The following is a 57,207-nucleotide window of genomic DNA, read 5'->3' as shown; positions in this document are numbered from 1 at the left end:
ATCTGATATTTTCTAAATAGCTTTGTTGATATGTCCTGAGGGTCCTTTCCCTTAAGCCTTTCATGGACGATGACTTCAGATATTCCCCTCTGCAGGCACTGACAGAATGGCCTTTCCTGACACCTGCACTGCAGGAAATCAGATTGTATCCTAATCAATGCCTCCTGGAACTTTTTATCAACCTTGTCCATTGCCTCTCCGGAAGATATGATATCCAATGTTGATTCGGCAAATAATCTTGTTGAAAACTTTATTTTCAAAGCGTTTGATATCTGATTGTGGATAACGCTTGAAAGATATGCATTTTCAAACATCTCCAAATCCATTGCCATGGCCAATATCAAGACCTTCAGCTTGTCGTACTTTTCCTTTTTCTTGTACATTGGAGAGTGTCCCACATAATGCTTCAGGTAATTGCGGTCATTCAATGTATTCTTGATGAATTCCGCCTCATCAATCGAGAGGAATGATACCGATGTTGCCCTGCCGTATTTTGTAACTTCAAGCCTGTTGGACATCCGGTTTATCAGTTCCAAATCCTGCATCTCGTCAATTGCTATCTTAATGCTGATTGGAACATCGATATTTTTGTAAAATTTATTCAACTCATCAACGGAGCTGATGGAAGTTGATGAAATGTCTGCAAGTATCTGTTCATAGGCAGAATCCTCGTCATATTCAATATAGACATCATCGCTGTTGCTCTCCAGTAAATCCAATGCCATTGCCTCTTCAGATTCACCTTCAAATTCATTGCCCACTTCAGGCAGAAGATAGACTATTCCACGGTCATGGTATGAAGGCCTTCCCGCACGTCCAAGCATCTGTGCAAATTCATTGGGATTGATCCACTTGTTACCCATAATCAGTGAGTCAAATATTACCTGTGAAGCCGGAAAGTCCACACCTGCCGCCAGAGCTGCGGTTGTCACAACACATGAAATCTTACCCTTATCAAAGTCCTTTTCTATCTTTTCCTTTTTATAATATGACAATCCTGCATGGTATGCCTGGGCATTGACATGCTTATTTGTCAGGTAATTTGCAATCTGGTGAGTTTTTCGTCTTGAATTGGTAAAAATAATAGTCTGTCCACGATAACCCTTTTTGGATTTGGTATTGAACTCCCGTTTAGCCAGCTTCTGCATGATGTGCCTTTTGGAGGATTCATTTCTAACATAAACCAAATGTCGCTCCAAGGGTACCGGACGCTCGGAATACTCAACCAGTTTCATATTGAACTCATCAGCAAGGAATTCAGGATTTTTAACAGTAGCAGATAGGCCGATTATTTGTGTTTTAGGATATAAATGTTTTAAACGTTTAATGAGTCCGTTCAAACGTGTTCCACGGTCCTCATCATCAATCATGTGGATTTCATCTATCAAAACAACGCCCAAATTGGATAAACTGCTTGAATTTCCGTTCCTTAAAAGATAGTCTATTCCCTCATAGGTAGCAACAACAATATCTGCTGAGGATATGTCACTGTCGGGCAGGTTCAGCTCACCTTTGGCCTTAACCCTATTTCTTCCAACTTTAATTGCAACCTTAAGACCCAATGAGGAGTATTTCTTTTTAAAATCACGATATTTCTGATTTGCAAGTGCGACAAGAGGGGTGAGAAAAATGAACTTCTTGCCCTTCAATGCCTTTGTAATTCCTGCAAGTTCCCCAACCAAGGTCTTACCCGAACCGGTTGCACTCACAACAAGCAAATCCTCTCCTTTAAGAAGGCCTTCCTTGATGGAAAGGTATTGAACCGGCAACAGTTTGGTGTTACCCGAATCCAGAAGCACCTTTTTAAAGTTTTTAGGAATTTTCAAACGTTTCATATCAACAGGAGGTATGATATGCTTAGGCTTTCTGGTCTTATCAAAGAGTGTCAGTTTCCTGTTTTTAAGGGGATCAAAATGAGGGTCTAAAACAGACAGGGTCTTTTCCAAACTGCCTGTCTTTTCCAGAGTCTTTTTAAGGTTTCTGAAAATCTTTTTGTCAAACCCTTGCAGCTTGATTTCATTTTTGATTGTATCATATGCACAGTCCTTACAGATTAGCTGATTGTTATGTTTAAAAGAATATTCAGAGTTTACAATAGTAATATTCCCATCATATGCACAGAAATCACAGACCTGAGTGTGCCTAACCTTAATATTCAGGGATTTTAAGTAATTTTCAACCTTTTCATCATGTGTAGCCAAAAACACCGCCTGTGAGCGCAGAAGCTTTATAACTTCACCAGGAGGCAGGAGCTTTTCTGTTAAAGTGGAGTTGTCCTTAAAATTATAGTCCGCAACAAATCTTGAAATTGATAATGAGTCACCTTCATGACTGAATTTGATATTTCCAACAAATTCAGGTTCCCGTTTATGATTTAGGGCACCTTTAGGTGAACCAATCGGATATAATCTCCACTGTTTTTTAACTTTCTTCAAAACTAGCATTGTATAAATGTTATATAATTAATTATTAATAAATTTTAAAAAATACTTAAAAAAAATAAAGTGTTTAAAAGTGAACTAATAGGTGAATGAAAACAATTCCCCCAATAATAGGCATTATTTGGAAACTTCACTTTAAACACTTTATCATGAAAAAAATTACTTACAATTGTAAGTAATTTATAATAATATCTTTTTATATCCTTATATTTTAATGTTTTTATTAAATTAATTAATTACATGTGAAATTATTTAGTATAAATATTACATTTTACAAAATAAATAATATGGAAAATTATACAAAAATCAACAATGCTGAGAAAAATTATCATTCCAACAAAAAAACAAATAGAATTATTAAAGATATAACAAATATTGACACTACTGAAATCGATGAAGTGCCCTTAGGATTTTTTATAGAAAGCATTTTTCGACATTATTCCACCTACTTAAATATGAACCTTAAAGATTTTGATTTGACTGCAAAACAAGTATATATAATATTAATCCTATACAATAAAGATAATCTCAATCAGGAAACAATTGCATCCATTTTAAACTCAAATGAAGTTACAACCACTCGTGAAATTAATAATTTGGAAAAAAAAGAGTTGATTACACGAAAAATTGATGAAAACGATAAAAGGAAAAAAATCGTTGAACTAACTGAAAAAGGTAAAACGGTAGCCAATTTATCAATGAACTTCTCAAGAAAATCTGAAGATTATTTAAATGAACATATGTCACCTGAAGAGCTCCACATATTAAGAATATTGCTGAAAAAATTAATTTTAGTAGTGAATAAAACCGATTCAATACCTATTTTTAGAAAAGAAATTGAATGATTTGATTATTCTATATAATCAAATCTAGTTTCCAAAACAATAATCAATACAAATCCGATTACTGCAACAATTACACATGGCAACAATCCGCCAATGTTAACGCTTACTGAATTTGCAATCTCAACTGCAGGAACTTTTAGAGATCCAAGCATTACACCAATAAGGAATGCCATTGTCAACTCTTCATAGTTTTTAAGCAGATAATTCAGTATTTTGGAAAATCCAAGTATTCCAATAAGGGCTCCAACGACAAAAACAATGATTTCTGAAAAATGCAATTGATGAAGCGCATTTAACATGTATTCATACTGGCCTAAAAGCAAAAGTAAAAATGAACCTGAAATACCTGGCAAGATCATTGCACAAATGGCAATCATTCCTGAAAGGAATATGACGATTAAAGAGTGGTTTCCGGATATAGGGTTTAAGCTGACAAATATATAAGTTAAAATCAAACCGATGACAGCAAAAACAACATGTTTGATGTTGATTCTTTCTATTTTTCTAAACAATATTACTGCTGAAGCTATAATCAATCCCAAAAAGAATGAGAATGTCATTGCAGTGTGATAGTCCATGCAGTATGTGACCACCTTTGCAAGGGTCAGGAATGCTACCCCAATACCCAAAATCAGAGGTATGAAAAATTTGAAATCTATTTCTTCAAGCAGTTGTGTCCAGAATCCCCTGAAATTTCCTTTGAGTAGTGGTCTTACAAATCCAAACTTGATGTTACTTATTGCCTCAATCAAATGACCGTAAATTCCAGTAATCAGTGCGATTGTTCCTCCAGATACTCCTGGAACAATATCAGCCGAACCCATAAAGAGTCCTCTAATAAATATTAAAAAAGCTTCCTTAATGTTAAAGTTCAATATATCACCTTAAAAGTAATTACTATAATATTAGTGTTACTTAATTAAAAAGTTTATCAAAAAAAGGAAAAAAAGTGAATAATTCAAAATGAATTATTCATCATTAAACGGTTGTGGAAGTTCACAGACCCCACTGTCTTTTGCAAGATATGCATATGCAAATGCCGCACAGATTGCACCTAAAATCGGTCCAACCAGATAGATTGGGAAGTATGCCCAAAGGTTTTGACCTCCTAAAATCATATCCATCAAGTATGGCCCAAATGTACGTGCAGGATTAATTGAAGCACCGGTAAATGCTCCAAGAACAGCAATTACAGCAGCAACAGTCATACCAATTGATATTCCTGCAAAACCAGGTTCTGCTTTTTTATCAACAGCCACACCCATTACAACCATCATAAGGAAAAAGGTTCCAAGGAATTCAGCAAACATTGCCTGCATATAACTTACACCAAGTCCAGGAGCTGTTGCACCCAATCCTCCAACGGTTACTGCCGGAGCGCCCAAGCATAGGAATAAAGCGATACTTCCTAAACATGCACCAATAACTTGAGCAACAATATAATAAATACTGTCAATTAAAGCGATGTTTTTAGTGACTAGCAGCCCTATTGTTACTGCAGGATTCAGATGTGCACCAGAAATCTTACCAAATACATATATACATATCATTACAGTAAGACCAAATACCAATGCAATTGCAATCCAATCACCCAAACCTCCAAGAATACCGATTCCGACATTTGCAGGGTCAATGCTCTGTGAAACCAAAAGTGTCACAACAGCAGAACCTGTACCGAAAAATACAAGGAAAAAGGTTCCTAAGAGTTCAGCAAAAAATTTTTTTCTAATGTTACAAGTCATATGATCGCCTAAACTGCTTCTCTCCATTGACAGTATTCGTGTTTGTTGTCTGCAAGACATGCAGAAGCACATTGTTTACATCCTCTTACAGGAGAACCAGGAGTTTCCTTGTCAAGCGCAATGATGTTTGTCATCATGGTTGCTGTAATTGGTTCTGATGTTAAAAGACATGGATAGTCAGCTAATCTCATAAGTGATGAGAATCTTACTGTAATTGCACATGCAGGATAGGTGTATCTTTGTGGATTCATTAGAACTTCATTTTCTAGGATGGAGGTGAAGTCAACTTCCATACCTTTGATTCTTGGAATTATTTCAAATCCAGCGGAAGATCTCATTTTCCTTGCGTTACTCATTGCGTTGAATCCTCTGTAAATCATGTCCATGAAGTCACAGTTGTGGAGTTCAGCAGCTGCGCCTCTTTTTGGATATTGTTGTACGTAGTTGTGGAATCTTTTGTTCAACATGTCAACAACCATAGGAGCTGTGAAACCGTCCAATTCAAGTAAGAATTCAGTTGCACAAGCAGATGCACCAGTTGAAAGTTTCAATACGTCAAATGGTGTTTTAAATACGTCAAGGTTGTTTCTAAGTGAGTTTTCAATTACACCAGCGGTTGCTTGGATAATTGCCATTGTCACATCATCTTTACACATGTTGTATGTGGATTGACCGATGTGGTGTCCAATGTCCCCTACACAGTATGCTGGCACGGTTACAATGTTACCGTAGTGCACGCCGTCATCCATTGCTGCTTTTACAACAGGAGTCATTGCCTTTTTATACTTGTTCATGTAGTCCCTTACATCAAAGGAGGAATGATTTGCATCATCCATTAATACACCTTGTCCTTCAATAGGAGTTTTGTAAATCATTTGTAATGTTTCAATTTCCTTTTCGGTTGCTTGAGCAGCAGTTAAGCCGTCTTCAATAGCATTTGCAAATGCATCACCGATACCGTAGGATGTGTTCATACCCCAGGATTTTGCAGATAGAATACCTTGTTTGTGATGTACTGGAATGTCCATTTTGGTTAAAATTTGGTTTACAACATTACTTGTACTTCCAGGCATCAATGCAAAGTCCACTACACAAGTAGGTCCGTAGAATCCACCATATCTTCTGATTGATTCTTTAGCGATTAATGCTTCACTGTTTGCAATTTCTGCAATGAATTTATCGACACTGTCAGCAAAGTCCCCATCTTCTTCGCATAAGATTTCAAGGACAGGTGGGGTTTGGAAGTGTTCAATGAATGGGTCGTCTTCACATTGTAAAGTGTCTGTAATGGAAGACAAGATTTCATAATGGTTTTTAACAGATTCCTTGTGTAAGTTAATTACAGATTCTGCTTGGTTGTCCAACGCTTTCATACCAGATACAGCATCAGCATATGGTTTTGCATCAGTTATTTTAAAGTCATTGTATCTGTTTTCTGATATAACAGCAACGTCAGCCTTTTGAGCTGCCATTGCTTCGTCAATCATCTTTTCATATAACTCTCTCATTTAAATCACCTAGGTAAAAAGAGCATTGAGAATATACTCTTTAATAATAAATTATATTCAACATATTATTTAAATTTGCTTAAATAATCCTTGAAAAAGTTAAATGAACATTTAATCGTTTAGTGATAAGAAAAATAGTTGAAAAAAGTAAAAAATAAAGTGAAAAATATTACTTTCCAATATCTTCCACCAATTCTTTTGCATATGGAGTGATGTTTTCATTAAGCATACGCTCTAAAAACTCACCGGTGTATGTTCCGGCTTCCGCAACCTCTTCAGGTGTTCCGGTAGCAATGACCTGACCTCCGCCGTCCCCACCTTCAGGACCGAGGTCAATGATATGGTCTGCTGTCTTGATGACATCAAGGTTGTGTTCAATGACAACAACGGAATTGCCGGCATCGGTAAGTCTTGAAAGAACCTCCAACAACCTTTTAATGTCTGCAAAGTGAAGACCGGTTGTCGGTTCATCAAGAATATATAAAGTCTTACCTGTACTTGTTCTTGACAGTTCTTTTGCAAGCTTAATCCTTTGAGCTTCCCCACCGGACAATGTTGTTGCAGGCTGTCCAATCTTCATATAGCCTAAACCAACATCATACAATGTCTGAAGCTTTTTGGTGATTTTTGGAATGTTTTCAAAGAATTCCAATGCTTCCTCAACAGTCATTTCAAGAACTTCATAAATATTCTTACCCTTGTAACGGATATCCAATGTCTCCTCGTTGTATCTTTTACCGCCACAGACTTCACACGGCACATATACATCAGCTAAAAAGTGCATTTCAATCTGAACGATACCGTCACCGGAACATGCTTCACATCTTCCACCCTTAACGTTGAATGAGAATCTTCCAGGCTTGTAACCCCTTGCCTTTGACTCTGGAGTGTTGGCAAAGAGATCACGGATGTCAGTGAATACTCCTGTGTATGTTGCAGGGTTTGACCTAGGAGTTCTTCCAATAGGCTTTTGATCAATTGCAATAACCTTATCAATATTTTCCAAACCTTCAATTTCCTTGTACTTGCCTGCAAACATGAATTTCCTGGACAGCTTACCGTGTGCTCCCTTATAGAGAATTTCATTAATCAGACTGCTTTTACCTGAACCACTCACACCGGTCACACAGGTGAATTTGCCCAATGGTATTTCAACATCAATATCCTTGAGATTGTTCTGTTCAGCACCAATGATTTTAATGAATTTACCATTTCCAGGTCTTCTTTCCTTTGGAATATCAATCTTAAGTGCTCTTGAAATGTATTGGCCAGTAATGGAGTCAGGATTGTTCATGATATCCAATGGTGTTCCCTGAGCTACGACCTTACCACCATGTTCACCTGCACCTGGACCTATATCCACCACATGGTCTGCTGATAAGATGGTTTCCTCATCGTGTTCAACGACAACCAATGTATTTCCAAGGTCTTTAAGTCTTTTCAATGCTTCAATAAGTTTGATGTTGTCTCTTTGGTGCAAACCGATACTTGGTTCATCAAGAATATACAATACACCGACAAGACCAGAACCGATTTGTGTGGCCAGTCTAATCCTTTGGGCCTCACCACCGGATAATGTACCTGATGCCCTTGACATAGACAGATAATCAAGTCCCACTTCCACCAAAAAGCTTAAACGTTCCTTAATTTCTTTTAAAACTTCTTTTGCGATGAAGTTTTCCCTTTCAGTCAGTTCCAAATCCTGGAAGAACTGATAGGAATCCTTGATTGCCATGTCACAAACGTCAATGATTGATTTTCCACCAACAGTTACGGCCAAAACTTCAGGTTTTAGACGTTTACCGTCACAGACATGACACTTCCTGTCAGACATGAACCTTGAGAGGTATTTTCTTGAATAGCTTGATTTTGTTTCGAAGTATAGCCTTTGCATTCTTGGAACAACACCCTCAAATTTACGGTTCACCATATAAGACTTGTTTCTTCTTTTGAAATTGAATGGTATTTTTTCGTTACAGCCGAAAAGAAGTATTTCCTGGTGTTCCTTTGAAAGTTCCTCGAATGGTGTGTCCATGCTGAACTTGAAGTGCTTTGATACGGCATCCAGCATCTGGAAATAATAGTTTTCCCTTTTTGCTGAACTTGCCCAAGGAACAATCGCCCCTTCACTCAAAGACAATGATTTGTCCGGAACAACCAAGTCGGGGTCAATTTCCATTTTTGAACCTATACCGTTACATTCAGGACATGCCCCCTGTGGAGCATTGAATGAGAACATCCTTGGAGTCAGCTCCTCGAAGTTTATTCCGCAGTGAACACATGCAAAGTGTTCGGAATATTTCTTCTCGTATTCCTCACCATTGTCAAACAGAACTGTGATTAATCCTTCGGTCAGCTCTGAAGCTGTTTCAAGTGAATCAACCAGTCTGCGCTTAAAGTCAACGTTCTTTCTGATTTTAAGCCTGTCAACAATGACATCAATATCATGTCTGTAGGTTTTTGCAAGGCTTATGTCCTCATCCAAATCACGGATTTCACCATCAACACGAACCCTTACAAATCCCTTGTTTCTAAGATCTTCAAGAACATCCTTGAATTGGCCCTTCTTATCACGGACAATCGGTGCCAGTATCTGGATTTTTACACCTTCACCCTCTTCGATGATTGCATCTCCTATTTGACCAAGTGTCTGGTGTGAGATCTCACGTCCACAATTCGGACAGTGAGGAATACCTATTCTTGCAAATAATAATCTCAGATAATCATAGATTTCTGTAATTGTACCAACAGTTGATCTTGGATTCTCTCTTGTTGTTTTCTGGTCTATTGAAATAGCCGGAGACAGTCCTTCAATGGATTCCATTTCAGGTTTTTTCATCTGCCCCAGAAATTGTCTTGCATAGGCAGACAATGATTCAACATATCTACGCTGTCCTTCAGCATAAATTGTATCAAAAGCAAGAGAAGACTTTCCAGACCCACTAAGGCCAGTAATTACAATGAATTCGTCACGTGGAACACTGACATCAATATCCTGCAGATTATGTTCACGTGCACCCTTTATGACTATTTGTTTTTTATCGTCGTTTGCCATAATACTCTCCTAATTTTGTTATATAATATTAGAACAAACTAGTTTATAAAGTATTAGAGAGCATTTGGTAATGAAAAAAAATTAAAAAAAAAGAAAGAAATTTTAAATTATTCAATAGAAATTGGCCTGAATTTGAACCAATCTCTCATTGGTATTTTGACGAGACCATTTGGTTCCCATACTGTAATAGAAATTATTGACATTCTTTTTGGTGGCCTTTTTCAGGTTATACTTCAATTTGACAATCAGACCTGAGGTGTCATAGTTATTGAAACGCTTTTTCATATAACTGACAGTCAACCATTTTGTTGGAATGTCATGACTTCCATAATCATAGTCTCCTGAAGGATTTCCAACCAGTATCTTCTTGCCGTCATTACTGATATCCAGAATGGATACGAAATGTCCCCATGTATGGAACACCAAAGCGCTGCCACCTTTCTTAAGCTGTTTTAAGGCTTTATTGAATGAGCTTTTATAATAGATGCTGCATTTGAAATTAAACTTTTCCAAAGCCCTTTTAAGGCCTTTGGTACTGGATCCTTCGGAAGGAGTTGCATCCCCATTCTGGGCAAGATACTTTTCACAGTAATAGTTTCTTAAAACCTGTGTGCACATGCTGCTTGCTGTAGGTCCGCAGGTGTAACCGGTATTCTGCACATCCCTCACCTCAGGATAGGTGTATGATTTTCCCTTTAGAGAAACGGTGATTGTACCCGGCCAATAGCCATTCTTGTTTTTCTTAACAATCTTGGTGTTGATGGCCCTTTCAATCACATTCCACTTTTCCCTTTTGATGATATGGCTAAGTTTCGGTTCGGCCTTTGATTTGAAAACTGTGTATTTGCTTAATTTATTGTTCAAATACAGACAGTAGCTGTCCCTTTTAATGACTGCCTTATATTGGGCTTTGGTCAGGGAATATTTCATATCACCATCAGCCATCACATAACTTCCGAACATATAATCCACATTGGGAACACCATTCCTTAATGAAATCTTTGATATGAAAGGGTTTCTAGGATTGCCTTTAATTCCCTTAACCTGTTTTTGAGCTGAAGATTCGCCAACATATGTTGTTCCACCAAATTCAACAGTTATCTTAAGGGTTCCGGTTCCCAGTTTCGGTTTAAAGACTATAATTCCCTCTGAATTTGTCCTTTTGGTATACACCTTGTTGTTGATGGTAATTTTTACAGTTTTTTTTGGAAATTGCAGACTGTTCATTACTCTTCATATAAATTCTCAAATATCCGTTGGTTAAAAGTATTGAATTTCCAACCACAAGGGAAGTTGATGCACGAACAATCAAATTTATTGTCTTTGAAATTGAATTGTAATACTCATTTCCATCATAACCGATGACCAAAGAATATTTTCCAGAAGCTAAAGTGATCTTTAATTTTGCACGACCATCATCATTGGTTTTTACAGTATAAGTCTTACCATTTATTTTAAATGATAGTTCAGCCCCATCTATTGAAGTACCATAAACATCAGTTAAATCAGAATAGAAATATTTTCCATAAATCACACTGCTACCTATTGGAGTAAGTATTGTGTCCATCTTTAAAACATCTATATTGAATGTTTTATTTATCGGGGAATAAACATCGTCTCCCTTGAAAATGACTTGCAAAATGTATGATTTTGCAGGCAAACTCAATTTTAAGAGCGCTATCCCGTTATCATTTGTAGAAATCTTATGGTCTTCATCATTAATTATTGCGGTTAAATCCTTATTGGCTAAAGAAACATTATTCGAATCCTTAAGAGAAATTTCAATTTCCCCACCTGTTGTGACTTCTGTGGAGTTAACCTGAATTGAGGGAGTTTCCTTATCTCCTAAAACTTCACCCTCACCAGATTCATCCAAATCAACATTGGATTCAATCTCATCATCTGCATAATCAACAGCCAATGTGCCAGTTGAATTTATATCCCCCGCACAAACGGCAGAAATGCAGAATAATGTGAATATCGATAGAATCAATGCAAATTTAACCTGATTTTTAAAAACTATCATCACTTAAAAATTTTATCTGAAAAAATATATAAAATTAGTGAAATTAATTGTCAAAACCTTTCAATGCATAAAGTTTGTTTCTTAATTCGGCTGCACGTTCAAAATCAAGTCTTGCTGCAGCCTCCTTCATGTCCTTTTCAAGGTCCTTGATTAACAGACGAAGCTCATCTTTAGGCATTTTTTCAACTTCAGCACCAGTAAGGCCATTATATTTCTCCTCTTCCTCTGCAAGTTTTTCTTTTAAGGTTCTTTGGGTTGATTTAGGAGTGATACCATGAACTTCATTGTATTTCATCTGAAGCTTACGCCTTTTGAGTGTGGTGTCATATGCATTTCTAACGGAATCTGTCATGTCATCCACATACATGATTACACGGCCGTTTACGTTTCTTGCAGCACGTCCGATGGTCTGTATAAGTGAGGTTTCGTTTCTTAAAAATCCTTCCTTATCTGCATCAAGAATGGCTACCAGAGACACCTCCGGCAGGTCCAAACCTTCCCTTAAAAGGTTTACACCAACCAACACGTCAAATTTACCACGTCTCAAGTCATCAACGATGTCAATACGCTCCAAAGTATCGATTTCAGAGTGCATGTATCTTACCTTGACGCCGATTCTTGCATAGTAATCGGTTAAATCCTCGGCCATCCTCTTGGTCAGTGTGGTGACAAGCACCCTCTCATCCTTTTCGGCAGTAAGCTTAACTTCCTTAAGAAGATCCTCAACCTGACCGGTAACAGGTCTGATTAAAACTTCAGGATCCACCAAACCGGTCGGACGGATAATCTGCTCGACAACATTTCGAGATTTTGAAAGTTCATACTGACCAGGTGTTGCTGAAACATAGATGACCTGGTTTACTGATGATTCAAACTCATCAAATCTTAAAGGCCTGTTTTCCTTTGCGGAAGGCAATCTGAATCCATGCTCAACCAAAGTCTCCTTACGTGCCCTGTCCCCATTATACATTCCACGAATCTGAGGCACGGTCACGTGTGATTCATCAATTATTGTCAAAAAGTCATCAGGGAAATATTTCAAAAGGGAATATGGCTTTTCTCCCCATTTACGCCCTGAAAGATGCATGGAATAGTTCTCTACTCCCGGACAGTATCCCATTTCCTGAAGCATTTCAATATCAAAACGAGTCCTCTGCTCCAGTCTCTGGGCTTCCAGCAATTTGCCTGTGGCATTCAGTTCGGCCAGCCTTTCATTCAGTTCTTCCTTGATATTGGACAGCGCAACATCCATCTTGTCCTGACCGACAACAAAGTGTTTTGCAGGGAAAATCATGTATCTTTGAAGTGATTCTTTTTTCTTGCCTGTGACTTTGTCAATCAGGCTGATGGCATCGATCTCATCACCGAAGAGCTCTATCCTTATCGGAGGAGTTCCATGAACCGGATTGATTTCAATCACATCACCACGAACCCTGAACTGACCACGGTCGAATTCAATATCATTTCGTTCATACTGCATGAAAACCAAACGGGAGAGAATCTCTGAACGTTCGTAGATATCTCCAACCGCAATACCAAAAGCGAACTCCCCATAATCGTCAGGCGAACCGATACCGTAGATACAGCTTACACTACTGACAACAATTACATCATCCCTTGAAAGCAGGGACTGTGTGGCGGAATGCCTCATTATATCAATGTCATCGTTGATTGACGCCTCCTTATCGATGAAAGTGTCTGTACGAGGCACATATGCTTCAGGCTGATAATAATCATAATAGCTGACAAAATATTCGACTGCATTGTCAGGGAAAAATTCCTTGAACTCCTCATAGAGCTGTGCAGCCAAAGTCTTGTTGTGTGAAATGACAAGAGTAGGTTTTTGAACTTTTTCAATGACATTTGCCATTGTAAAGGTCTTACCTGAACCGGTTACTCCCAAAAGTGTCTGTTCACGCACACCATTGTTTATGCCTTCGGCTAATGAATTAATGGCTTTTGGTTGATCCCCCAATGGTTTATAAGGGGACTTGAGTTTGAATTCCTTCATGATATCTAGTTTAAGATTGTAACATTGAAACTAATGTGTGTATAACTTGGAGAACAGCATGGAGTGACCCTCTGGTCCCTTACAACAAGCTGTCCATAACCTTTCAGGTTCTTTTCCAAATCCTTTATGACATTTGGAATAACTTCAGTATTGAAAACCTTCAAAGAACCTAAAAATACGGTTTTTCCAGCCATGTTCATGACGGATACGTCATCAACAACATCAGGTTCACTATACTTTTCCAGGATAGTGTTTGACTTGTCCACAAGTTCCTTTTTAATAGCTTCTTTATCCATTTTATTCCCTCAGTGCATCCGCAATTGATTTTGCAAGGGATACACGTGAAGTATCGGATGATAAACTGTTTGTACCAATGATCTTGTTGGCGCCTGCCGCATAGATTCTTGTAGCACCATTGTTGGTCAGAATTGGGTGTACACAGCATACATCCACTGATGAGGCTCCATACTGTTTTAAAATGTTTATCGCATTTACAATGGTTCCTCCAGTAGCTATGATATCATCAACAATAATAGCATGCATTCCTTTTACGCTATCAACATTTACGGTATTTTCACTTTCGCTATCGCATCTCACATCTACAATTTTGGTTTCGACCTTGTCCGGTCCTAAACGTACTTTAGTTAGATATGTGCAGTCACAGCCGATGATTTCGGAAATTTCCTGTGCAAAACCGTATGCCCCTTTGTCAGGTGCAATAATCAATGGTTTGTCACCGCCTTTTCTGAAGAATTTCTTGTCAAGATATTCCGCAATTGCAGGCATTGCTGAGACGTTTCTTGCAGGAATGTCAAAGAAATTGAGTACACATTCCTCATGAATGTTAAATGTAATGAACTCATCGGCACCTGCGGCCTGAATCAAATTACAAACAATTTTTGCTGAGACTGTCTCTCCAGGATTGAAGCGTTTTTCCTGCCTTGCATAACCTAGGTAAGGAACAACAACTCTGACCTTCTTTGCCCCCAAATCCTTAAGGTTGGATATGATGAACAAGAGTTCCATCAGATTTTCATCCTGAGGATATCCGGTTGACTGAATGACGGTTACTTCGTCTTCAATTTCCCCATCAATCCTTAAATATCTTTCTCCATCCGGAAACTTACGAGTTTCGACATAACATAATTCTTCTGAAAGCTCCTTTGCAACATGAGCCGCTAAATCTTGAGAAGATGAACCGCCTATAATCACATTATCACCAAAAATTTATATGGTATAATATATGTTTCTAATAATTAAAAAAGTTAAGTATTAATATTTAAATGATTATAAAATGTTAATATGAATAAAATACATTTGATACTTATAGCGATTGTGGCAGTTATAGTTGTATTTCTGGCATCAACATTGGTAAGCCCTGTTTTAATCGTATGTGAGGACACTGGTGAAGATGCAAGTATCGATATGGCCGCAACATTTTCTCTTGCAGGTTTTGAATGGATTTATCCTGGAAATTCCGTCAATGCAGAGGGTCAAACATTGCATAATGTCCACATCAACGATCCGGATGACCCTTATGGCGCAGCCCGTGAGATAATGGAGTATACATACCACATTTCACCACATCTTGTCGTCAGAATAACAAGCGATGCGGCAGAGGCAATATTCGGCGGAAGCATTGTGGATGATATTCGTGCAAACGATGCATATAACGGATATGCTGGAAACGATAATGTACAGGGTACAATGTCCAGAGGAGATGCGATAGATACTGCAATGGCTCAGGACGGAATGAACATCTTCCAAATCCCAATACAAATCCTAATCGGAAAAATAAATTTCTTCATTGTCTAGTGAAGCATAACGTAAAATGAAAGACCCACACCTACAAGTGAAATCATCATCATTACCAAACCATGCTTTCTCAATGTTGGATGGCGTGACTGAACAAGGTAAAACGGCATGAAAAATCCGAAGAAAGTAAAAACTGCCAAATTGGTCTGTTTTGAAATCAATCCAACAACAAAACCACTCCAGGATAAAAATATTGTTATGATGTAAGCTGCAACTATTGCCTTTTTGTTTATCTGCAGCTGGTCAGCCTTATAGACATAAACCTGATTAGGCTGTAGGCCTTCAACCAAAGGAGTGCCGCATTTGGCACAAAAATCATAATCATCCTGGTTTTCGAATCCGCACTTTTTACATATTCTTGTCATTAGTTAAAATTAATACCTTTTTAATATAATTATTTTTCTAAAATCATTGCGATTTCACGGAATGGGCGATTTAGATAGTCAACATTATTCAGTTCATCATAATACCTAAATCCCAATTTTTCCAATACTCTTTTAGAAGCAACATTTTCCTGTTTAAAAGTTGCAAAAATCCGTTTTATACCTAAATCATTGAATGCCCTTTCAATCAATATTCCACACGCTTCGGTTGCATAACCTCTGAGCTGATATTCCTCCGCAATCCAATATCCGAGTTCTGCAGAACCTTCACCCCACCAGTGATTGCCGTTTGGATGAATCAGGAGTTCAGCACACCCTATAGGAATTTCGCCTTTAACAACCGCATAGCACTCTTGACGAGAAAATACGGTTTTAATAATAGTTAGGCTCTCCTCCACACTTTGATGAGGTGGCCATCCCGCAATAGGTCCTATTTTAGGGTTCTTAGCAAAGTGATACAGGCATTCCGCATCGGATCCTCTCCAATGCCGAAGTGTTATTTCTCTCATCAGTGTTAAATTTGTAACTGATTCCTAATAAAAATAGACACAATTAATTATCATAAGCCACATAAATATAATTATGAAAGTTAAAGACGGAATGACAGGTTTAATTGTTGGGGATGCACTTGGTGTTCCCGTTGAGTTCCAAACCAGAGGCGAACTCATGGAACATCCAGTTACCCGCATGGAAGGTTATGGAACCCATAATCAACCTCCAGGAACTTGGTCTGATGATTCGGCAATGGCAATCGCTACAATGCACAGTATCGTTCAAAAGCAGGGCATAGATTATGATGACATGATGGACAAGTTTGTGGAATGGTATAACAATGGAAAATATATGCAAGGACATTTCACCTTTGATTGTGGCGCCACCGTCAGCAGGGCAATATCAAGATATACCACTGGAACTCCTGCTTTAAAATCAGGATGCAGTGGAGAGAGGGACAACGGTAACGGTTCTCTTATGAGAATTCTTCCGCTGGCCTACATCAAGGATATTGATTATGAAATCATTGAAAACGTTTCCGGACTGACCCATACCCATCCAAGATCCAAAATTGCATGCGTCTTATACATTGAAATGGCCAGGTCAATGATTGAAAATGAGGATTTGACTATGGAGGAGCACATCTTTTCAGCATGCGACAAGATCAAGGAGCATTACAAAGGCTCACCCGAACTCGTCCACTTCGAAAAAATATTCAACAATGATTTGGAGAGAGTTTCCGGCAAGGGATATGTCATCTCCACCTTTGAGGTTGTAGTACACAGCCTGTTAAACACAGACAATTATGCTGATGCGGTGCTGGAAGCGGTGAATATAGGTTTGGATACAGACACCACAGCTGCAATATGTGGTGGACTTGCGGGAATATACTACGGTTTTGATTCAATTCCTATAGATTGGGTTAATCAAATTTATAGAATTGAGGAAGTACTTGAATTATGTGAAAGATACGAGGCATTTTGTGATGAATCTTAATGAAACTATTAAAAATATTAGGTCTACATGCAATAATTATGTGGACCCCAATTTGCTTGCATTTCTGATTGATGATGACGGACACATGGGAACCAACAACATCCTTGAAATCGAGGGATATGGCATCGGTGACGAGGACTCCTATGAAGAAAGACTTTTAAAAATTCATGAAAAGGAGAATATCTATCTTCCATTGGGCATGATGACATTCATGCCTATCATTAATGAATGCGACATCTTTTCACATGAGGATTACAGTCTGCAGTTAAGCAAGGAAGAATTTGAAAAATATGCTGATGAACAGGAAATACTGTTCGGAATTCTAATCAAAAAAGGATCTGATGAATATATAATAGGAAAATCAGATACCTGCAACTGCAGTATCGATTCCAAGTTTGAAAAGATAGAAAAAAACAATGATAAGTTTTACCAAATCATTGAAAAAATAGCAAATGAAAAGGTAATTTAATCAAAATTCCTTTTCACACTTTCCCAGAATGCGAATTCTTCACCGCATCCGGTTAAAATAACATTATCATAGCTTGAATTTTTAGCCAACTCGGCGACCTTACTTATTCTTTCATCCAAATTCTCATAGGAAATAGGATAAAAATCAACTGAATCAAAATCCTTTTTAATAATGTTACAATACTCCTCAGCCTTTTCAACTGATTTTCTTCCCGGAATAACAATAACATGTTTAGGATTAATCTTTTTAATGACTTCATAATGACTGTTGAAGATATCATCCTCTTCAGCATCAGGAGTCGTATAGATGAACTCAAGGTCTCCGTCAATATACTGGTTCATAAGATTGACGTTGATGCTTACTGCATCCCCATTGTCTCCCTGTCCCATTCCAATGTTTTTGCCATTGTATTTAATGACTTCAAATCTTCCAGGCGGAACAAAGGACATGTCAATATTATTGAAAACATCCATAATATTCTTTTCAATGTTGTCAAGCTTTGGAGTGAAAGTCACATATGCAGTGACTGAAGCCAGTATGTTGTAGATATTATGAAATCCGAAAGGAGGAACTACAACATTCACATCAAACTGAACATTTTTGGATGCAAAATAATTAAATAAATCACCAACAATATGTAATTTCCAATTATCCTCATTAAATTCTATATCGGCCAATTTGACATCAGGTTCCGGGCGTTTGAATCCACATTTACATGAATAGACTCCACGATGGTTCAAGGTATGTTTAGAATATTCTAAAAGTTCACCACAGTTAGGACATTTAACAGTACTTCCAAGCAAGTCAACAACATCATCACATTCGATTCCATAATAGTTTATAGGAATATCATTTTTGCTGATGCCGATAAACGCAGTTCTTGGATCGTCACAATTGGTAACAATAACCCCGTCAGTCATTTCCTTTGACAATAAAATTTTGGCACGATAATAAGATAAAAATGGATTTTTTACACCATTTACAACAGTGTGCTCTTCAGAGATTGTTGTATAGACAACCCCAATAGGATCAATTAATTTTTGAACAGTATCAGGAATTCCATATTCCAGATTACGAATTCCATATTCAAAGATTCCCAAATCTCCTTTTTGGTTTAGGATTGCTGTAATAATTGAATGTACAGTATTGTTTTCAAAACTTTTTCTAATTTGAAGGTCTTTAGACATTAATTTTATAAGTAACGTAGTAGTAGTGGTTTTACCATTAGTTCCAGTTATCAAAACTGAACCCAACTTCAAGTCCTTTGCGATATCTGAAACTGACTGTTTACCCCCAACTTTTGAAAATACATAACCTGGAATATTCTTACCTGCTCCAGGACCTATTTTTGAAAGTTGGGTTGCAACTTTACTGGACACCTTTGCAACAAATAACCTAGCTTTTACTACCATAAATTAATATTGGTTTTACTCATATTTAATGTTTTAAAAAATAATATATTTTTTTACACACCATCAAACAAAAAAAACAAATATTGTTTAAACTAAAAGATAAAAATTAAAAAAGATTCAATAAAATTATAGATTAATAAAAATAATATAATTTTTTTAACATATATTAAAATAACAAAAAAATAATAAAAAATAGTGGAAAAACAACCAACCTAGTTGGTTGTTGGATTATTGATATTTGTTTGCGGAACCTTATCGGCAACTTTAGAACCGATGTTTTTCATTTTTTCAATCAGTTTATCCTTGTTTGATCCACTAATCAAAATGTTTTCCAAAACATCACTTAAGGTTTCGGTTGGAATGATTTCAATCATGTCTTCATATTTTTTCTCAATCATGACATCTTTTAAGTTTGATTTAGGAATCAATACCTTTTTCATTCCAGCTTCTGCAGCCGCTTCAATTTTAGCAGTCGCTCCACCAATAGGCATTACATCTCCACGAACATTAAGTGATCCAGTCAGTGCAACAGTCTGGTCAATTGGAATTTCCTCAATAGCAGATATAACCGCAGTTGCAATACTTACACTGGCTGAGTCACCCTCAACCCCATCATATGTCTGTATGAACTGAACGTGAATATCATATTGAGAGATATCCTTGTTGGTGTATTTTTTAATTAATGCACTAACGTTTTGAACAGATTCCTGAGCGATTTCACCTAATTTACCAGTAGCTATAATCTGACCACCGCTTTTTGATTGGGTAGGTGCAGCTTCAGCCGCAATAGGTGATACAATACCGCTTCTGTCACCGATTACTGCAAGTCCATTCACAAGACCAATCCTTCCACCTTCAGCGGATACCATACTGTAGTCTTTTCTTTGCATTATGGACCTGTCAGCGATTTGCTGTTCAAGGGTTCTTGCGAATCTTTTAGCTTCAACAACATGTTCTGCAGTTACGATTTCAGCACCTTTTTCAATAGCTACATCCCCTGCAGACCTTACTAATCCACCTAAATCACGTAATCTTAAAGTCAATGCATTTTGCTTACCAGATCTTCTTTTTGCTTCCATAATGATTTCATCCAGTGCATCTGGAGCAAAGTGAGGAATTCTTCCATCATTTTTAACTTCCTGAGCTACGAATTGGACTAATTTTTCCCTGTTTTCAGTTGTATCATCCATGTAATCCTTCATGAATACTTCGTAACCGTATCCTCTTATCCTTGATCTCATTGCTATATGCATTCCTTCCAATACCTGAAGGTTTCCTGAAGCTACAAGTACAAAGTCACATGGTACTGCCTGGGACCTTACCATAGCACCACTTGAGTTTTCACTTTGACCGGTAATGGCATATTGTTTTTCCTGCATTGCAGATAATAGTTCCTGCTGGGTTTTCATGCTCATTGTACCTATTTCGTCAATGTATAAAACTCCCTTATTTGCCTTGTGAATCATTCCCGCTTCTACACGTTCATGTGCAGGAGTACCTAATCCTCCAGATTGGTATGGGTCGTGACGTACATCTCCTAAAAGCGCTCCTGCATGAGCACCTGTTGCATCCATAAATGGTGCAAATCTTGATTCCTCATTATTTACCAATAACTTTGGAGACATATTGTTGGTTTTTGGTTTGATTTGTATTGATATGAGTAAGATTAATGCTGCCGCAATGATTGATTCAAGTAATCTTCCATACATGAATCCGATTACCAAAATTCCCCCAATTGCAAACATGGTTATAATTGTTTTTCTTTCTTCATGTCCCTTTGCAGAGCCTTTTGTTGCTCTTACAATCTTTTTACCTTCACCAGCAGGGACTGTTCTTATTAATGGGTGGTTGTTGTCTTCCATATTAGGGTATACTAAAACATCTTGAAGAACTTCATGAGGCAATATCTGTGCCATACCTTTTGCAAGCATTGATTTTCCAACACCAGGATCACCAATAAGCAAAACATTCCTTCTTTGTTTTGCTGCTTTTTTAATTGTTTCAATGGACTCTTCATGTCCAATAACCTGATCAATTAATAAAGGTGGAACTTCAATATCCTGTGAGCTTTTGATATTATTATAATCTAACATAAGTTTGGTTTCTTCACCATCACCAGCTTCTTCGATTTCTGGTTCAACGATTACTTCTTCAGAGGAGCCTTCAATTGGCTCGTTTTCTTCAAATTTCATAAACAAACCTCACTTCGTATTTAATCTATCATTAAAAAATTAAGTTTCATATACTATTTAAATATTTATTATAAGTATTATATATAAAAAGTTTTCTATTTTAGTAAATTAAAGTTACTAAAATAATTCCTACCAATTGCATCTATCGATGATAAATATAGTAATATCAATTAAAATTTAATTGATATAAAAAAGATTTTTTATTGATTAAAGAAATTTAATAAAGAATTAAAATAAATGAATATTTTTAAGATAATATAGTTAATATTAAATATAAAAAAATAGAATATATATATGATTACAAGATGAATTATTCAATGATTTATTTTTGTTAATCGAATTTGAGAGTATGATTTTACATCAGTTTACAACCCCCGTTGTAAAAAAAATCATCCTCAAATTAGATTAATTCAAACTCATTTTTAAATTATTTATAATATTAACACAAATATATTCAATTATGACAAACTGTATCATGGTTCAGGGAACATCATCAAATGCTGGAAAAAGTATGCTCGTGGCGGCATTATGCAGAATATATAAAAACAGGGGATACAAGGTAGCGCCCTTCAAATCCCAAAACATGTCACTAAACTCATACACCACAAAAGAGAATGGTGAAATTGGAATAGCACAGATGCTGCAGGCAGAAGCTGCAATGATTGAACCAAGCATACACATGAATCCAGTATTGCTCAAACCAAAAGGAGACTTTACCTCAAATGTCATCATCCAGGGAAAATCCATTGGAGACATGAACTTCTATGATTACCAGCACAAATACCATGATACCGCTTTTGATGCAATAAAGGACAGCTTCAAAATACTGTCTGAGGAATACGACATAATAATCATCGAGGGAGCGGGATCTCCGGCCGAAATCAATATGCGTGACCAGGACATTGCAAACATGGAAATCGCACACCTTGCAGATGCAAACGTGATTCTAATCGCAGACATTGAAATGGGAGGAGTCTTTGCGGCAATTGCAGGAACCTATGTACTGCTTGACGATTATGACCGTTCCCGATTGAAGGCAACCGTAATCAACAAATTCAGGGGAAACCTCGACATTCTAAAACCAGGTCTTGACAGAATAGAAGAGATAACCGGCGAACCTGTTTTGGGAGTTCTTCCATACGACGAAACATTGAAACTTCCCGAAGAGGATTCCGCATCACTTACAACACACGTATTTGCTGAAGACAAGCCAATTACAGTAGGTGTTATCAGACTGCCTAAAATAGCCAACTTCACAGATATCGACCCTTTTGAATACGAAGAGGACGTGGCCCTCAAAATGATTGGTGTAAACGATGAAATTGGAGATGTTGATGCAATAATCATCCCTGGAACCCGTAACTCAACAGAGGACATGTTTGCACTGCGTGAAAGCGGACTTGCCGACAAAATCATTGAAAAGTCATCTGAAATTCCGATTGTTGGAATATGCGGAGGATTGCAGATACTGGGAAATGTCATTCATGATGATGATAAACGGGAATCAAAGCACGGTACCGTCAAAGGTCTGGGATTGCTTGACATTGAATCCGAGTTTTCAAGGGCAGGTAAAATCGTTACACAATCCGTTGCAACAATTCCTTCAAAAATCGATGGAATTGCAGGAGAAATATTTAAAAACATAGCTGGTGAAAGCGTAACAGGTTATGAAATACACGAGGGAACAACAGAACTTAAATCATCATGTGCCCTTTTAGACATTACAAAAGGTCAGGGAAATAATGATGATGGATTAATTGATGGAGCAAGTAATGGAAATGCATTCGCAACATATTTCCATGGAATATTCCACAACTACAACTTCAGAAGGGAATTTTTAAATTATATTCGAGTCAAAAAAGGCCTTGAGGCTAAATGCGGTGAAGACCCTTATGAAACTCAAAAGGACTATTCCCTAAACAGACTTGCCGAAATCGTTGAGGAACACCTCGACATGGAAACAATTGACAGACTATTGTTTGAATAGGTTTAAATCTTATTTTTTGTATGCTTTGCCCAAACCTTTTCGTTGTCACTTGCAGAAACCTTGTTATCAGCCATCACACCGACCAGATCATGTGCAACATAAGGTTCCTCAAGGTAGGCAATATCATCACTGGTTAATGTCAATTCTACTGAATTCACAGCACCTTCAACATGATGGGGTTTTGTTGCCCCAACAATTGGAGAGGTGACCTTTGTAAGTAACCATGAAAGCGAAACTTCAGTCATTGACACGTCATAATCATTGGCCAATTCATTAACCCTTTTGATAATTTCCAAATCCTGAGATTCACTTGATTTATATTTTAAATCAGCATAAAAATCTTCTTTTAATCTTTTAGACTCACTTCCAGGCATCCTTGATAATCTGCCTGATGCAAGTGCACTATATGGGGTTGTTGCAATATTGTCCGCCTGACATAATGGAATCATTTCACGTTCCTCTTCCCTGAAAATCAGATTATAATGACCCTGAATGGATACGAATCTGGAAAAGCCTTCACTGTCAGCCAAAGCATTAGCCTTTGCAAGTTGCCATGCAAAACAATTGGAAATGCCTATATATTTGACCTTGCCCTCTTCAATCACTTCATTGAGACCCTCTAAAATATCATACAATGGAGTGTTATAATCCCACATATGATAGATATACAGATCAATATAATCCAATCCCAAATTGCTTAGGCTTTTATCAACCATGTTGTGAATATGCTGCTGTCCGGTGACATTATTCTTAATGTCCTCTTCTGAACGTGGTAAAAACTTAGTTGCAACAACTATCTCATCCCTTGCTGCATTTTCACGTATGGCACGGCCAACATACTGTTCGGATGTTCCATTCTGATAACCGATTGCTGTATCAAAGAAGTTTATTCCGTTATCCAGTCCTTTATTGATAATTTCGATTGATTCCTCTTCAGGCAATGTCCAGGTGTGCATTCCGTTATTCGGATCACCAAATCCCATACATCCCATACATATCCTACTAACTTTCAAATTTGAGTTTCCAAGTCTTGTATATTGCATATTAATCCTTCCTCATCACATAAAACACATAACTGTAATCTTCATTATTATTCCTATAGAAACTTATTTCCTTTCGCAATTGCTTGACAAAATCATTAGCTGATTTATCTGAACTTAACTGATTCAAATTTTTCTCCAATTTATTATAATAATTATTCCAATCATTTTTTGGAACAATTACATAATCAATGAACTCATAACCAGACTTTTCAATCACTTCAATTTTATTTTCAATAGTATCCACTTCAGAGTAGATGTTTTTCCAAAAGTTCCTACTTTCAGCAGACGGTTTTTTAAGCCAGGAAATATCAGAAACTATCATATAACCATTAGACTTTAAAAGTCTTTTCCACTCAATCAAACCTTTCTCAAAACCGATTATTTCAATTCCCGCTTCACAAAAAACCAAATCAAATTCCTCATTGGCAAAATCAGGGTCATTCATATCCATTTCATAAGCAAATACCCTGTCCTGCAAATTGTTTTCCTTGATTTTTTCATCCAAACTATCCTTATAATGTTTGAACAGGTCAAATCCTTCAACAGTTGAATTTTTAAAGCGATTTGCCAAAAGTATTGTTGATGAACCTACACCACAGGCAATGTCCAACATGTTCAATTCTTCATCAACATTAAAATCAGTTCTATCCAATGCTTCAAGCGTCGTATCTTCACTTCCAGGAGACAGTCTGTCCAAACCCTCATAAGCGATGTAAAAATATAGCGGTATTTCCATAATTTAATTATTGAATTTAAAAATATTAAAAAGTATAGGAAAAGGTTATTTCATTTCCTTTTCCCAAACTCTGATTGTATTAATATTTGCCTTATCGGCCAATTCTTCCATTGTTTTAATTTCATCATCGGTTAACTCGATGTTTATAGCATCGGCTGCATCCTCAACGTGATGTACCTTTGTAGCACCAATGATTGTATCAGGAGTGTTTATGACACTAGTATACTCCTTCGTATCCGCATTGGGAGATGTCGGAAAGGCAGTGGCCATTTTTCTTTTGGTAATTCAAATATCAGGTACAGGAGGAATCTATCCTGTTGAAATCATGGCCCCATTCTTTAATGTAATGAATCCATACCTTCCTATGACATATGCAATAACATTGATACGTGAAGCACAACTGGGAGTAATCTGGCCAAACTACATTCCGGCATTAGTCATACTGTTTGCAATTGCAATCATAACAGTTATCGTTTCAATACTGGTTAAGGAAAGGGCAGACAGGATTACCCACTACTTCGAAAACCGTTTAGAAGACAGTGGACTCTTTTAAAAAAAAACTATTAAAGATTTAATCCAGCTAATGGATTAAAATCTTTTTCTCTTATTTTTAGAAAAATTTAAAAAAAAGTTTAGTAGAAGCATCACATCTACTTAAAATGCAACAGCTTCTACTTTGTTGTTTTTGTTGAATTCGTTTAATTTGGACATTAAGTCATTGTTTTTTATGTTGCTTGAGTCTTTTGCCCAGATTGCTACGATGTATTCTTTTCCATCTGCTTTTACGACTTCACTTACACCATGGGTTGCGTGGTCATAGTCTGTGAATTTTACGATGTTGTCGGATCCGACATCAACTTTCATGTCATTGTCACAGATTAGGTATTCCCTACCGTCGTGGTGGATTAGTCCGTCGAGAATGTCGTCGTTTACCATGTCATCGTATCTGTCGTCGTTTACGTTTTGGAAGACCATCATTCCGCTGTCCTGATTGCCGTTTGCGTATACGGAATAATACTCGCTTTGGTATAAATTCTTGTAGTCCTTGTTTACGTCAAAACTGTTTACTGATGCAGCACATGCGCCTCCAATGAGAAGTGCTGAAACCAGCAGTGCGAATAATATTTTTTTGATATCCCTAGTAATCACCTAATAATTGAGAAGAAAATGTTAATCAACATTTGCCCCTCACAAGTACAATTAATTATATGAAAAAGATAGTATATAAAGTTTTTCGAGTGCAAGTGCTCACTTACACTTTAAATTGTAAAAATAAGAACAATTAGCCAATTAATTATCAAAAAAATATTATTACATGCCATAACCAACATCAACAACTAAATACCTCATGGCAGAAATTCAGTAAATACAATTAAAAACAACAAAAAGAAAAAAAAATAATATAGATTATCCATAAAGACATAACAGAAGAGTTGGTTATGTAACTTACTGCATAACTTCATAATATACTGGAGGATTAATAATAAATGAATAAAACTATTAAGGAACACTCATGGATTCCACTAATACTGGTGGCCTGTGCTTCATTCATTATAACATTGGACAGCACATTCATGAACGTTAGTATCTCTCAGGTTGTTGCTGATTTGAATACTAATGTCAGCACTATTCAGCTGATAATGTCCTTTTATACCCTCATCACTGCCGCATTCATGCTTTTAAGTGCAAAGCTTCAGGACATAGTCGGTAAAAAGAGACTGTTTTTAATCGGTGCCGTACTTTATGGTATAGGCACAACCATTGCCGCAATAAGTACAAGTGACACAATGCTGTTTATAGGATGGGCGGTGATAGAAGGTCTTGCGGGAGCATTAATGACCCCTGCCACAGTTTCCATTATAAGCGGAACATATTCTGGTGAAAGACGTACATTTGCTTTGGCAATTGAAAGTGTGATGGTTGCACTTTCAGCGGCTGTCGGTCCGATTTTCGGCGGAATCATGACAACATTTCTATCCTGGAGGTACGGATTTGCATGTGAATTAATCATCGTCGTATTTATTTTAGCAATGCAAAATAAAATACCTAACTTCGAACCTACCGAATCCAAAGACGATTTGGATATTGCCGGAACTATAATATCATTCATAGGTCTTGTCTTATTTGTTTTAGGTGTTTTAATGCTGAGTGATTATAATACTACTATTGTAATTATTTTGGGCTTAATTGTATTGGCAATCTTTGTACTGTTTGAAATCAGAAGAAAAAGAAACGGCAAAGTGCCATTGCTTGACATGGACTTATTCAAAGACAAAAACTTACGTGTAGGATCCGCCATTATACTATTATCTTATATTGTGATGGGAGGAGGTTTGTTTGCGGTTTCCGTGTTTTTACAAACCGTTTTAAAATTAAATGCATTCGATACCGGTTTGACCACACTCCCGTTGACCGTCGGTTTGCTTATTTTTGCAATGGCCGCTCCAAGTTTGACCTCAAAATTGAATCATAAGACCATAATGGCAATAGGAAGCATAATATCAATAATAGGATGTTTGTTTTTACTCAATGAATTTTATCTGGAAACAACAATGCTAGAATTAATGCCGGGAATGTTCATACTTGGGGCAGGACTTGGGTTTATAATGTCTTTAAGTACTGACATTTCATTAACCAATATTCCCGAAGAAAGTCAAAACAACGCATCAGGTATTACTACAACAGGCCAGACATTAGGTGAATCAATGGGTACCGCAATTATTGGAATAATCCTAGTTCTTGGAGTTATTGGAGGAATTATTGATGCAATCGATACCTACGCACCCGAACATATAGATGATGTGCAACTGTATGATGACATCTATGAAGATTTCCAAAAAGTTGGAAATGTTGATGACCTAAAAGCATATAATAGCACTGTTGTGCATGCTGCAGACCTCATTGTTCAGAATGCAATGGGATTCGTAATGGTAGTAACGACTGCCATGATGGGAATTATCCTTGCTTTGACATTCAGGCTTGATGAGAGAAAAATTCAATGAGATTTATCTCTCATTTACTTTTTAATTGAACTTTCAAGAAAATCAAATATTTAATAATCAGTTAATTTAGATAATTACATAACATATACTTTCAAAAGAGACTTAACATTTGATGAGGTTTGAGGAAAATGATGAAATCAAATAATGGAAGATGGCAGTTGTGGTATAATAGAATTTTACCATATCTGATATTATTGGACTTCATACTGATAACAGTTTCACTTATCCTGGATGTTTCAAAACCTACACTGGCCAACATTGAACATTTTGACCTTTTTGTCTGTATAATCCTTTTGGGAGAATTCTTTTTTTGTTTATTTAAGGCACCGTCAAAGAAAAAGTTCCTACTTAATATCGGATATAGGGACATAACCCCCTCAGACATATAATGAAAAAATTCTGACAATGATTCTGATTCTGATTGGAATAGTCATATTTTCAACAATTACGGCGGCCATATCATCATATCTAACAGATACCATGTTGGAAAATGGTGACAACGGCATACATTCGAAACTTTTAAAAAAGAAAAAAAGAAAATTAATGAGAGATAAACCCTCATTGTTTTTTAACATTAGCATTCTGCAACCGTAATGTTAAAATGAATATAATACCCATAATGACGGCTGTAATCTGCATTACAAAAGCCATAGCATCCTGGATAATCATATCTACAATTTGAACAACGGTATGATCTGATTTAACATCGTTTATATTGCCCACTTTTTGGAACTGTTCTAAAACTTGTAATTTGAATGCATCATCTCCTGAGTGATCAGGTGCATAAACATCTACGGCATGGGAAACACCACCCATAACTCCTAAAATTAGAATAATACCTATGATTGCTGTACCCATTGATTCACCCAATGACATACCTGTTGAATTGACCCCAGATGCATTGTTTTGACTTTCATTAGGGATATTGGCTAGAGAAATATCAGTACATAAAGCCATGAGGAATCCAAGTCCAGAACCTAATATAAAGAGTCCAGGGATTAAATTATAAATTGTTGTATCCAGTCTGAATTGATAGCTTAAAAACAGACAACCGGCGATTGCCAATATACATCCTATTGCCATAACAACCTTATGGCTAAATTTGCTAGTTAAACTTGGAGCCAAAATTGCAAAAATAAGCAGACCTATAGTCATTGGAAGAGTGATTAAACCAGTATTGAAAGCATTTAACTGCAATACACTTTGTAAATAAAGTGAAACTGCAAACAATGCCCCTCCCATTGAAAGGTAACTTAATAACAAAATAATAGTTCCAGTACGTAAGTTTCTGTCTTTGAATAAATCAATATCAAGCAATGGCACTTGACCATTCCTTTTCCTTCTAATTTCAAAGTATGCAAATGCTGCCAATATAATTATTGCCAGTACAATTTCAACAATACTTGTATTAAAATCTTTGGATAATGATAAAATACCTAGAACTAACAATACAAGACCTATTAATGAAATTATAGCACCAGTAATATCCAAATCACTCCTAGATTCAGTAGGTGCAAAATCAGGTATTCTATTTCTAAAGATCAAAATAAGGAATACAACCACCAATTCTACCGCAAATCCGTATCTCCAACTGAAAAATGTTGTCATGACCCCTCCGAAGAGCGGACCTACTGCAGACGCAACTGCACCCATCACACCCACAATCGCCAAAGCAACAGTACGTTTTTCACCGGAATATGATCCACTTACCAGGGAAACGGTAGCAGGCACCATTAATGCTCCGGCAACACCTTCTATTACTGCCCATCCAATAAATAACATTGTGGAACTAGTACTTACTGCAGCTGTAAATGTACCAACACCATAAAGTGCAGCACCAATTAAGAACAGCTTCTTTTTACCTACAATATCCTGAAGCTTTGCACTTAAAAGCATGAATGCCGCAGTGATAAGAGTATAGAATGACATGGTCATTTGAATGGTACTAACATCAGTATTCAAATCAGCAACAACCTGAGAAATACTTACATTCATGAATGTAGCGTCCAAAGCTATAATAAAGGAAGCCAAAGCAATCACTATCAGTGGAAGCCAAGAGTTTTCCTTAACAGTTTCATTCATTTTTATAAATCCTCCAATTTTTGATAATCATGTATAATAATATACATTGTAAATTTATCTTTGTATTTTTTAATATAGTTTTGGAAAACTATACAAAATGAAACATAATTTAAACATTATTTTAATGTCATTTAAAAAAAATGTTATCATGATTACTTTAACCATTACCATGAGTAATTAAAGACATTCAAAAAATGCAATATAGATATTACATTTTTTTTAAACAACAATTTATAATATAAGAAAAAACATAATTATAAATATGCAAATTATCGAAATTGTCTGCGAGTTACTTATTCCAATTTTAGTTTTTGGTGCGGTATTTGCAGTTGGGGAGATTATTTATAAAAAATTAGTTAACAGCAACAGTAGAATTTTAAATCCACAGGAGTATTTTCCAGAACAGGAACTTGAAACATTAAGACAGGTTTATTATCTAGTGATGATGTTGATCTTCTTTATTTTCATACTATACATCATGGTATTTGAAGGAGAGCAGTTACTTCCGATTTTGGTTTTACAAATCATCCTATCTTTATATATTGCTTTAAGATTGGATTATAGTTCATGGAACAACAGAATACTTTTCTTCCTGCTGGTGCCTTATGAAGCCGTAATATTGCTCGTTTATAATAGTCACCTTACACTTTGGCCGATATATCTAATTCACGTTCTCGTTTATGCATATTTCATGAAGGTATATTTTGGCAAATTCAGAAAATATACCGAGACAAACGGCCTTGGAATTACAATCATACTATTATTTTCCATAGTAGTTTTCAGCTTTATTGTCACACTATTTGCAGAGGGCGTTGAACCATTAGATGCCATAGTCATGGTTTCAAATGCATTTACAAGTAACGGTTATGCTGTACTTGGTAGCACAGGCATTGGTAAATTGACAAGTATTCTTTTGGTTTGGGGCGGATACACAATATCAGGTGTAGGTACTGCAACATTAACCGCCGCAATTATATTAAGGCGTAATAAAAAACGTGAAAAAGAGTTAAACGAACGTTTGGATAAATTGGAATCACTAATTAAAAATAATAAAGATATGGATTAATATTTTCCACATCTTTTTTTGTTTATTTATTTATTTTTTTTAATTCTGCTAAATTCTCTTTTAACAGTTTATAGATATTTTCCGCACCGACAATATCATCATCACTGACCTTCCAGCTTGAAGGGTACAAAATGAACGGTTTGGACTGGTCTCCACCGGCTCCACCATGGCTTCCGACCAATTCCTCAAATGCACACACCTCATCAGCTTCCTCATCATAGAAACTGTTAACCAGGATGTCCGGTGTATGTTCAAAGGAGCTGGTTCTTTTTAAATGTCTGACGATGTTGTCCCCAAATCCTTCAAGAGGATTTTCACCATCAATTTCACCACTGTCAAGATAGTATGTTCCATTTTTACCTATAGCCAGGTCCCCATGTTCCTGGGATTTGACCAAAATAAAACCAACATACTCATTGTTAACGATTCCCGGAATCAGTTCAGGGAAATAACCGTTAAGTTCCTCATATGTGAGTCTTTTACTCCATTGGGTCAGATAAATCATTGCAAGGTTACCTGAAGCCAGAACAATTACTTCAGAGTCACTTAATTCCTGTGCCTCTTTTTTCTCTTTTTCAATTTTTTTCTCTTTTCTTGCAAATGGAGTATAGTCCGCTACGAAGTGGTCATCATTTGAAGTCATTTTTGCAAACACAGTCATATCTTCCGGCAACAGTGATTTGACAAAGTCCTCAAAGGTCTGACCGTATCTTTGGGTGAATGTGGCACCGTTTGTCTGACCGTGGTCTGATTGAATCACAAATTGATAGTCCCTAGGACAATACCTGTTTGCTTCGGTCAGGTGCCTGATTTGCTCGTCCATTTGCCTTAAGGCAATCCATGCGTCACTGTCCCGGACTCCGGAGTGGTGCGCTATTTCATCATAACCAAGGTATGTTGAGTATGCAACATCAACATCCCCTACCATCATATCCCCAATCAATGTGGAAGTGTTGATTTCCCTCATAAAGACATTTGTAGCTGCCCTTGTTGGAATGTACATTATTCCACGTTTTATTCTTGGCCTGACGTTTCTTATTGAATGTGTGATTTGTGACCAGATTTCACGTACAATATCTGCAAGAAACAAGGCAATTATACGTGCAAAATTGCTCGGATTTGAAAATACTGAATACCATGCCTTATTGTAAAGTTTCCCAAAGTCCATAATCTTACTGAATGTAAATATCACATTGTCAGTATCCCCTGAGAACAAATTGGATCTGCTTGCCCCATTATCCACGAGCAATCCGTCTCCATTTGAAATCCTCTTTTCCAATTCCGGCACTTTAGTGATTCCTGAACATTGCATCATCTGATTGCCGTTGCTTTTTTCTATCCATCTGAATGCAACAATGCCCTCATTGTTTCCATGAAGAATTCCCGCCTGGCTTGCACCGGTTTGGGAAGAGAGATCTGTTTCCCACATTCTAAGATTGTAATCATTGCCCTCAATCATTTCTTTCATGGTAGGCATGTCCCCTCTTTCGACCGCTTCACGTAAAACTTCATAGGCAAGCCCGTCAATTTCAACAATTATCACTCCCGGATAATCCTTGACGTCACTTTTTCTTTTCTTTTCCGCATCATTAAAAACAGCACGATAATATGAACTGTCATCATTGATTGTTATTAATGAAGACAGTATGGTAGTAACGGCAGCCATTCCTATTGGTGCAAGAATCAGTGCAGCCCCCTTAATTTGAATTCCAAACATTGGTGCAAAAATCTGAAGAAGCAACCCATTCAGAATTAATGTTCCTACACCAAATGTTAAAACCAGAAACGGCATGGCTATTCTTGTTAGAATTGGCCAGAGCAATGCATTAACTAAACTGATAAATATCACTAAAAGCATTATGTCACCAGAGTGGCTGATTTCAACACCCAGTTCCAAATAGCTTATCAGATATAATCCTATGACATTTCCAATAAATACAATTAAACTTCTTTTCAGACTCCTTTTAGGAATTTGTTTTCCATTAATAATTTCCATAGTAATCGCATCCTTTATTTCATATTGGCAATTTTCCAGTGTACTGCTCTACTTTAGATTTTGCATCATTCAAATTCAATCCGGTTTTATCTTCTATTGTGGATTGAATGCCACTTAAATTAGTGTTGTTTGCTAAATCACTTGCTTTTGATTTCAAATCATCAGTCATATTTTCCACTTTGGATAACGTTTTGTTTAAACCAGGTTTTTCATGATAGACATTTTTGTACTCAACAGATTTTGCCATATGAACTGCAATATCCTTGTCCTTACAGCAGATTAGAATATTGTCGTGAGTTGTTTGATTGGATAACGGTATGCAATAGAATTTACCGTTGTAATTTACTTTAATGAGACTAAATACATGAACCTCCAACAGTTCATCAGCATTTATCACATAGCATGTAAACCCGTCAATATTCTGCTTTTCTCCATTTGTTACAATTTTGTTCAGGGAATTGAACCCCATTTCGGATGCCCTGATGAGACTGTCATCCTCGTAACTGTTGTATGTAACAAGCAATCCCTTGTCCCAATTCCAGACTTTAACACTTTCAATATCACCATCAAACTTGGTTTTATTGGCCGGAATGTCTATAGTTGTTCCATTTGGAGTTATTTCAACCCTTTCATAATTCTGTGAAGTCAGAACTACAAAAAGAATTCCTCCCACAATGATTAAGATAATTATTGCAATTATAATAATTTTTTTATTATCCATTTATCGTACCTCAATGTTTAAGATTAATAATTAATTTTCAGATTTTGCCATAAAATATTCACATATTTCAAATGAATGAAACACCCAAATCTTAATTGAATATTGTATTTAATAATATTTAAAGAAAATTATTTTAAAAATTCAAATCTTAAATCATTTAAACAAATATAAATAGTATTTTTTAGATAAATTACTAATGTCTCTTTAAAGAGTATTTTAAAAAAAAAATTATAGGTGAAAATATGGATATAATAGAAATAATTAAGGACTCCTTTGTATTTCCATCAACCGATATAAAGACACTTTTAATTTATGTCGTGTTATCTGTGGTGGCAGCGGCATTTTGTATTTTTGGAACAATAATGTATGCAATGGGAATTGCTGTTCCTGAGCTTTTCATGTGGGGTGGAATTGCGATTGTGATTTCACTGTTAATCGGATGGGTACTGTCAGGTTATCTGATAACCGTCATCAAGTCAGGTATTGAAATGGATGAAAATGTTCCCCAATTCGTATGGTGGGATAATTTCATCACAGGTTTTGACAGTTTCATTGTTGCAATCGTCTATTTTTTAATTCCGGCTTTCATTGTTGTGGTTGTGGGTTATCTTTCACACATTTTCGAAAACCTAGCAATAATTGCACATGAAATCAGTTCACAAGCATGGTTAACTTATTTAGGATCTACAATTGTCATAACCGATGCATTATCACATGCACTTGTAAATCTGTTGATTGGTTTAACATTCACTTTAACTGTTGCAGTGGTGGTATTTGTAATCTTTTCATTCATCCAATGCATGGCTGAAGCAAGATTGGCTAATACAGGCAGTTTAGGTGAAGCATTAAACGTTTTCGAAGCTGCAAAAGACATAAAAAGAATTGGTATACTTAAAGTAGTAGCAGTGATCATATTGGTCATTATAATTGTCGGAATCGTTGGTGCTGTTTTATCAGCTATCACTAACCTTGTACCGATTTTATCAATTCTTTCAGTTTTCGTAACACCATACATGGCAATCTTTGCTCAAAGAGCCGTTGGATTGTTATATTCTGATATAGCTTAATTTTTTAAGCTATATTTTTTTCTATTTTTTATTTTTTTTATTTTTTTTGCAGAATTTTAGAAATTCTTAATTTCAAATGAATTTAACCATAAAAATAAATACTGAAAACAATAAAAACCTATATTGTAAAAAGTATTTTGCTTTTTAGGTTTTAACATTTTTCACTTGAAAAAGTGAGCAAAACAATTTTTAGGAGGAAAAAACATGGAACAAAATAAAATCGCAGGAATATTATCCATAATTTTAGGATTAATTTTTATAATTTTCCCTGTTATTAGTACCGGATTAGTTTCCATACTGATTGGAGTAAGTTTAGTATTCTTAGGAATAGCATCCTTATTATCCGGATTTTCAGCATTTAATGTTATTGTTGGAATTCTTGCTATCATATTTGGATTATTATTTATATTCAACATCAGCGCATTATCATTCCTATTAGGAATACAGTTCTATATCATTGGAATTATTATTGTGTTATTAGGTATTTCAGGTCTGTTTACAAGCGGCTCATCAAAAATCCTTTCAATATTTATAATAATCTTAGGTATTGTGCCATTCATCCTTGGAGCATTATCATTAGCTACTCCATTATTCGCAGCAATACTAATAGGTATAACTTTAATAGTTGAAGGTATAAGCTTATACATTGCAGAATAAACATTAAGCAATCTTTTCGATTGCTTTTATTTTTTTTAACTCTTTTTATTTTATTTTTAATAGAATTGTAACTTTTTTTGATATTCAAACCCTGATACCAAAAACAAAGAAACATTATTATATATATCTCCTGCCGGAAATACTGTAATGAAAAATATCTCACACGCCCAAGGTATGTTTGAACAAAAAGATGACGGAAGATGCGTATTTCTATACCTGGCAAACGAGACACTAGTAGAGATAGATGCTCCAAATGAAAAATTAATCGAAGAAGTAATTGGCAAATGATCCAATTACCTTTTTTTCTTTTTTTACACCAACAAAACCAATACACTATTCAAAAAAACTTAAAATATAACATATCCCATGCAATATTTTTTAAAGAATAACATATAAACATAATAGCATGTACAGTTTTTTAATATGTTTTTTAGCATTGATTGCATCATATTTCATTTATGGGAAATTTATTGAAAGGATCAGTGGTGTTGATGAAACCCGCCAAACACCTGCATATAAACTGCAGGATGGCGTCGATTATATGCCAATGCCCAAAATTAAGAGTTTTTTAGTCCATTTCTTAAATATTGCAGGTTTGGGACCGATATTTGGAGCAATTCAAGGTGCACTGTTTGGCCCTGCCGCTTTCGTATGGATCACATTAGGTACAATATTCATTGGTTCTGTCCATGATTTCTTCTCAGGATACCTGTCCCTCAGAAATGACGGATTAACACTGCCGAACATTATTTCAAAGTATTTGGGAAGTAAAGTCCAAAAGTTCATGGCAGTTGTCATCATAATTACAGGAATTCTTGTTGCGGCAACATTTGCAAAAGGAGCTGCGGAGTTACTTAACAGTTTAACCAATATCAACGTACTCCTATTGACAGCAATAATATTCCTTTATTTCCTGATTGCAACAGTATTTCCGGTTGATAAAATAATTGGAAAGATATATCCTGTTTTTGGAGCGTTACTACTGATTATGATAATAATGATGACAGGAGCATTGATTTTAAATCCCGCATACACCATCCCAGAGTTTACAACACAAGGACTGTACCTAACTGATAAAAGCATTTTCCCGTATCTATTTGTAACCATTGCATGCGGAGCCATTTCAGGTTTTCATGCATCCCAGTCACCGATTGTTGCAAGATGCATTGAAAATGAATTGGATGCCCGACCGGTGTTTTTCGGTTCAATGGTTCTGGAAGGTCTTGTTGCACTCTGTTGGGCGGCAATTGCAATGGCATTCTTCCACGGTCAGCCACAGCTGGCAGCAATATATAGTGCCACACCTTCAGTGGCCGTCTATGAAATGGCACAAACATTAGTCGGACCAATAGGTTTGGTTTTAACAATAATTGGAATAGTTATCTGTCCAATTACATCAGGAGACACTTCACTTAGAAGCTCAAGAATAACTATTGCCGATGAACTCCATCTTAATCATGAAAAACTTATTTCAAGACTGAAAACAGCAATTCCGTTATTTTTAATTTCCTTTGCTTTGACTTTTATTGATTTCAGTTTGATCTGGAGATATTTTGCATGGTCTCAACTGATAGTGGCGATGATAGTATTATATGCTGCAAGCGTTTATTTAATCCAAAAAGAAAAACCATACATTATTGCATTACTTCCAGCAACTGTTTGTACATTAATTGCATTTGGATACATACTGCAGGCACCTGAAGGCTTAAGACTGCCTTCAATGATTGCTAATGTGATATCCGTTATTTTAACTGCCATTGTTACGGCAGCATTTCTCAAAAAATATAAATAATTACTTAAACAATTTTTCAGGATTGTTTAAATATTTTTCAACTTTTTCATAAAACAGTTTGAAATGCCATCCGAAGATGAAAACATGACTGGCAGTTAATGAAATTGGAATTTTACCGTCAGTCAATCTTCCCCAACTAATTACAGGCATGATTTGATTTGGACTTGCAATAATGTTTGTCATTGCATCAAAATCAAGCCATGGAATACATGACAAGTTCGCAATAGGTTCCTCATCCCTTTTCATTGGTTCAACCAAAATATTGATTATCTTCAATGTTTTTCTTCTTATTTTCAACGTAATTATTCCATTCATGAATATTTTTAAATTCACTGACCGGTTTAAATTCAATTTCCCCATACTTAATTTACCAAAAAAATTGCTTGATCTGTTTTTAGTTTACAGCTTTTGCTGAAAATTTAATGAAATAACATTATCGTCATCTATTATTTTATTTTTACTCATATTTAAATCAAATGAGCGGTCAGTTGAAAAGCAACAATCTTAAGCTAAATTTTCTATTTAAACAGGAGTTCATTCAAATTTAATTTCAATGATTCAAATTTCCATTATTGGAGAATATTATTATCAAAACAAAATAGTTAAATATGGTAAAGTACAAATAATTATTTTTAATTAAATAAAATTCAATGGGCCCGTAGCTCAGTCTGGCAGAGCGCTTGGCTCTTAACCTTGATGTCGCGGGTTCAATTCCCGTCGGGCCCATTTCAATACTCTTTTTATAATGTAAAATATAGTTTATAATGACACAATATTTAATTTTAATAGTTTTACTTTCTTGAAACTTCAATTCAATGAAAATAACTTAAAAAGGGAATAAATGGAGAACAGTTTAAGGCAGTGCCAAAATTATTTCATTTTATTTATTATACATCCACAATATCCTTCTTATTCTTAATAAACAGTATAGTTATTGTCAATAGAATCACTGTTATTATTATCATCATCAAAGAAGTCATGCTAAATGAATTAACGGAAATCTGATTATGGGTAATGTTTCCGTTTGCCAAGATTTGCATTATAACAACCGTAACTGATGAACCGATTGCACCTATAACCTGTCTTGCAGTATTGTTGATTGCAGTTGCATCCTCAACATCACCTGCCACAACACTCATTGCCCATGTGATTGCCGGAGATAATCCGAGTCCGCAGCCAATTCCCCTGATTAACTGAGTGATTAAAAGATATTCAAATGTTGAGTTCATATTATATGTCATCATAGCGGCAAATCCGATTATATTTAAAACTGATGAAGCTATCAAAACAGGTTTTATTCCAATCTTATCTGCCATTACCGGACTTAAGAAATTGAACACTATCATGATTAATGCTGACGGAAACAAAATGAGTCCTGATTCTGTTGGGGAGTAATATGCTACACTTTGAACAAACAGAGGTACCATCACATTGATTCCACACATTACAAAGTAAAGTAATGCTGCAAAAACAGTCCCAGAGACAAAATACTTATTTTTAAGAACATTCAAGTTAATCAGCGGCTTTTCAATTTTGTTTTGACGTTTGACAAATATCCCCAATGTGATAACACCAATAACAATCGGCAAAATTACATGAGTTAAGCTGAATGCGAATTCGGCAATATTTGAAAAGCCTATCATCAAACCTGCACAGAACAGTATTGACAATATCAAAGATGTAAAATCCAATGGATAATCTTGGGTTTCAAGTTCAAATTTGACAAACAGGACTGCTAAAATTAAGATTACAAATGTTATTATAGCTAAAAATTCAAAAATAACTCTCCAATTATACAAATCAATTATGATTCCTCCCATTGTCGGACCCATTGCAGGCACTATTCCTACAAGAAATCCCATCAATCCCATGAAAAATGCCCATTTTTCTTCAGGCATGATTCTGAAAATCAATATCTGACCTATCGGCATTAGAATACCTGTTCCCATAGCTTCCAGGATTCTTCCAACAATCAACATTTCAAAGCTTTTTGATAAAAAACAAAGTACTGACCCGATTATGAATAACACAAGTGATGTTGTCAGTATCGTTTTAATCTTGAATCTTTTTGTGATATATGCAGTTGGTGGAATCATCACTCCAAGCACCAGCAGAAACACGGAGTATGTCCATTGTACAGTTGCAGAAGATACTGAGAAATCCGCCATATAATATGGTAGACTTGTTGTTACAATGCTTTGCGATATCAATGTGACTGCAGAAGCCATTATGAGTATAATTAATGTTACTAATCCGTTTTTATTTTCAAATTCCATATAATTTTTCCTTGTGAAACCAGTAATCTAAAAATTATTATCTAGACAAAAAATTTATTATTTTTAAAATTTAAATGTTTTGGAAAAAATATAACATCTAACGAATTAATAATGACTAATTCAAAATAATGAACTTTAAGTTGGTTAGGTGATGGTTTATAATTGATTTCAAATATTTAAACTTAAATGCATAATTAGGAGGTTATATTTTTTCAATTATTGAAACCAGTTTTGTTGCATGACTTTTTGCTTTTTCTTTAATTTTGTCAATCTCATCAGGATTGGTCCTTAATTCGAATGAAACACCACCTGTAAATACGTAATCCGCAAATTCCATCCCGCAAAGTCCACACATTGATTTGATTGGTGGGAGATATTCTTCAATCTCATAACCCATTATTCCATCCTTTTGATAGGCTTCTTCAGGTGCACCTGCGGTAAATGAAGCGATTAATTTTTTTCCTTGGAGTTTATCACCGGTTGATCCGTGTGACCATCCGTGCTCGAATGTGTCTTCCATCCATTTGTTCATGATGGAAGGCATTCCATACCAAAATAGTGGGAACTGCAATACGATTATATATCATGAAAGAATTCTATAACCTATTTGAATGAAATGACTTGGCAGATATGCAATTATTCATCCTTTTGATAGTCAATAATCGCAAATATCCTTTTGATGCTTGAAAATGAAGTTTCAATGGAGGCCATAGAGGTACTTAGTTTTTTAATAGGCTTATTCAGTAATTGTCCATACATGATAACTGCCAATAGAGTTCCCAGCTGAATCTCATTAACTGATAAGAAGTAAATCCCTGCCATATAAACAGTTATGGTACTTATATTTGTTAAAAAGGTTGTAACAGGCACCATGACATTAGTGACATTTTTGGATTTAGTATAATAGTCAATTACAGTCTGATTGAGTTTTTCAAATCCTTTTTCATGGAATGAATCACGATTTGAGAGACCCCTTTCAAAATTGCCCATCAATCTTCCTAAATGCTTTTGATGACCGTCGTAGTAATTTCTAGATTTATAGTCACATAAATAGAATGCAATGGCATAAATCGGCAATATCGCAATATATACCAGGCTCAATCTAAAGTCTGTCATCAACATCAATACAATTACAAGGATTATTGATAGGATTTGCGCATAAATATCAGAAAAGCGGGAAGAGACAAACTCACGGATGTTCATCACGTCGTTGTTTAATCTAGAAAAGATGAGACCCTTTGAATTTTCTTTAATGTATTGTGAACCAATAGCATCGATCTTATCAAATAATTTCATTCTTAAATTATATGCCACCTTTTCGCCAATAGTTCCCATGATTTTCTTTGTAGGTATTGTTAAGAGATATCCTCCTGAATATAATAAAATCAATATGGCAAGATTAGTGTAGACAGTAGGGTCGTTGAATGTATTTGAATTAGAAAGCAATAAATCAGCAGTCTTTCCTGCAACTTTAGGGGCATAAACCATACACAAGGTAGATACCGTAAGCAAAATCATTGATATTGTTATTTTGGTCCGGTCGTCTTTTAATATGTCAGTGAATTTGTCCAAGATTTCGTTTCTTTCAGCCCATATGCCCTTATCCTCCCAGGCAATATCCTCCTCAACAATTTCTATTTCTTTTGGAATATCATTTGTATTTTTGGAGTCTATGATTTTATCTTCAATAGTCAGGACTTCCTCTAAACGCACTGAAGTGGCATATGCACGTGGCCACCTGTCAATCAATGCTGGAATAGGACCCAAGGTACCAATGAAGTAGGCAATATACATTAAAATAATGAATGAGTCAAATACGCTGTCTGTTTCAAAGCCGATTGTGTATCCGGAATTAACCATTGCCAAGGTAATCAAAACAATGAAATATAAACCCCACATTAACAGCGGCCCCAGGTAATATTGACTAGAAATATACTTAACGTTTTTATCATATGAATTCTCACATGCCTTTTCAAATTCAGCCTCATACTCCTGTTTGTTATATGGGATTTTATCAGCTATATCACTGATTTTAGATAGGAATAACTGGTTTAGCATTCCGTATGTCTTTTTAGCTCTGAAAAATATTTCTACAATTTTTTTCATTCTCAAAATTATAATCATGGAAATAATAGCAATCAATACCAAGAAAAATATCGCATAAGACGTATCAATCAATGCTATTTCATATACGACTGCTATGAATGTAACGGGAATCAGAATTAATTGTTCGAGTATTATCACTAAAAATCCCTGTTCTGAAGACATACCTCTAGTTGACCTAGTAGTTAGCCCTGAAATTTTAAATTGAGCAATTTCCTCATCAGGCAGGTTCATCAGAATATGAAATATTTTCTCACGAATTTTATATGCTGCATTTGAAGCCACTCTTGTTGAGAGTAAAGAAACCGCATAAAGGGCAATCATTGAAAGGATTGTATACCCTACCATATTCAATCCGGATTTGAAAAGCAAATCAACATTCTGCTGTTTAACTCCAGTCAAAGCAGCACCAAACAGGTCAATAATTTCCATTTGAAAGAATGTCTGAACGGCTATTAGCGCGAAAATAATCAGCACTGTTTTCCATTGGTGTTTTAGTGAAAAACTCAAAAATTTTTTCATATTAGTAATTTAGTTTTTAAATAATATATATTATTACACAATCTGTGAAAAATGAAAAAAAATAAAATCAAAATTCAATAATTTCTGCCAACACCCAAACAATTTTAAAAAAAAAGGCAAATGAGAGATTGCCTCTCATTGTTTTTTAATATTTTTATTTTTTATCCTCAGCGTTATAATTAACATAGTTGCTAACACGATGGCTAATCCATACATTACGGAGGCCATTGCATTCTGAATAATTATATCCGCAGTATCCACAACAATACTGTCTTGTCCCTCTATAGTATCTAATTTTTGGAAGTAGTCATAGACCTCCTGATGGAATTGTTCATCTCCTGAATAATCAGGCGCATAGGTATCGACTGCAGTACTAATACCACCCATAACTCCAAGAATTAGAATTATTCCAATGATTGCTGTACCCAATGAGGAACCTAATGTCTCACCAGTTGTAATAATACCAGATGCATTATTTTGGCCTTCAGCAGGAACATCAAATAATGCAACATCCGCAGCTAAAGCCATCATAAAACCAATACCTGCCCCAAGTAAAAACTGCCCCGGAATTAAATCCAGCATATTTACATTTAATTTAAATTGATAACTTAAAATCAGACATCCTACAATAGATATTATACATCCTACTGCCATGAGTGTCTTGTGATTCAGTTTTCCCATTAGTTTTGGAGCGGTCAATGAAAAAATAAACAAAGCCATAACAAACGGAAGTGAAGCCAACCCCGTATCGAATGGATTTAACTGCAATACACTTTGGAAAAACAGAACCATTACAAAAAATGTTCCTGATATTACAATATTATATAATAACTTAATAGATGTACCTATACGCAAATTTTTGTCTCTAAATAATTCAACATCAAGCAATGGCACCTTGCCTGACCTTTTTCTTTTGAGTTCAAACCATATAAAGATTGCCAAGACTATCAATCCCAAAATTATCTCAATTATGCTGGTAGCAACATCCTTAGTCAGAGTCAAAATACCAAGCACAAGCAAAAGAAGACATATACCGGAAAGTATAGCACCAATAATATCAAGATCGCTTTTAGATTCAGTAGGTTTAAAATCAGGTATTTTATTTTGCATTACTAAAATAAATAAAATGAATATTAATTCAAATGCAAAAGTGTATCTCCAGCTGAGATAAGTTGTAATAAGCCCACCAAGGAGTGGAGCTAAAATATCTGCAAGTCCTGCCATTACACCGAGAGTTGCCAAAGCAATTGTACGCTTTCTGCCGGAATATATTCCGCTTATTATTGAAACTATGGCAGGCAGCATTAATGCCGCAGCAACACCTTTAATCGCTGCCCATCCGACAAAAAACATTGTAACACTTGAACTTAATACTGCAGCAAATATTCCTATACCAAAAAGTGCAGCACCAATTACAAACAGTTTCTTTTTACCAACTATGTCCTGAAGTTTGGTACTGAACAGTATCAACGCAGCAGTGATAAGAGTACAAAACGACACAATCATTTGAATAGTACTAACATCAGCATTCAAATCAACAACAATTCGAGAAATGCTAACATTCATGAAGAAAGAGTCCAACACTATAATAAAGGAAGCACAAGCCACAACTATTAACGGAAACCAAGAACTCTCGTTAGCCTTTTCATTCATATTTATTAATCCTCCTAATTTTAAAAAATATTTTTACATGCTAACTTTTAAACATGAGCATGAGTTTATATTTGCTTTCCCATCGATTAAATTTTTGGATTGGATTTTTATCATAATACTGCGAGAATACCGCAATTCTGTAAGATTGATTTTCAATGCATTCTGATTAACTTTAAATTATCCAAGGCCTAAGCTAATTTGAGCATCAATATAACTTGGCTCTGAAATTTCCTTTACAGCATCACCTATTAGAAATGGTGAGTCATGATTATGTAACTTTTGATTCCTTTTAATTAACTACATATTTGCTGTTGCATATCAGTATATAAATTATCTACTAAAAATCGAAATTATCTATCAGTTTTTGCTCCAGCTCCTAAGAATCCTTATGGTTGAAGGTTAATTCTTCTACTATTTTTTGAGTATTAAATCCACTCTTGCGCTGATGTTGGTTTTTTCAGGTATCATAATATATTAATTTATTATGTATTATATATAAAATTATATTATTTAAAAAATATAAAAGTAATAATAATTTTTATTATTACCTTTGCAATTAAAAATAGTTTCTTTTTAGAGTTATTACCTGAGATTTTTGTTTTGAAGTTTTATTCATCCATTTCGTCAAGTTCTTTTTGAAGGTCGTGGATTTGCATTTCCTTGTAGAATCTTTCGAACTTACCTGTTTCGATAAGATATGCTGAAACTTCAAGAGCATCTCTATAGGTATAATTGGACTCTTTAATAATTTGCTTTTTGTCTTCATCCATGTAGGATGAGGTATTATTAACATTGGCCATAGCTATTACAACCTGTATATAATAATTAATATAATATTTTATTATTTCAATTATATAAAATTATCAATTTTCTCATAAGCAAAATTATTAATTTTTAATAGTTATTGTTGCCTATAGAATAATGAAGGTTACAGTCTATTAAATTAATAGTTACTTTTTTTCTTTTAATTTAATGAAATAACATTAACATTAACGAATGCCCTATTGAGAATCAAATATGATTTTAAAATGTGATATACAAGAGTTTCGGAAAGCAATTTATGAATAGTTAACAGTTGATATTAATGTTAAAAAAAGAATAATAGTTAACATTAACGTTAACTACTGTACAAATCTGTAAATATCCAGGATGGATCAATAGCTATTACATTTCCATCTTCACACCAGATTGATTTTACATTTCCTGAAGTTATATCTGCTACTGCAGCAGGATCACGGTTAATCCATTTTCCTCCAGTATGTTTCTTATGTCTTAATCTTAATCTGATGTGGCCCGTTCCTGAAACTCTGCATTTGACATGGACAAACTGCACGTCATAACCTAATGATTTAGCTATTCTGTAATATACTTGTCCCCAGTCCACACAGTTGGAACCTTTACTGGCTTTAGCATCTGTTATTGTTTTCTTGTCTGTCTTTTGTGAATCGAAATACTTGAGATATAATCTAATATTTGGCAGTCACTGAAATTCTTGAAAAATCAGATTTTATCTAACGAATAATTTTCACAAAAAACACCTATAAAACATATTCCTATAACATTATATGCAAATAAATAGAAATATGTCCATATGACAGGTAAAGAGATTTCAGAATACATAACATTTCCAAAAACTTTTGAAAAATACAGATGGTACAAGCCAATACTGGTTTTCATAATAGGTGCAATAATATTTTTAATACTCAACCTACTATTAATTGCCGTTTTCTATGCAATATGTGGAGAAAACATTATGGTCCAACTCCTGCAGGGAGGATATGAAGTCATGAACTCCGAGATAGGCGAAATCTATTCTCATTTGGGAGTGGTCATCATGCTTCCATCTTTGTACCTTGCAAGTAAAATTGTTAAGGATAGACCGTTTTCCTCATACTCCTCTTCACGTGGAGGATGGAACACCCAACTCTATCTCAAGGCATTTATAATCCCGTTTATTTTATTCCTTGTCGTTGGAATTATTGAATCCGTAATACTGGGTAATGGGGGAAATTATCATTTTACAATACTGTTTTTTATAATCCTCCTAATTGTAGTGCCGCTACAATGTATTGCTGAAGAATACGTGTTCCGTGGACTTCTTATGCAAACCTTAGGGTCATGGTTTAACATACCATTATTGGCAATCATTCTCCAAGCCATAATCTTTGGATTCACCCACGGATACAATGGTATAGGAAACATTGGGATAATAATTTCAGGTTTAGTAATGGGATTTTTAGCATGGAAAGCCAATGGTCTGGAAGTCAGTTCCGCATTCCATACTGCAAATAACTTATCCTTCAGCTTACTGGTCATGTTCGGAATTCAATCCTCAACCTCAACAATACAAATGGCTGATTTAATAATTTCAACCATGGGCTCTGTAATTTTCGGTATCTTACTTTATTACATCGGAAAGAGAAGCAACTGGTTTGGCGAGATTCCGGAAACCCTTCAGGAGGATGATTCTTAAATTGAGATACATCATCCATCTTTTAATCGATGGCTTTGAATATGAAATAGAGATTATCTGAAAACCCCTAGTAAAAAAAGAAATAGGGAAAAATATAATCCCTATTTTTTAACGGTTATTTTTTTGCTTACAGCATCTTTACCATAAGAAACCTTATAGGAGTATTTTTTACCAACTTTAAGTTTTTTAAGCACATTCTTTTTGATTTTGAAAATTGCAACACCTTTCTTGCTGGTTTTTACCTTATAGGTTTTGCCTTTGAATTTCAAGGTTACGTATTTACCTTTAATGTATTTCTTGTTAACCTTTTTCAAGGTCACTTTGATTTTAAGGACTTTTGCAGATTTTTTAGCCTTAAGGTTTTTAGCAACAACAATGCTGTTCACTTTAACCTTGTTTTTAACAGTTACATCTTTATATGTTGCAGTGATTGCATATTTACTTGATTTTGGTTTAACAGTAGGTATTTTATAAGTTGCATAACCTTTGCTGTCGGTTTTAACCTTTTTGGTGACACCGTTGAATTTGAAGGTTACGTATTCACCGACTACCGCCCTGCCGTCGATAGTTACACTAACCTTATAAGCGGTGCCAGCGGAGTAAAGCATGACAACATCCTTATTGCCTGTGATAACCGGTTTTGATGGAACTACTGGTGTTGGTGGAACTACAGGTTTAGCGACAGTGTAGACTTTCAATATTGCTGTTACATTATTTTTAGCAATCCTCCCAATTGACACCATCCACACTTCCAAATGAAACGTTTTCCTTATGATGATGTCTTGAATTAGATTCGAAAGGTAGAGAACTATTTTTGAATACAACTTTAAAAGTATCATTTGCTGAAATTGGAATGTATTGTGTTAATTTGATGGTATGATAACCTGCAAATGGGCTTACACCATTTTGTGTGTGTTTTAACACTCCATTAACATAAATATCAAATTCATAATCAACTCCCTCACTATCAAAGTAAGTACCCACGGCTGCAATTAAATCATCTTCAAGAGCAGTGTAGGTATTTGAGAAGTACTTGTATTGACCTACAAAGTTATTTAACTGTCCTGCATCTGCTTGATAATTCTTATTGTATGGAACAGTGTTGTTAAATAAGTAAGCCGCATAGTATGGATACTGCCAAGGGTTTTGAGTATTGAATGAGGTATCATAATATGACAGGTAGAAATAGCCTTCATCTCCCCAGTCTGTACCCCAGCTGTTTTTAATAATCCATGCACCATCACCAGAAGGAGGATTTAGGAAATTACTTGCAAGATAATTATCATCCCAACCAACAAGAGTTACCGCATGATTTATACCTTTAGTCCCATTGTAATAACGTGCAGCAGATGTTTCGTTATAATATTTTGAACTCTCACCTGAATAAATTGCCACTAGAAATGCTCCGTAGTCCATTAATGCTTTTTTAAAGATATAATTGTCTGTTGCATTTTGACGAGCCGGGAAGAACACTACGTCCTGAACATGTATGCTTTCATTTGCCATGTTGATATGAGTGGATACTTTTCCAAGCTCATCATATCTATCCAGATCGGTTGGATATGGACCGTACCAGTTTACAAGATATCCGACACCTGTGGATTGTTGTGCACCTTCTAAAATTCCATCAACTCCATAAATTGAATATTGAAGCATTGTATTTTGAATATTGTCCTGTGAAAAATTATATAATTTTCCGGTTGCTTTAAGCAATGCTGATTCTAAAGCACCGGATGTTGCAAATGTCCAGCAGGCACCCATATAACCCTGGTCTCTGACAGGACCCACTAATCCATAATCCTTTAAATTGAATTTATCCGGCAATGTGTCAAATTTATAAGGAGTGTTATTAATCAGTGTTAATTCTATTCCGTCGTTTACCACAATTGTTGCATAAAATGTGTTGTTAACAGAAACCAAATCATTATTGAATTTATTGTCTTCGGCAATGTCTTGTGTTGAGAATACTGAGTATAAGGCATTTCCGTTGTCCTTGAAGGTGTTGTTTTGTAATGTGAGTTTGGAATCATAGGTGAATACCGCATCCCCTTTGTTTGATCCGTGATTGTCAATGAAAGTTGAACCCTTGATTAATATGTTTCCTTTATCAAAGTACAATACTCCCCCAATTTCCAAATCTTCTTTAACAACATTATTTCTCTTGAATGTGGAATTTTCAATGGATACGTTAGCATATGATGTCCATAATACTCCACCATCATACATTGCAATATTATCTTCGAAAGTTGAGTTAATGATATTTAACTCAGCTCTAAGCTGCATTACGGCACCTCCAAATGCCGCAAAACAACCATGGAATTTTGAGTTGGCGATTGTCACATAACCCTGATCAATATCAGCAAAAATCACCCCACCATCCTTACCTGAAGTGATATTTGTAAATTCACAATCCTCAACAGTTAAATTAACCGCATATTTAACGCCAATTGCACCAGCACTATTCAAAACAGTAAGATTTCTGAATTTAGTGTTACGTACAGTCACCCTACCATCTTCACCATAAATTGCATTGGCATAGCTTGAACGTGAATTTGCAAAAGTGGAACCGTCAACAATCAATGCTCCGCCAGAAAAATAAATATGTGACCATTTTGACTCAATTCCACCTTCAAAAGTGGAATTTACAACAATCACATTACACTTTTCGTTGAAAAAAATGTCTGAACTGTCAGTACCAGTATTTGAAATAAATTTTGAATTGTTTACAACCAAATTAGTAGCATTTAATTCAATTCCACCATAAGAATATTTGGAGGATGAGTTTTGAATGGTGACATTGTCCAGATAATACTCTGCATTTGGCTGAACGAAAGACACAGCACCATTTAATGCATTTTTGATTATCAAATTTTTTAGAGTGACATTGTTGCCAATTATATTAAATATTCTCGCTTTTCCGTTCCCGTCAATACTATATCCGTTACCGTCCAAAAGGAAGTTGCTTTTGGAGACATTAATTCCATCTGTGAAATTGATGTCATTGCCTTCATCGTAGACATAGTCACGAGTAAGTTTTAATTCATTTGTACTTTTATTTATGTCTTTATTTAAATCATTGAAATTAGCATTTGGTGAATCTGAGGTTAATAAATCCCCATTACTTGTAAAGTTCGTTATGTTTTTTTCTGCAGATACTGCTGATAATGTGAATAATATCAGCAAAATCAAACTTAAAACAATTAATTTATTTATTTTCATACACACATATATTAGTTAAAAAACTATTAAATATGTTTCTATTAAATTTTCTAATGTATATTATATATGATGATATACTGAACGGATTTCAGAAATTAAGTTTTGAATTGGTGATGGTGGGTGTTAATGTTTTATGGAAATTCACTAGCTATCTCATGATATTTATCACTAACAATAGCTACAAAGTATTTTATCTCGCCTTTAACTTCTAATGTGTTATAGTCCACTTCTTTAAGATAATCTATTTCGTTAATCTCTTCAGGTATATCTGTTTCAACAATGCACGTTGTGAGATTAAAATCTGATTGCATCATGTAACTTCCAACAGTTGTACCAGGATATGTTCCATTATCATTAACGGCAACATTACCATCAATATGTTTAAATCTGATTACTGTAACACGATTATTGCTTAAGTCTTGACCTGAAGCAAATGTTGTAAATAAATCGTTTGGAACTCAACTATCAAAGCTTGGGGCGAATCTAGCACGTAGAAATTTCCAGCCATCTGTTGAGTCATTGTTGATACTTAATACTGAGTATTCCATGAAAAAGTTTGAGATGTATCAGAGTTTGCATCAAACATTAACAGATCGCCACCTGTTGATAAAGTGCTTGAGAAGGTGGTGTCATGAACTTCAAGGATCAGCTTTGTAGTTTCAGAAATTTTTCCAACTGGAATTCTGACAAGTATTGCTGCACGTTGAGATCCATAAGCTGGAATGTACATTACTGAACATGCTGTTCCATCCAATGTTTTGATTTTAAGATTTTTAAATCGTTTCTGAATAAATTAGCAAAAGAACTATCCTCCAAATTATCCAAGAACAAATAATCATAGTTGGATGAATAGCTACTGCTTCTCTGATTGTAATTACTCATTACAATGTTAATCTGCAATTCTTTTATCAATGTCATAAATAATATTTTATTATCCTTTTTATATAAATTATATAATAAATATAGTAATATTAACATTAATGTTTCTGATTTCAAAAGTGCCCATCTTGCACTGAAATATACATTAGGTATTGAAAAAACAACACTAACAATCAGACCATTAATATGAAATTAAATCCCTCTGATTAAAGCTAAAATAAATAGCTATTGTTTTAATGTAACGTTAAATATTGAAAATTTTACATAACTTATCATGAAAAAAACATATCGATAGATTTAAATATATGGATATATAAATTAGGAATTACAAATATCATATCGATATTCTTAAATATGTCGAAATTATAATTATGTATATGGTATCTGAAAACAAGGAGGACTGTTGCAGAGAATGTTCAGTTGAAGAATTACTAAAAAATACTCCCTCCCCTAAAAAACTAGAAAACAATGCAACATTATTGAAATCTTTAGCTGATCCTACAAGATTAAAAATGATATATTTATTAAAAAACGGTGAATTATGTGTCTGTGAAATATTGGAAGCCATGGACAGATCCCAATCCACAATTTCACATCATCTAAACATGATGAAGAAAGAAAATATTCTTTTAACAAGAAAAGAAGGAAAATGGATTTATTACCGGTTAGCTGATGAAAATATTATTGAAATCTTGGAAAACTTATTCAATATAGTGGAATGATGAAGTATGGTTGAAAAAATAGCATTAGCCTCATGCAATGGTATGAGTCCCAATGGACTAGTATCACGTGTTGCAGTAGGAGATTGTAAAAAAGAAAACGAAAATATCATATCGATCTGTATGGGTTCAACTTCTGCAGATATAGAAGGTAAAAATAATCCAATGCTAAAAAAATACCCAATAATAGCAATAAATGGATGTTCAAATAATTGTGTAAATAAAATTCTAAAAAACAAAGGAATAACCGTGAAACAAACAATAGAAGTAGGAGAAATCCTAGAACCACATAACATTTCAAGCAAAGATCCTTTCAGACTAGATGATGAGGGAGAAAAATGTGTTGAAATCATTAAAAAGGAAATTAACAAAAGAATGGAGTAGGATTAAAATGGATTTAGAAATATGGAAATCATTTGTAAATGATAATTATTACGAATTCTCCGCATTAAAAGATAAAGCAAAAATAGCGCTGCTGCTTCCAGATACAGATAAAATGATAATCCTTGAAAAATCAGAAGATAAAATGTTAATCCATAGTGGACATGCAGATGAATTTGATTTTCCTTTTGCCCAAATCGCACTACAATTCTCAGAAGAATCTGCCGACAAACTTAACGAAAATTGGTCATTTAATACTTTGAAAAATTTAACCAAAAAGGATGAAATTAGAATATTATCTTTTGTAAATGAAAATGAATTAAGATATTACAAATTCAATATTTTCCTAAAAAAATTTGGTTATGAAATTAACTCAAGTTGTTCATGTGGGTGTTGCTGATGAGTGACAATTGGAATTTTGACGGACTAGTTCAGGATGTATTAGTAAAATCAGGTAATAAATCCTGCTGTGGAGATATTTCATTTCCAGACACCCATAAATTAGATAATCCTTCTAATCCTCAATCAACAATTTCAAATGATTTACTTAATGAGTTTGAAAAATATCTTCAGGAATTGGGAATTATCGAAGTGGCCTATGTGAATGGAATTAATGATTATTTTTTACACGGCTTGAATTTTGACTTTGATTCAGCAATTGTGATTTCATATGAAATCAGCAAAAGTATTCATGATGAAGGAGCTGGAGATAAGGCACAAGCGTTCAATAATGAATTATATGAAAGTTTTGGAAACATCACGTATGAAATTTCAGATTACTTAAGATCCCATGGTTTTGAAACAATGGTTGCTCATCCAAGAGAGGAAACAATTGATTTCTCTCATTTGGCTCAAAAAGCAGGAATGGGGGCAATTGGAAAAAGCGGATTATTAATAAGTCCAAAAAAAGGACCTAATCAAAAGATAGCTGCAATATTGGTGAACATTGAAAACTTGCCTTTATTAAATTGTAATAAACATGAATGGATTTCAAGATACTGCAACTACTGTAATTCCTGCGTTAAAGCATGCCCACAAGAAGCACTTATCATAAACAGAAAAAATAAAAATGTGGAGTTTATTGCAGATTTATGCATTGGCTGCACTAAAGGTTGTGTTGAATGCATTAAAGCATGCCCATTCTATAAAAAAGGCTATGAACATGTTTTTAAAAAATACAAAAAACTAAAAGCCAAACTGTCTTGATTATAACATCAACTATCACCATTTCTTATTTGAAACTTGTTTTTGAAAAGTAGTTAATGTATATGCAGAGTTGAAAAGTGAATTAATTTTTAGAAACCTTGCATTTAATGAGATACATACATTATTAAATTGTAAACAATCACAATACATTCATTTTAATGACAGCAGCATTGATTATTTGATAGATTACATTCACTGAAAAAAATAAAATAAGTAAGTTTGAAATTACCAGTTATCTTGAGGTTACTTTTTATTTTATATGACACCTCAATGAAATTATATTATATAAAACAAAAATAGGAGCTGAAATAATGCATTATACAGGACCGGTTTACAGACCACCATTGGAAGCATACACCCCCCTTCTAGAAGTCACATATGGCTGTTCATGGAGGAAATGTTCCTTTTGCACAATGTATCATGAGCAGAAATTTGGAATATCACCAATTGAAGATATTGAAAGTGATTTGAAGGAAATGTCTGAGCAATATCCTAAAAACTTAAAAAGAATTTTTCTCGTCAATGGAGATGCATTTGTATTGCCTGCAAGAAAATTATTGGAAATATCCGAATTGATCCATAAATATTTCCCGGAAATAGAGTGCATCTCATGTTATGCATCTGTTAGAAATATCAAATCAAAATCAGATGAGGATTTAAGAAAACTGAAAGAGGCGAAATTTGATTCATTATATATTGGGCTTGAAACAGCATATGACCCTGCACTTGAGCAAATGAAAAAAGGATACACTGCAAAAGATGAATATGTCCAATTAAAAAGACTTGAAGATGTTAATATGGAATATAATTCCCTTATAATGTTAGGTGTTGCAGGAAGAGGAAACTGCAAAGCACATATTGAAGAAACTTTGAAATTATTAAACAGATTTAAGCCTAAACGAATTCTAGTTACTTCAACATCCCTTCAGGAAAACACTCCCCTTTCAGACATGAGGGATGCCGGCGAATTTGTTGAAGCGACAGAAAGGGAAATTCTTGAAGAGGAATTGATGTTATTGGAAAATTTGGAAATGGATGATGACTGTCTGTTCTTCGGATCACATCCTCATAATCTTATAGGATTCACACAATATCTTAAATATAAAGATGACATGGTGAAAAAACTTAAAGAGGCTATCAGGAAAATTGATGTGGAAAAACCGGGATTACTTGATGGTGTTCTTTCAAGAGGACATCTCTAGAATAATATTTCCTCATATCCTTTTTTTATTTCATCTTTATATTCATCAGTCCTTAAGTCCCCTTCCATTTCATATAATCCGAAAATTACCATCTCATATAATATTTTATTCATTTTCTTTCCTTTTTCAGTGAGATAATATCCGGTATTTCTTATCGCTTCATCTTCACATATTTCTTTTGAAATCATTCCTTGGTCTTCAAGATACTTTAATGTTTTAGACAAAACAACATTGCTTAATTCTGGTTTATCCTCTTTAAATTCATTGAAGTGTTTCTTACCCGCAAAAAGGTCTTTCATAATTCCAAAAACCCATTTTCTACTTAACAAATCATTAACACAATTAATAGGACATGCATCACTTTGATAGATAACATTATTCTTCATGTAAAAAACCTAGTACATAATTTGTAAGATAAACTATTTAACCTTATTAATAATTCAAAAAATAAACAAATTACCTGGAATACCACACTTCCAAATTTAACTTGATGAATACCATTTTAATAGAAGAAAAAGTAAAGAATTTAAGAAATTCTTATTTAATAATTTTTAAAATATCATCCAAATCTAATCTAGATGATCTGAAATCATTTATTTTTGCATCTGATGCATATCCTAAAGCAATTCCGGCAATGATACTTTCATCATCAGAAATTAGTAAATTTTGACGTAATATTTCAGGATATTTAATAAGCTCATATGCTGGAATGGAATCAATATCCTTTTCAGCAGCAGCCAACATCAAACTCATGGAAAAAGCCCCTAAATCATAAACAGACCACATAGGAGCAGTTTTTGGTACAGTCAAATAGACAACTGCAGGAGCATTGAACAAAACAGGTTGAGTTTTTGCAAAATCAGAAGGATCATCTACGACTCCAAAAACATCACCAACCAACTGGTCCATGTTATTTAAACATCTTTGGCCAAAATCTTCCCTATGACCTGATGGCAAATCGGAATTGCCCTCAATTTCATCGGCGTTTTGTTCTATCCATTTACTGCGAATTTTAGATAGAGCGTCACCAGCAGCAATATATACATTCCATGGTTGGGAGTTAGCCCAAGATGGGGAAAATTTCGCAATTTCAATTATTTCATTTAAATCAATATCAGATATCTCTTTTGATGTAAAATCACGAGCAGAATATCTTCTTTCCATTAATTGTTTAAAATTCATATTGATAGTATATAATAACCGATATTTAAATTAAAAAGTAAAACGAAATTGACCTATCATTTTTAATAATAAACACGATATAATATTTATTATGGATTCAAACAAAAAATCTTCAAGCAATTCATGTCCATTCAATAAGTTAAATGAGTTATTTTCAAGAAAATGGATACTATACATTTTAAGGGACCTTTTCATAGGTAAAAAATATTTCAATGAATTTAAAAAAGCAAATCCTGAAATGAGCAATGCATCATTATCCAACAATTTAAAGTATCTTGAAAAAGAAGGTTTTATCATCAAAAAAATTGTTGATAATGAAACTAATAAAACAGAGTATTCTTTAACTGAAAAAGGAAAAAAGATGAATAACACCTTATATCAAATGATTTTATTTGGATTATCAGAATTGGTTGATGATGTTACAGATGAAGAATCTGAAGAGATTAAACAGGAATTCCATAAAATTTTAATTGAAGAAATCCCTAAATAACCATTTTTAAATTTCATCACCCAATAAGAAATCTAAAATATTCATATGTTTTATCCCATCTCTTGACATGTCAAACTCGTCAGTTGATATTACATATTTTGGATAATTGTCTATAAGTTTACAATTTGATTAACTTCTAAAAGCAGTCAATGGTTCAGACTTGTTAAAACTTCTTCAATGAAATATTCATGAATTAAAGTGTCCTCTGTTAATTCTGGATGAAATGAAATTGCAATGTTGTGTCCTTGCTGAATGGCTATTATTTCACCATCAAATTCTGACAATATCTTAATATCATTTTTGGACCCATCATAAGATTCAAGTGCCGGTGCTCTAATAAACACACCAGAATACTTTTGATTTAATATTTCAATTTCCGCTTCAAATGAATCCTTCTGCCTTCCATAGGTATTTCTTTTAACAGTTATGTCCATAAGTTCAAGTAGCGGCTGGTTGAAATCTGTTTTTTTGCCAAGAAGCACCATTCCAGCACAAGTTCCAAAGACAGGAATATTATTTTCTTTAATAACTTTATCAATACCCCTTTCCTTAATGAGCTTGCCAATTACAGTACTTTCCCCACCAGATATGATTAATCCATCACATTTTTCAACATCATCACTGTATCTTACTTCTTCCACTTCTATATCGAGTTTTAAGTTTTCAACAGTTTTTCTTGTCATGTCAAAGTGTTCTGAAACTGCACCCTGAAGATTTAGGATTCCGATTTTTACCATCTAAGCACCTTAAAAAATAATTAAAAATATGAGGAATTTTAAATTCCCCTGTCCTGCATTCTGTCGGATTCGCTCAAAGTTGACATTTCCAGACCTTTCATGGCCTCGCCCAATCCTTTGGATACTTCCGCCAATACTTCAGGCTTGTCGTAATTTGCAGTTGCTTCAACTATTGCTTTTGCAAATGCTTCAGGATTGTTTGACTTGAATATTCCTGATCCCACAAAAATGCCGTCGGAACCTAACTGCATCATGAGTGATGCGTCAGCAGGTGTTGCAATTCCTCCTGCAGCAAAGTTGACAACAGGTAATTTGCCCAATTCTGCAGTTTGCTTTACAAGTTCAATTGGAGCTTCGATGTTTCGCGCATATTTCCAGAGTTCCTCTTCCTCCATTCCCTGTATTGTTCTGATTTCTCCCATCACCATTCTCATGTGGCGAACTGCTTCTACAATGTTTCCTGTTCCAGGTTCTCCTTTGGTACGAATCATAGCTGCACCTTCGTCAATTCTCCTTAGTGCTTCACCAAGGTTACGTGCACCACATACGAATGGTATTGTAAATTCCTTTTTGTTAATGTGATATTCTTCATCTGCAGGTGTCAACACTTCACTTTCATCAATCATGTC

General features: G+C 35.0%; 56 protein-coding genes, 1 tRNA gene and 1 pseudogene (1 of these 58 only partly in view). 20 read left to right on the top strand and 38 right to left on the bottom strand.

What is annotated here, in order from left to right; all coding sequences use genetic code 11:
- Nucleotides 1-2,444, bottom strand: a pseudogene (locus QZV03_RS06650) (DUF5814 domain-containing protein); it reaches 158 nt to the left of the window's first position.
- Nucleotides 2,445-2,683: 239 nt separating this feature from the next.
- Between QZV03_RS06650 and QZV03_RS06645 the strand changes: the two are divergent.
- Complete coding sequence (locus QZV03_RS06645; protein ID WP_296875122.1) at nt 2,684-3,286, top strand: MarR family winged helix-turn-helix transcriptional regulator; 603 nt, start codon at nt 2,684-2,686, stop codon at nt 3,284-3,286.
- Nucleotides 3,287-3,291: 5 nt separating this feature from the next.
- Here QZV03_RS06645 and QZV03_RS06640 read toward each other — a convergent pair whose 3' ends face one another.
- From QZV03_RS06640 to QZV03_RS06600, 9 genes are all read right to left on the bottom strand, one after another.
- Nucleotides 3,292-4,110 carry a DUF368 domain-containing protein gene (locus QZV03_RS06640; protein ID WP_296875132.1) on the bottom strand — a complete coding sequence of 273 codons (819 nt, stop codon included), beginning with the start codon at nt 4,108-4,110 and terminating at the stop codon, nt 3,292-3,294.
- A gap of 144 nt (nt 4,111-4,254) precedes the next feature.
- A complete protein-coding gene (locus QZV03_RS06635) occupies nt 4,255-5,028 on the bottom strand; it encodes an MIP/aquaporin family protein (RefSeq protein ID WP_296875120.1) in 774 nt (257 codons plus the stop codon).
- 8 nt (nt 5,029-5,036) lie between these two features.
- Nucleotides 5,037-6,536 carry a DUF2193 domain-containing protein gene (locus QZV03_RS06630; protein WP_296875117.1) on the bottom strand — a complete coding sequence of 500 codons (1,500 nt, stop codon included), beginning with the start codon at nt 6,534-6,536 and terminating at the stop codon, nt 5,037-5,039.
- Nucleotides 6,537-6,705: 169 nt separating this feature from the next.
- Nucleotides 6,706-9,591 carry an excinuclease ABC subunit UvrA gene (uvrA, locus tag QZV03_RS06625; protein WP_296875112.1) on the bottom strand — a complete coding sequence of 962 codons (2,886 nt, stop codon included), beginning with the start codon at nt 9,589-9,591 and terminating at the stop codon, nt 6,706-6,708.
- Between the two features lie 111 nt (nt 9,592-9,702).
- Nucleotides 9,703-10,818 (bottom strand): cysteine peptidase family C39 domain-containing protein, encoded by a 1,116-nt coding sequence (locus QZV03_RS06620; RefSeq protein WP_296875109.1) that lies wholly within the window; start codon nt 10,816-10,818, stop codon nt 9,703-9,705.
- Nucleotides 10,721-11,617, bottom strand: coding sequence for a hypothetical protein (locus QZV03_RS06615; protein ID WP_296875107.1), 897 nt, complete (start codon nt 11,615-11,617; stop codon nt 10,721-10,723). Before QZV03_RS06615 ends, QZV03_RS06620 begins: the two co-directional genes overlap by 98 nt.
- A gap of 43 nt (nt 11,618-11,660) precedes the next feature.
- Nucleotides 11,661-13,628 (bottom strand): excinuclease ABC subunit UvrB, encoded by a 1,968-nt coding sequence (gene uvrB / locus QZV03_RS06610; RefSeq protein WP_296875105.1) that lies wholly within the window; start codon nt 13,626-13,628, stop codon nt 11,661-11,663.
- A 5-nt stretch (nt 13,629-13,633) separates the two neighbouring features.
- Nucleotides 13,634-13,924 (bottom strand): hypothetical protein, encoded by a 291-nt coding sequence (locus QZV03_RS06605; RefSeq protein ID WP_296875103.1) that lies wholly within the window; start codon nt 13,922-13,924, stop codon nt 13,634-13,636.
- A gap of 1 nt (nt 13,925) precedes the next feature.
- Entirely contained in the window at nt 13,926-14,840 is a 915-nt protein-coding gene (locus QZV03_RS06600) for a ribose-phosphate diphosphokinase (protein WP_296875101.1), read from the bottom strand.
- A gap of 90 nt (nt 14,841-14,930) precedes the next feature.
- Here QZV03_RS06600 and QZV03_RS06595 point away from each other — a divergent pair, with 90 nt between their 5' ends.
- The gene (locus QZV03_RS06595; RefSeq protein ID WP_296875099.1) at nt 14,931-15,443 is read left to right on the top strand and encodes a hypothetical protein; all 513 of its coding nucleotides are present in this window, start codon (nt 14,931-14,933) and stop codon (nt 15,441-15,443) included.
- Here QZV03_RS06595 and QZV03_RS06590 read toward each other — a convergent pair.
- Together QZV03_RS06590 and QZV03_RS06585 are read right to left on the bottom strand one after the other, a co-directional pair.
- On the bottom strand, nt 15,440-15,808 hold the full coding sequence (locus tag QZV03_RS06590; RefSeq protein WP_296875097.1) for a zinc ribbon domain-containing protein: 369 nt from the start codon (nt 15,806-15,808) through the stop codon (nt 15,440-15,442). The genes QZV03_RS06595 and QZV03_RS06590 overlap by 4 nt on opposite strands.
- 29 nt (nt 15,809-15,837) lie before the next feature.
- A complete protein-coding gene (locus tag QZV03_RS06585) occupies nt 15,838-16,335 on the bottom strand; it encodes a GNAT family N-acetyltransferase (protein WP_296875095.1) in 498 nt (165 codons plus the stop codon).
- Between the two features lie 73 nt (nt 16,336-16,408).
- On the opposite strand from QZV03_RS06585, the gene QZV03_RS06580 reads away from it, so the two are divergent.
- Both QZV03_RS06580 and QZV03_RS06575 read left to right on the top strand, forming a co-directional pair.
- Nucleotides 16,409-17,314, top strand: a complete 906-nt coding sequence (locus tag QZV03_RS06580) for an ADP-ribosylglycohydrolase family protein (RefSeq protein ID WP_296875093.1) — start codon at nt 16,409-16,411, stop codon at nt 17,312-17,314.
- The gene (locus QZV03_RS06575; RefSeq protein ID WP_296875091.1) at nt 17,304-17,783 is read left to right on the top strand and encodes a hypothetical protein; all 480 of its coding nucleotides are present in this window, start codon (nt 17,304-17,306) and stop codon (nt 17,781-17,783) included. The genes QZV03_RS06580 and QZV03_RS06575 overlap by 11 nt, the downstream gene beginning before the upstream one ends.
- Here the strand turns inward: QZV03_RS06575 and QZV03_RS06570 are convergent.
- Complete coding sequence (locus QZV03_RS06570; protein ID WP_296875089.1) at nt 17,780-19,195, bottom strand: Mur ligase family protein; 1,416 nt, start codon at nt 19,193-19,195, stop codon at nt 17,780-17,782. The genes QZV03_RS06575 and QZV03_RS06570 overlap by 4 nt on opposite strands.
- Nucleotides 19,196-19,407: 212 nt before the next feature.
- Nucleotides 19,408-21,387: an ATP-dependent protease LonB gene (lonB, locus tag QZV03_RS06565; protein ID WP_394350677.1), complete on the bottom strand. Its 1,980-nt coding sequence runs from the start codon at nt 21,385-21,387 to the stop codon at nt 19,408-19,410.
- A 460-nt stretch (nt 21,388-21,847) separates the two neighbouring features.
- Here lonB and cobQ point away from each other — a divergent pair, with 460 nt between their 5' ends.
- The gene (gene cobQ, locus QZV03_RS06560) at nt 21,848-23,374 is read left to right on the top strand and encodes a cobyric acid synthase CobQ (protein ID WP_296875087.1); all 1,527 of its coding nucleotides are present in this window, start codon (nt 21,848-21,850) and stop codon (nt 23,372-23,374) included.
- 2 nt (nt 23,375-23,376) lie between these two features.
- Here the strand turns inward: cobQ and QZV03_RS06555 are convergent, their stop codons facing one another.
- Genes QZV03_RS06555 through QZV03_RS06545 form a run of 3 tightly spaced genes read right to left on the bottom strand, consistent with a single transcriptional unit; the run spans nt 23,377 to nt 25,423 of the window.
- Nucleotides 23,377-24,417 carry an aldo/keto reductase gene (locus QZV03_RS06555; RefSeq protein WP_296875082.1) on the bottom strand — a complete coding sequence of 347 codons (1,041 nt, stop codon included), beginning with the start codon at nt 24,415-24,417 and terminating at the stop codon, nt 23,377-23,379.
- A gap of 1 nt (nt 24,418) precedes the next feature.
- Nucleotides 24,419-25,153, bottom strand: coding sequence for a class I SAM-dependent methyltransferase (locus QZV03_RS06550; protein ID WP_296875078.1), 735 nt, complete (start codon nt 25,151-25,153; stop codon nt 24,419-24,421).
- A gap of 45 nt (nt 25,154-25,198) precedes the next feature.
- Nucleotides 25,199-25,423, bottom strand: coding sequence for a hypothetical protein (locus QZV03_RS06545; RefSeq protein WP_296875076.1), 225 nt, complete (start codon nt 25,421-25,423; stop codon nt 25,199-25,201).
- On the opposite strand from QZV03_RS06545, the gene QZV03_RS06540 reads away from it, so the two are divergent.
- On the top strand, nt 25,416-25,706 hold the full coding sequence (locus tag QZV03_RS06540) for a hypothetical protein (protein WP_296875074.1): 291 nt from the start codon (nt 25,416-25,418) through the stop codon (nt 25,704-25,706). The genes QZV03_RS06545 and QZV03_RS06540 overlap by 8 nt on opposite strands.
- Before the next feature lie 101 nt (nt 25,707-25,807).
- Here QZV03_RS06540 and QZV03_RS06535 read toward each other — a convergent pair whose 3' ends face one another.
- Nucleotides 25,808-26,302, bottom strand: coding sequence for a hypothetical protein (locus QZV03_RS06535; protein ID WP_296875072.1), 495 nt, complete (start codon nt 26,300-26,302; stop codon nt 25,808-25,810).
- 338 nt (nt 26,303-26,640) lie between these two features.
- Here QZV03_RS06535 and QZV03_RS06530 point away from each other — a divergent pair, with 338 nt between their 5' ends.
- Together QZV03_RS06530 and QZV03_RS06525 are read left to right on the top strand one after the other, a co-directional pair.
- Complete coding sequence (locus QZV03_RS06530; RefSeq protein WP_296875070.1) at nt 26,641-28,155, top strand: MFS transporter; 1,515 nt, start codon at nt 26,641-26,643, stop codon at nt 28,153-28,155.
- 128 nt (nt 28,156-28,283) lie between these two features.
- A complete protein-coding gene (locus QZV03_RS06525) occupies nt 28,284-28,544 on the top strand; it encodes a hypothetical protein (protein WP_296875068.1) in 261 nt (86 codons plus the stop codon).
- On the opposite strand, the gene QZV03_RS06520 is transcribed toward QZV03_RS06525, so the two are convergent.
- Nucleotides 28,533-28,661 carry a hypothetical protein gene (locus tag QZV03_RS06520; protein WP_296875066.1) on the bottom strand — a complete coding sequence of 43 codons (129 nt, stop codon included), beginning with the start codon at nt 28,659-28,661 and terminating at the stop codon, nt 28,533-28,535. The genes QZV03_RS06525 and QZV03_RS06520 overlap by 12 nt on opposite strands.
- Nucleotides 28,662-28,713: 52 nt before the next feature.
- Nucleotides 28,714-30,237: an MFS transporter gene (locus tag QZV03_RS06515; RefSeq protein ID WP_296875064.1), complete on the bottom strand. Its 1,524-nt coding sequence runs from the start codon at nt 30,235-30,237 to the stop codon at nt 28,714-28,716.
- A gap of 262 nt (nt 30,238-30,499) precedes the next feature.
- Between QZV03_RS06515 and QZV03_RS06510 the strand changes: the two genes are divergently transcribed.
- Nucleotides 30,500-31,303 carry a hypothetical protein gene (locus QZV03_RS06510; protein WP_296875062.1) on the top strand — a complete coding sequence of 268 codons (804 nt, stop codon included), beginning with the start codon at nt 30,500-30,502 and terminating at the stop codon, nt 31,301-31,303.
- 22 nt (nt 31,304-31,325) lie between these two features.
- Here QZV03_RS06510 and QZV03_RS06505 read toward each other — a convergent pair whose 3' ends face one another.
- Both QZV03_RS06505 and QZV03_RS06500 read right to left on the bottom strand, forming a co-directional pair.
- The gene (locus QZV03_RS06505) at nt 31,326-33,299 is read right to left on the bottom strand and encodes a phage holin family protein (protein ID WP_296875060.1); all 1,974 of its coding nucleotides are present in this window, start codon (nt 33,297-33,299) and stop codon (nt 31,326-31,328) included.
- Nucleotides 33,300-33,318: 19 nt separating this feature from the next.
- A complete protein-coding gene (locus QZV03_RS06500) occupies nt 33,319-34,020 on the bottom strand; it encodes a hypothetical protein (RefSeq protein ID WP_296875058.1) in 702 nt (233 codons plus the stop codon).
- Nucleotides 34,021-34,262: 242 nt separating this feature from the next.
- Here QZV03_RS06500 and QZV03_RS06495 point away from each other — a divergent pair, with 242 nt between their 5' ends.
- The 3 genes from QZV03_RS06495 (at nt 34,263) to QZV03_RS06485 (ending at nt 37,536) form a co-directional block, all read left to right on the top strand.
- Nucleotides 34,263-35,087, top strand: coding sequence for a DUF4013 domain-containing protein (locus QZV03_RS06495; RefSeq protein ID WP_296875055.1), 825 nt, complete (start codon nt 34,263-34,265; stop codon nt 35,085-35,087).
- Between the two features lie 204 nt (nt 35,088-35,291).
- Nucleotides 35,292-35,744: a DUF308 domain-containing protein gene (locus QZV03_RS06490; protein WP_296875052.1), complete on the top strand. Its 453-nt coding sequence runs from the start codon at nt 35,292-35,294 to the stop codon at nt 35,742-35,744.
- 406 nt (nt 35,745-36,150) lie between these two features.
- Nucleotides 36,151-37,536 carry a carbon starvation protein A gene (locus QZV03_RS06485; protein ID WP_296875047.1) on the top strand — a complete coding sequence of 462 codons (1,386 nt, stop codon included), beginning with the start codon at nt 36,151-36,153 and terminating at the stop codon, nt 37,534-37,536.
- Here QZV03_RS06485 and QZV03_RS06480 read toward each other — a convergent pair whose 3' ends face one another.
- Nucleotides 37,537-37,851 (bottom strand): hypothetical protein, encoded by a 315-nt coding sequence (locus QZV03_RS06480; protein ID WP_296875043.1) that lies wholly within the window; start codon nt 37,849-37,851, stop codon nt 37,537-37,539. It abuts the gene before it with no gap.
- A gap of 337 nt (nt 37,852-38,188) precedes the next feature.
- Between QZV03_RS06480 and QZV03_RS06475 the strand changes: the two genes are divergently transcribed.
- A tRNA-Lys gene (locus QZV03_RS06475) sits at nt 38,189-38,262 on the top strand.
- Between the two features lie 161 nt (nt 38,263-38,423).
- Here the strand turns inward: QZV03_RS06475 and QZV03_RS06470 are convergent.
- The 6 genes from QZV03_RS06470 to QZV03_RS06445 form a co-directional block, all read right to left on the bottom strand.
- On the bottom strand, nt 38,424-39,812 hold the full coding sequence (locus tag QZV03_RS06470; protein WP_296875038.1) for a DHA2 family efflux MFS transporter permease subunit: 1,389 nt from the start codon (nt 39,810-39,812) through the stop codon (nt 38,424-38,426).
- Between the two features lie 202 nt (nt 39,813-40,014).
- A complete protein-coding gene (locus tag QZV03_RS06465) occupies nt 40,015-40,383 on the bottom strand; it encodes an NAD(P)H-dependent oxidoreductase (protein ID WP_296875036.1) in 369 nt (122 codons plus the stop codon).
- A 65-nt stretch (nt 40,384-40,448) separates the two neighbouring features.
- Nucleotides 40,449-42,437, bottom strand: a complete 1,989-nt coding sequence (locus tag QZV03_RS06460; RefSeq protein ID WP_296875032.1) for an ABC transporter transmembrane domain-containing protein — start codon at nt 42,435-42,437, stop codon at nt 40,449-40,451.
- Nucleotides 42,438-42,572: 135 nt separating this feature from the next.
- Nucleotides 42,573-44,090, bottom strand: coding sequence for an MFS transporter (locus QZV03_RS06455; protein ID WP_296875030.1), 1,518 nt, complete (start codon nt 44,088-44,090; stop codon nt 42,573-42,575).
- Between the two features lie 608 nt (nt 44,091-44,698).
- Complete coding sequence (locus tag QZV03_RS06450) at nt 44,699-44,890, bottom strand: hypothetical protein (protein WP_296875028.1); 192 nt, start codon at nt 44,888-44,890, stop codon at nt 44,699-44,701.
- Nucleotides 44,891-45,207: 317 nt separating this feature from the next.
- Nucleotides 45,208-45,561, bottom strand: coding sequence for a hypothetical protein (locus tag QZV03_RS06445; RefSeq protein WP_296875128.1), 354 nt, complete (start codon nt 45,559-45,561; stop codon nt 45,208-45,210).
- A gap of 120 nt (nt 45,562-45,681) precedes the next feature.
- Here QZV03_RS06445 and QZV03_RS06440 point away from each other — a divergent pair, with 120 nt between their 5' ends.
- Complete coding sequence (locus QZV03_RS06440; protein WP_296875026.1) at nt 45,682-46,563, top strand: CPBP family intramembrane glutamic endopeptidase; 882 nt, start codon at nt 45,682-45,684, stop codon at nt 46,561-46,563.
- A 101-nt stretch (nt 46,564-46,664) separates the two neighbouring features.
- Here the strand turns inward: QZV03_RS06440 and QZV03_RS06435 are convergent, their stop codons facing one another.
- The 5 genes from QZV03_RS06435 to QZV03_RS06415 all read right to left on the bottom strand — a co-directional run bounded on the left by QZV03_RS06435 (nt 46,665) and on the right by QZV03_RS06415 (nt 50,700).
- A complete protein-coding gene (locus QZV03_RS06435) occupies nt 46,665-47,306 on the bottom strand; it encodes a hypothetical protein (RefSeq protein ID WP_296875024.1) in 642 nt (213 codons plus the stop codon).
- Nucleotides 47,281-49,782, bottom strand: coding sequence for a C1 family peptidase (locus QZV03_RS06430; RefSeq protein WP_296875021.1), 2,502 nt, complete (start codon nt 49,780-49,782; stop codon nt 47,281-47,283). The genes QZV03_RS06435 and QZV03_RS06430 overlap by 26 nt, the downstream gene beginning before the upstream one ends.
- Nucleotides 49,783-49,913: 131 nt before the next feature.
- The gene (locus QZV03_RS06425) at nt 49,914-50,096 is read right to left on the bottom strand and encodes a hypothetical protein (RefSeq protein WP_296875019.1); all 183 of its coding nucleotides are present in this window, start codon (nt 50,094-50,096) and stop codon (nt 49,914-49,916) included.
- Nucleotides 50,097-50,311: 215 nt separating this feature from the next.
- A complete protein-coding gene (locus QZV03_RS06420; RefSeq protein ID WP_296875017.1) occupies nt 50,312-50,536 on the bottom strand; it encodes a hypothetical protein in 225 nt (74 codons plus the stop codon).
- Nucleotides 50,512-50,700, bottom strand: coding sequence for a hypothetical protein (locus tag QZV03_RS06415; RefSeq protein ID WP_296875015.1), 189 nt, complete (start codon nt 50,698-50,700; stop codon nt 50,512-50,514). The genes QZV03_RS06420 and QZV03_RS06415 overlap by 25 nt, the downstream gene beginning before the upstream one ends.
- A gap of 338 nt (nt 50,701-51,038) precedes the next feature.
- On the opposite strand from QZV03_RS06415, the gene QZV03_RS06410 reads away from it, so the two are divergent.
- The 5 genes from QZV03_RS06410 to QZV03_RS06390 all read left to right on the top strand — a co-directional run bounded on the left by QZV03_RS06410 (nt 51,039) and on the right by QZV03_RS06390 (nt 54,169).
- Nucleotides 51,039-51,383, top strand: a complete 345-nt coding sequence (locus QZV03_RS06410) for a metalloregulator ArsR/SmtB family transcription factor (RefSeq protein ID WP_296875013.1) — start codon at nt 51,039-51,041, stop codon at nt 51,381-51,383.
- A 6-nt stretch (nt 51,384-51,389) separates the two neighbouring features.
- Nucleotides 51,390-51,764: a putative zinc-binding protein gene (locus QZV03_RS06405; protein ID WP_296875009.1), complete on the top strand. Its 375-nt coding sequence runs from the start codon at nt 51,390-51,392 to the stop codon at nt 51,762-51,764.
- Nucleotides 51,724-52,161, top strand: coding sequence for a hypothetical protein (locus QZV03_RS06400; RefSeq protein ID WP_296875007.1), 438 nt, complete (start codon nt 51,724-51,726; stop codon nt 52,159-52,161). Before QZV03_RS06405 ends, QZV03_RS06400 begins: the two co-directional genes overlap by 41 nt.
- Nucleotides 52,161-52,967 carry a 4Fe-4S dicluster domain-containing protein gene (locus QZV03_RS06395; protein WP_296875005.1) on the top strand — a complete coding sequence of 269 codons (807 nt, stop codon included), beginning with the start codon at nt 52,161-52,163 and terminating at the stop codon, nt 52,965-52,967. The genes QZV03_RS06400 and QZV03_RS06395 overlap by 1 nt, the downstream gene beginning before the upstream one ends.
- A 311-nt stretch (nt 52,968-53,278) precedes the next feature.
- A complete protein-coding gene (locus QZV03_RS06390; RefSeq protein WP_296875003.1) occupies nt 53,279-54,169 on the top strand; it encodes a radical SAM protein in 891 nt (296 codons plus the stop codon).
- Here the strand turns inward: QZV03_RS06390 and QZV03_RS06385 are convergent.
- Together QZV03_RS06385 and QZV03_RS06380 are read right to left on the bottom strand one after the other, a co-directional pair.
- Nucleotides 54,166-54,555 (bottom strand): helix-turn-helix domain-containing protein, encoded by a 390-nt coding sequence (locus QZV03_RS06385; RefSeq protein WP_296875001.1) that lies wholly within the window; start codon nt 54,553-54,555, stop codon nt 54,166-54,168. The two genes, QZV03_RS06390 and QZV03_RS06385, sit on opposite strands and share 4 nt — an antisense overlap.
- A 151-nt stretch (nt 54,556-54,706) precedes the next feature.
- Nucleotides 54,707-55,333, bottom strand: a complete 627-nt coding sequence (locus QZV03_RS06380) for a nitroreductase (protein WP_296874999.1) — start codon at nt 55,331-55,333, stop codon at nt 54,707-54,709.
- Nucleotides 55,334-55,442: 109 nt separating this feature from the next.
- On the opposite strand from QZV03_RS06380, the gene QZV03_RS06375 reads away from it, so the two are divergent.
- Nucleotides 55,443-55,841 carry a helix-turn-helix domain-containing protein gene (locus QZV03_RS06375; protein WP_296874997.1) on the top strand — a complete coding sequence of 133 codons (399 nt, stop codon included), beginning with the start codon at nt 55,443-55,445 and terminating at the stop codon, nt 55,839-55,841.
- A gap of 146 nt (nt 55,842-55,987) precedes the next feature.
- Here the strand turns inward: QZV03_RS06375 and pdxT are convergent, their stop codons facing one another.
- A complete protein-coding gene (gene pdxT, locus QZV03_RS06370) occupies nt 55,988-56,578 on the bottom strand; it encodes a pyridoxal 5'-phosphate synthase glutaminase subunit PdxT (RefSeq protein WP_292876359.1) in 591 nt (196 codons plus the stop codon).
- Between the two features lie 38 nt (nt 56,579-56,616).
- A partial coding sequence (locus tag QZV03_RS06365; RefSeq protein ID WP_296874994.1) for a pyridoxal 5'-phosphate synthase lyase subunit PdxS occupies nt 56,617-57,207 on the bottom strand: 591 nt, incomplete at its 5' end.

This window comes from uncultured Methanobrevibacter sp. (assembly GCF_902788255.1).
Lineage (GTDB): Archaea > Methanobacteriota > Methanobacteria > Methanobacteriales > Methanobacteriaceae > Methanocatella.
The sequence above is the reverse complement of the archived record's forward strand: the minus strand, read 5'-3'. Positions and strand labels throughout refer to the sequence as shown.

Bases quoted from the DNA above. Each gene is read 5' to 3' on its own strand.
- QZV03_RS06545 (WP_296875076.1), bottom strand. From the start codon at position 25,423: ATGGCCACTGCCTTTCCGACATCTCCCAATGCGGATACGAAGGAGTAT.
- QZV03_RS06500 (WP_296875058.1), bottom strand. From the start codon at position 34,020: ATGGATAATAAAAAAATTATTATAATTGCAATAATTATCTTAATCATT.
- QZV03_RS06580 (WP_296875093.1), top strand. From the start codon at position 16,409: ATGAAAGTTAAAGACGGAATGACAGGTTTAATTGTTGGGGATGCACTT.
- QZV03_RS06440 (WP_296875026.1), top strand. From the start codon at position 45,682: ATGACAGGTAAAGAGATTTCAGAATACATAACATTTCCAAAAACTTTT.
- QZV03_RS06395 (WP_296875005.1), top strand. From the start codon at position 52,161: ATGAGTGACAATTGGAATTTTGACGGACTAGTTCAGGATGTATTAGTA.
- QZV03_RS06455 (WP_296875030.1), bottom strand. From the start codon at position 44,090: ATGAATGAAAAGGCTAACGAGAGTTCTTGGTTTCCGTTAATAGTTGTG.
- QZV03_RS06515 (WP_296875064.1), bottom strand. From the start codon at position 30,237: ATGAATGAAACTGTTAAGGAAAACTCTTGGCTTCCACTGATAGTGATT.
- QZV03_RS06570 (WP_296875089.1), bottom strand. From the start codon at position 19,195: ATGGTAGTAAAAGCTAGGTTATTTGTTGCAAAGGTGTCCAGTAAAGTT.
- QZV03_RS06405 (WP_296875009.1), top strand. From the start codon at position 51,390: ATGGTTGAAAAAATAGCATTAGCCTCATGCAATGGTATGAGTCCCAAT.
- QZV03_RS06460 (WP_296875032.1), bottom strand. From the start codon at position 42,437: ATGAAAAAATTTTTGAGTTTTTCACTAAAACACCAATGGAAAACAGTG.
- QZV03_RS06595 (WP_296875099.1), top strand. From the start codon at position 14,931: ATGAATAAAATACATTTGATACTTATAGCGATTGTGGCAGTTATAGTT.
- QZV03_RS06450 (WP_296875028.1), bottom strand. From the start codon at position 44,890: ATGGCCAATGTTAATAATACCTCATCCTACATGGATGAAGACAAAAAG.
- QZV03_RS06640 (WP_296875132.1), bottom strand. From the start codon at position 4,110: ATGGGTTCGGCTGATATTGTTCCAGGAGTATCTGGAGGAACAATCGCA.
- QZV03_RS06635 (WP_296875120.1), bottom strand. From the start codon at position 5,028: ATGACTTGTAACATTAGAAAAAAATTTTTTGCTGAACTCTTAGGAACC.
- QZV03_RS06430 (WP_296875021.1), bottom strand. From the start codon at position 49,782: ATGAAAATAAATAAATTAATTGTTTTAAGTTTGATTTTGCTGATATTA.
- QZV03_RS06550 (WP_296875078.1), bottom strand. From the start codon at position 25,153: ATGGAAATACCGCTATATTTTTACATCGCTTATGAGGGTTTGGACAGA.
- uvrA (WP_296875112.1), bottom strand. From the start codon at position 9,591: ATGGCAAACGACGATAAAAAACAAATAGTCATAAAGGGTGCACGTGAA.
- uvrB (WP_296875105.1), bottom strand. From the start codon at position 13,628: ATGAAGGAATTCAAACTCAAGTCCCCTTATAAACCATTGGGGGATCAA.
- QZV03_RS06525 (WP_296875068.1), top strand. From the start codon at position 28,284: ATGATGAAATCAAATAATGGAAGATGGCAGTTGTGGTATAATAGAATT.
- QZV03_RS06380 (WP_296874999.1), bottom strand. From the start codon at position 55,333: ATGGAAAGAAGATATTCTGCTCGTGATTTTACATCAAAAGAGATATCT.
- QZV03_RS06505 (WP_296875060.1), bottom strand. From the start codon at position 33,299: ATGGAAATTATTAATGGAAAACAAATTCCTAAAAGGAGTCTGAAAAGA.
- pdxT (WP_292876359.1), bottom strand. From the start codon at position 56,578: ATGGTAAAAATCGGAATCCTAAATCTTCAGGGTGCAGTTTCAGAACAC.
- QZV03_RS06590 (WP_296875097.1), bottom strand. From the start codon at position 15,808: ATGACAAGAATATGTAAAAAGTGCGGATTCGAAAACCAGGATGATTAT.
- QZV03_RS06510 (WP_296875062.1), top strand. From the start codon at position 30,500: ATGCAAATTATCGAAATTGTCTGCGAGTTACTTATTCCAATTTTAGTT.
- QZV03_RS06615 (WP_296875107.1), bottom strand. From the start codon at position 11,617: ATGATAGTTTTTAAAAATCAGGTTAAATTTGCATTGATTCTATCGATA.
- QZV03_RS06385 (WP_296875001.1), bottom strand. From the start codon at position 54,555: ATGAAGAATAATGTTATCTATCAAAGTGATGCATGTCCTATTAATTGT.
- QZV03_RS06495 (WP_296875055.1), top strand. From the start codon at position 34,263: ATGGATATAATAGAAATAATTAAGGACTCCTTTGTATTTCCATCAACC.
- QZV03_RS06585 (WP_296875095.1), bottom strand. From the start codon at position 16,335: ATGAGAGAAATAACACTTCGGCATTGGAGAGGATCCGATGCGGAATGC.
- QZV03_RS06485 (WP_296875047.1), top strand. From the start codon at position 36,151: ATGTACAGTTTTTTAATATGTTTTTTAGCATTGATTGCATCATATTTC.
- QZV03_RS06425 (WP_296875019.1), bottom strand. From the start codon at position 50,096: ATGATGCAATCAGATTTTAATCTCACAACGTGCATTGTTGAAACAGAT.
- QZV03_RS06410 (WP_296875013.1), top strand. From the start codon at position 51,039: ATGGTATCTGAAAACAAGGAGGACTGTTGCAGAGAATGTTCAGTTGAA.
- QZV03_RS06530 (WP_296875070.1), top strand. From the start codon at position 26,641: ATGAATAAAACTATTAAGGAACACTCATGGATTCCACTAATACTGGTG.
- QZV03_RS06520 (WP_296875066.1), bottom strand. From the start codon at position 28,661: ATGCCGTTGTCACCATTTTCCAACATGGTATCTGTTAGATATGATGAT.
- QZV03_RS06620 (WP_296875109.1), bottom strand. From the start codon at position 10,818: ATGAACAGTCTGCAATTTCCAAAAAAAACTGTAAAAATTACCATCAAC.
- QZV03_RS06490 (WP_296875052.1), top strand. From the start codon at position 35,292: ATGGAACAAAATAAAATCGCAGGAATATTATCCATAATTTTAGGATTA.
- QZV03_RS06555 (WP_296875082.1), bottom strand. From the start codon at position 24,417: ATGCAATATACAAGACTTGGAAACTCAAATTTGAAAGTTAGTAGGATA.
- QZV03_RS06480 (WP_296875043.1), bottom strand. From the start codon at position 37,851: ATGAATGGAATAATTACGTTGAAAATAAGAAGAAAAACATTGAAGATA.
- QZV03_RS06375 (WP_296874997.1), top strand. From the start codon at position 55,443: ATGGATTCAAACAAAAAATCTTCAAGCAATTCATGTCCATTCAATAAG.
- QZV03_RS06630 (WP_296875117.1), bottom strand. From the start codon at position 6,536: ATGAGAGAGTTATATGAAAAGATGATTGACGAAGCAATGGCAGCTCAA.
- QZV03_RS06435 (WP_296875024.1), bottom strand. From the start codon at position 47,306: ATGGTGTCAATTGGGAGGATTGCTAAAAATAATGTAACAGCAATATTG.
- QZV03_RS06575 (WP_296875091.1), top strand. From the start codon at position 17,304: ATGAATCTTAATGAAACTATTAAAAATATTAGGTCTACATGCAATAAT.
- QZV03_RS06470 (WP_296875038.1), bottom strand. From the start codon at position 39,812: ATGGAATTTGAAAATAAAAACGGATTAGTAACATTAATTATACTCATA.
- QZV03_RS06415 (WP_296875015.1), bottom strand. From the start codon at position 50,700: ATGACATTGATAAAAGAATTGCAGATTAACATTGTAATGAGTAATTAC.
- QZV03_RS06390 (WP_296875003.1), top strand. From the start codon at position 53,279: ATGCATTATACAGGACCGGTTTACAGACCACCATTGGAAGCATACACC.
- QZV03_RS06605 (WP_296875103.1), bottom strand. From the start codon at position 13,924: ATGGATAAAGAAGCTATTAAAAAGGAACTTGTGGACAAGTCAAACACT.
- lonB (WP_394350677.1), bottom strand. From the start codon at position 21,387: ATGAAATTTGAAGAAAACGAGCCAATTGAAGGCTCCTCTGAAGAAGTA.
- cobQ (WP_296875087.1), top strand. From the start codon at position 21,848: ATGACAAACTGTATCATGGTTCAGGGAACATCATCAAATGCTGGAAAA.